Here is a 57,170-nt window from a genome sequence, read left to right on the forward strand (position 1 = left end):
AAGTAAGAAGAAAGAGAGAATAAAAAAATAAGACCATCACATATAGGATGGTCAAGGGAAGGGGACAATTTATGTCAATTTAATTAGGGATGGAAGCTATTCAAAGACACTGGGGAATGTCTTATAAATTAGGGAGGAACAGCTTCGATACATATACTATAAAAGGTGGATGTGATCCTCGTGTGAACATGGAGTGAAAGAGAGAGGGAGTTTCAAATAAAAGATAGAAAGAATAAAAAAATAAGACCATCACATATAGGATGGCCTAGGGAAGGGGACAATTTATGTCAATTTAATTAGGGATGGAAAGCTGTTCAAGACACTGGGGAATGTCTTATAAATTAGGGAGGAACAGCTCCGATACATATACTATAAAAGGTAGGTGTGACCCTCGTGTGAACTTGGAGTGAAAGATATGGGAATTTGAAAAGGGATAAAATAGTTGTTGTAAGAGTTATAGTATAAGTGGAGATATAATAGAAAATATTCTTTTGTAAAACGATAGGAGTCTGAATATAAATAAAAGTTGAAATCTATGAAAAAAAGGATTATGCTCAACTATATTATGAGAATATAAGGTTTATCCCGCTACTTGTAGGCTCTTAAAGAGTCTTTATTTATGAGGGGATAAAAGCTTCACTTGATAAAGGGAGTTAGTGATATGGAAGTAGCAAAAAAACAAGGGTTGTATAATCGTTTTATACGATTGAATCCACCACAAATTTTAGCATTAGGCTTTTTTTGTTTAATTGTGGTCGGAGGATTGTTATTAAAGTTACCGTTTGCAACGAAAGTACATATTAGTTGGGTAGATGCTTTCTTTACAGCTACGTCGGCGGCGACTGTAACTGGTTTAGGTGTTGTAGATACTGCGAGTACGTTTACGATGTTTGGTGAAATTGTTATTATGTTTTTAATTCAAACGGGTGGTCTCGGTCTTATGACGATAGCCATTTTAATTGTTTGGGTATTAGGGAAAAAAATTGGTTTACGCCACCGATTATTAATTGGAGAAGCATTTAATCAAACAAATATTGGTGGTCTTGTGAAATTAGTAAAACGTGTTTTTATTTTTTCTATTTGTATTGAGCTAATTGGAGTTATCTTTTTATCGATTCGCTTTATTCCAGAGTTTGGTTTTGGAAAAGGTTTATACTATAGTATTTTTCACGTTATTGCGTCATATAATAATGCCGGCTTTGCGCTTTGGCCAGATAATTTAACAAGATACGTAGGAGATCCTATTATTAATATTGGGATTTGTTCTTTAATTGTAATAGGAGGGTTAGGGTTTACGGTATTAATTGATATATGGTATAGCCGTAGTTTCCGAAAATTATCACTGCACTCCAAAATCATGATTGTTGGAACGATAGCACTTAATGTTATTGCGATGCTTGTGATTTTTGTATTGGAATATAATAATGTGAAGACTTTGGGGCACTTATCTTTAAATGAAAAGTTATGGGCTTCGTTCTTCCAAGGAATTACACCTCGTACAGCCGGTTTTAACACGGTAGATTATGGGGGGATGGAAGAGTCATCGATACTATTTACGATGGTATTAATGTTTATTGGTGCGGGAAGTGTATCGACAGGCGGTGGAATTAAGTTAACGACATTCGTTATTTTAATTACATCAGTTCTTTCTTTCTTTAGAAAGAAAGAGGATTTTGTTTTGTTTCAGCGTACGATTAAAATGTCGACAGTAACGAGAGCGTTAGCAATTGTCGTTGCTAGTCAAATACTTATTTTTACAGCGGTATTTGTATTAATGCTTACAGAAGACTTCAGTTTTATTCAGTTATTATTTGAGACAATTTCAGCGTTTGGTACAGTAGGGTTAACAATGGGGATTACTGCGAAGCTATCGGCGTTTGGAAAATGTATTATTATGTTTGTTATGTTTTGTGGATTAATCGGACCGTTAACACTTGTGTTCTCTTTGGCACGACCAGCAAAACAAAAAATTAAATATCCATCAGAAGATGTATTTACAGGATAAGGTATCCCGCATAAAGCGAGATACCTTTTTCTTTTTAAAAAAGAGAGAACAATAAACCAATAAGCGCCACTCGGAATAAAATCGCAATGAGTGCAGCGATACCACCCACAATGGCAGCGGTACCGCCAGTTACAGTAGCCCCGCGATTATAAGCGTAAATACCAAGTAGAACAGACACAAGACCAAATAGTGTTGGGAATGTGAATAATGATAATATTGCTAAGGCAAGAGCAATGAAACCAGCAGTCGATCCAGCTGCAGACGATCTTACATCATCGTTATCTTTATCATCATAATCGATACGCTGTGGTGCAACTTCAGCTGCGTATTCTTCTTTATAATCACTATCTATTCGATCTCTTTTTTTATATTCATCAAATTTCTCAGTCAAAGTAAGGACTCCTTTCATAACAAGGTTCAATAGTAGTATGTATCTCTTTACTGTTTTTATCCCGCTATTTGCGAGCAGTAAGACTCCTACCTCAAAATTTGGCTGGAGCCCTGCGGCTCGTAAACGCCCGATTGGTGTGGGCTAATAATCAGTGGGGGATGAACAAAACCTCCACTGATTAAAGTTTCACTTTATCCGAACTTGTACAGGGAGTAATATCCAATTGGAAAGTGGAAAATGTTTTTTCAAAATAGGAAAACTTAGTATGACTTCCTCTATTTTGGAAAGTATAAAAAAGAATAATGAGGAAAGGGTGTAGTACATAATGGAACATCCAATTGAAAATTTAATGAAAACAGCAATGACAAATTTAAAAGAGATGGTAGATGTAAATACGATTGTTGGAAGTCCGGTTTCAACAGCTGACGGAAATGTAGTATTAACAGTATCTCAAGTGGCTTTTGGTTTTGGAGCTGGTGGAAGTGACTTTAAAGGGGATTTTATTTCTGAAAAACATAACGGCGGACAAGGGCAGCATAAAGAGAACAAGCAAAGTCATCCATTCGGAGGCGGAAGCGGGGCTGGGGTTTCTATTAGCCCAGTTGCTTTTTTAGTAGTTGGTTCTAACGGTGTGCAAGTGTTGCATCTCAATAGTAGTACACATTTAATTGAAAAAGCGTTAAATACTGTGCCAAGCACTGTGGATAAATTTGTGAATGGTCGCCAAAAGTGAACTTGCATTTTTTAGGAATTATGATATATTAGAAAAAGTGCGCTTTATGACGATCGGAATAATTGAACTGTAAATATATATGATGTGTGGAATAAGGGAGAGGAATTTATGATTAATATCAAAAACTTAGTAGTTGGCTTGTGTATGTTAGTAAGCGGTTTTGTTGTATATGTAATAAAAGAAAAAGCTCCATTCTAAAACAGACAAACCGTTAATGTCTGTTTTTAATTTGTAAAAAATGTTGACAAGTTATTGTATTGGTGTTAAAATTTTAATTCGTGTCTCGGTTAAAGCTAGTGTAAAGTAAATAAATCTTATGAATATAATACGAAAAGTTTGCGAAAGATCGGGTAGTCTTACCAACAACTTTTGTGAACAAACCCTATAAATTGTATATGTAAGCTTTATATGTATACTAGTGAATCAAGGAGCGGTCAGTGGAACCGTAATGATGAGAGAGAGGTAGGGCTTTCATCCAGTATATGTTACTTTCCCGTTAGGTGAATATAAAAAAGAGGGCTCCTTTTGAAAAGGAGCCCTCTTTCTATAAATAAATTGAAACTATAATCAGTGGGACCATTCCATTCCCTTTACATGTTAGCTCACAAATAATGTGATAAAAATGATTAAGTGCGGTTTTCAACTTGCTGACAAATTTCATCTGTTGTTAAACCATGTGCTTTAATTACAGATCCTTTTATCGATGTATCTGCAATGCCCATCATATTAGAATCTTGCCCGGTTACAACGCAACAATCACACCCATGTGCATCATTTTCAGAGTTAAGTGAAACGACTTCATGTCCTTGTTGCTGAAGAGCTTGTTGAACATCTGTTAAAGAGTTCTCAACACCAATTCTAGCCATAATTTTCACCTCCTACCATCTAGTTGCTAGTATGCTCAAGTCCATAGCATATATTTATGAAAAGATGGTAGGAAGAGAATATTTGTTTAGTCGTTATATACACCAGTAAGCATTTGACTAACGAATTGATCATTTAATGTATCTTGTGCTGAACTGTTATTAGACTGAATATCGATTGAAGCTGTGTAGTTGTTATGTTTCCTACTATTTGGTTCTACTTCAACGTAATTATCGAATTTACAAAATCCTTTCGTATCCATTAGATCAAATAGTTGTAGCATTTCTACTACCTCTTGTCTCGTTCCTTTAATTTGTACACACGCCATTTTTATTTCCTCCTTCAATTTGACAAATTGTTTTTTAAAAATAGGATTATGATTACTAAATGAAAAATATGAATGTTATTTTTAGACAGCGTTATTTTTGTTATTTTCCCCCTTTTTCACCAAAAGTCGTTGTATATTCCCGGATTTATAAAATCGGACGTCCGTTTATTGAATACAATAGATTCGTATCAATTGGCGAAAACCCTTCTTTTAAACAAATATTTTTTTTAGTAGAATTTGACGAAAAAATTTTTTTGACTTTTTGTAAACGTTAACAATGTTATTAAATCAATATAAACAAAGATGCACGTACGATTAAAAATTAAAAATTTTCTAAAAATTCACTTGATTTATTTGAAAAGGAGAGTAGACTAGGAAACAATAAAAAACTCATAGAACATAGGGGGCGCTTTCAAGTGAACGAGCAGTGGATTTTCTTAAATGGAGAATTTGTTCCAAAAGACGAAGCAAAGGTTTCAGTATATGATCATGGCTATTTATATGGCGATGGAGTGTTCGAAGGAATTAGGGTATATAGCGGTAATGTTTTCCGTTTGAGAGAGCATCTTGTCCGGTTATATGAATCAGCGAAATCCATCATGTTAGAGATTCCATATACGTTAGAAGAAGCAACGAAAATCGTTGTTGAAACGATTCGACAAAACAAACTATCTAATGGATATATCCGCCTCGTTGTATCAAGAGGACCTGGGAACTTGGGATTAGATCCCGATTCTTGTACGAAACCAAATGTAGTAGTAATTGCAGAGCAATTATCTTTATTTCCGCAAGAATATTATGAAAAAGGGATTCCGATTATAACAGTTGCAACGCGTCGCAATCGCCCGGATGTTTTATCGCCTCAAGTAAAATCTTTAAATTACTTAAATAATATTTTAGTTCGCATTGAGGCGAAATTAGCTGGAGTACAAGAAGCACTTATGTTAAATGACCAAGGATATGTAGCTGAAGGCTCTGGAGATAATGTATTTATTGTGAAGGGAAATAAATTAATTACACCACCAAGTTCTGCTGGAGCGTTAGAAGGTATTACACGAAACGCGATTTTAGAAATCGGCGAAAAACTTGGATATGACGTAAGAGAAGAATTATTTACAAGGCATGATGTATATGTAGCTGATGAAGTATTTTTAACAGGAACAGCTGCTGAAGTAATTGCTGTTACGACAGTAGATGGAAGAACGATTGGTTTAGGTAGAACAGGGCCACATACGAATCGTTTATTAGAAGAATTCCGTAAATTAGTTGTAGAAGATGGAGAGAAAATTTACGAAGAAAATAAAGTTGGATAATAGCTCTTATGACATGATAAAGCGTTGATAGGGAGGAGTAGTTGACTGTGAAGCCTCACAGAGAGTCGGTGGTTGCTGGAAACCGATGGTTCACGTCGACGAACATCACCCTTGAGTGCTAAGCTGAAACGTTTGTTTAGGCTTAGACGGTAGCTCCGTTATTAGCTAGACTCATATCCCGAGTCACTGAGGCAAGAGTAATCTTGCGAAGAAGGGTGGTACCGCGAAATCTTTCGTCCCTTCAGCACATAGCTGGAGTGTGGACGTAGGATTTTTTTATTTTATAAATGTTTTAAAAAAGGGGGCTTATAAGAAAAATGTCTTCAAAAACGGAAGAGAAACTGGCAACTGGTGCACAGCTATTGTTAGAAGCGCTAGAAAAGGAAGGAGTAGAGGTGATTTTTGGTTATCCAGGTGGTGCGGTTTTACCTCTATATGATGCGCTTTATGATTGTGAAATTCCGCATATTTTAACGAGGCATGAGCAAGGTGCAATTCATGCTGCTGAAGGATATGCAAGAATTACAGGAAATCCAGGAGTGGTAATTGCAACAAGTGGACCGGGTGCTACAAATGTTATTACTGGTCTAGCTGACGCGATGATTGATTCATTGCCACTTGTTGTATTTACAGGGCAAGTAGCAACAACGTTAATCGGGAGTGATGCTTTCCAAGAAGCTGATATTATGGGGCTTACGATGCCGGTGACAAAACATAATTATCAAGTACGAAAAGCATCGGATTTACCCCGAATTATTAAAGAAGCATTTCATATCGCTAGAACAGGAAGACCAGGCCCAGTCGTAATTGACCTTCCGAAAGATATGGTAGTAGAGCAAGGTGAGCGATGTAGTGATGTACAAATGGATTTACCAGGATACCAGCCTAATTACGAACCGAACCTACTACAAATAAACAAATTATTACAAGCGATTGCGACTTCAAAAAAACCGTTAATTTTAGCTGGAGCAGGTGTATTGCATGCAAAGGCATCGAAAGAATTAACAAGCTTTGCTCGTAAATATGAAATTCCTGTTGTTCATACATTACTTGGTCTTGGTGGTTTTCCGCCAGATGATAAATTATTTCTTGGGATGGGAGGAATGCACGGTTCTTACACGGCTAATATGGCGTTATATGAATGTGATCTACTTATAAATATAGGAGCAAGATTTGACGATCGTCTTACTGGAAATTTAGCTTATTTTGCTAAAGAAGCGATTGTCGCACATATAGATATTGATCCAGCGGAAATCGCAAAAAATGTGCCGACTGAAATTCCAATTGTTGCGAGTGCGAAGCAAGCATTAGAAGCTCTACTCAACTTTAAGGAAGGGGAAGTAAATCACAATGATTGGCTCTCATTATTGAATAGTAGAAAAGAAAAATACCCTCTTTCTTACAAAGAGCATTCGGAATGTATTAAGCCTCAATATGCAATTGATATGCTATACGAAATTACGAAAGGGGAAGCGATTGTAACGACAGATGTTGGGCAACATCAAATGTGGGCAGCTCAATATTATCCGCTGAAAAATCCAGATAAATGGGTAACTTCTGGAGGCTTAGGAACAATGGGCTTCGGGTTTCCAGCAGCAATAGGTGCACAAATCGCAAAGCCTGAAGAACTAGTTATTGCAATTGTCGGTGATGCTGGATTTCAAATGACCCTGCAAGAACTTAGTGTGTTAAAAGAGCATTCTTTACCAGTTAAAGTTTTTATTTTAAATAATGAAGCTTTAGGGATGGTAAGACAATGGCAAGAGGAATTTTATAATGGGCGATATTCGCACTCCTTACTTTCATCCCAACCAGATTTTGTTGCGCTTGCCAATGCTTATGGCATAAAAGGTGTTCGTATTGAAGACCCACTTCTTGCAAAGCAACAATTACAGTATGCAATTGAGTTAAGAGAGCCTGTTGTAATTGATTGCCGCGTACTTCAATCCGAAAAGGTAATGCCGATGGTTGCCCCAGGAAAAGGCGTTCATCAAATGGAGGGAGTGGAGAAAAGGTGAAGAGAATTGTAACAGCGACAGTTCGAAATCAAAGCGGTGTGTTAAATCGAATTACAGGTGTTATGACACGTAGACATTTTAATATTGAAAGTATTTCAGTAGGTCATACGGAATCATCGGATATTTCGAGAATGACGATTGTTGTACACGTTGAAAATGAACAGCAAGTTGAGCAGTTAATTAAACAACTTCATAAGCAAATCGATGTACTGAAAGTATCAGATATTACAGAAGAAGCGATGATCGCTAGAGAACTTGCACTTATTAAAGTAGCAACGTCTGTAGCAAGAGCAGAATTATATAGTTTAATTGAACCGTTCCGAGCCGCTGTAATAGACGTTGGGAAGGATTCCATAGTGGTGCAAGTAACAGGTACCCAGGAGAAAGTAGAAGCGTTAATTGAATTACTTCGTCCATATGGTTTGAAAGAAATTGCTAGAACAGGTGTAACAGCATTTACACGTAGTATGAAAAAACAAGATAAACAAGTTATGTTAATTCAATAATTATTTAAAAAATAGGGGGAAATGAAAATGGCGAAAGTTTATTATGAAAAAGACGTAACGGTAAATGTATTAAAGGAAAAGAAAGTAGCAATCATCGGATATGGATCGCAAGGCCATGCGCATGCGCAAAACTTACGTGATAACGGATTTGATGTGGTAGTAGGACTGAGGAAAGGGAAGTCATGGGATAAGGCGAAAGAAGACGGTTTTTCTGTATATACAGTAGCGGAAGCAGCAGAAAAAGCAGATGTAGTAATGATTCTACTACCTGATGAATTACAGCCGGAAGTATATGAAGCTGAAATTGCACCAAACTTACAAGGCGGCAATTCTCTCGTTTTCGCGCATGGATTTAATGTTCACTTTGATCAAGTAAAACCGCCAGCTAATGTAGATGTATTTCTAGTAGCACCGAAAGGTCCAGGACATCTAGTACGTCGTACGTTTGCGGAAGGGGGAGCTGTTCCTGCATTATTTGCAGTATATCAAGATGCAACAGGAGTTGCGACTGAAAAGGCACTTTCATATGCAGATGGAATTGGGGCGACGAGAGCAGGTGTATTAGAAACAACGTTTAAAGAAGAAACAGAAACAGATTTATTTGGAGAGCAAGCTGTACTTTGCGGCGGAGTGACTGCACTAGTAAAAGCTGGGTTTGAAACGTTAGTTGATGCTGGTTATCAACCGGAAGTTGCATATTTTGAATGTTTACATGAACTAAAACTAATCGTTGACCTTATGTATGAAGGCGGACTTGAAAATATGAGATATTCAGTTTCAGATACAGCGCAGTGGGGCGACTTCGTATCAGGACCACGCGTTGTAACGGAAGATACGAAGAAAGTGATGGGTGCAGTGCTAGCAGAAATTCAAGATGGTACATTTGCAAGAGGCTGGATCGCAGAGCATAAAGCAGGAAAACCAAATTTCCATGCGACAAATGAAAAAGAAAATGAACATGAAATCGAAGTAGTTGGACGTAAATTACGTGAAATGATGCCGTTTGTACAGCCGCGAGTAAAGGCAGGGGTCAAATAATATGAAGCAAATTTTGTTCATGGATACGACGCTTCGTGATGGCGAACAATCACCAGGAGTTAATTTAAATGAACAAGAGAAATTACAGATTGCGAGGCAACTAGAGAGACTTGGTATTAATGTAATGGAAGCTGGATTCGCAGCAGCTTCTGAAGGTGATTTTCAATCGGTAAAACGTATCGCAAATACCATTCAAAATGCTACGGTTATGAGTTTAGCTAGAGCGAAAGAAAGTGATATTCGAAGAGCCTATGAAGCTGTGAAAGGCGCTGTCTCTCCTCGTTTACACGTATTTTTAGCTACGAGTGACATTCATATGAAATATAAGCTTTGTATGTCAAAAGAAGATGTATTAGATAGCATACATCGCTCGGTTACGCTCGGGAAATCACTATTTCCAACAGTTCAATTTTCAGCAGAAGATGCAACAAGAACATCGAGAGCATTTTTAGCTGAAGCAGTAGAAGTCGCGATTCGCGCAGGAGCGAATGTAATCAATATTCCTGATACAGTTGGATATACGAATCCAGAAGAATATTATTCTCTTTTTAAATACTTACAAGAATCCGTTCCGTCGTATGAAAAAGCAATTTTCTCTTGTCATTGTCACGATGATCTTGGGATGGCAGTAGCGAACTCGTTAGCAGCGGTTGAAGGCGGAGCGTTACAAGTAGAAGGAACGATTAATGGAATTGGAGAAAGAGCGGGGAATGCGGCGCTAGAAGAAGTCGCGGTTGCTCTCCATATTAGAAAAGATTTCTATGAAGCAGAATCCTCTATGACATTAAAAGAAATTAAAGCGACGAGTACGTTAGTAAGTCGGTTAACGGGTATGGTTGTACCGAAAAATAAGGCGATTGTTGGAGCAAATGCTTTTGCTCACGAATCAGGTATTCATCAAGACGGTGTATTAAAAGAAGTAACGACGTATGAAATTATTGAACCATCCCTGATTGGAGAGTCACAAAATTTATTTGTATTAGGAAAGCATTCCGGGCGCCATGCGTTTACTGAAAAAATGAAAGAACTTGGTTATGAGTTTACAAAAGAAGAACGAGATGTGGTGTTTGAAGCATTTAAAAACTTGGCTGACCGTAAAAAAGAAATTACAGAAGAAGATTTACGTGCGCTTATGCTTGGTGAAGCAGCATTTGCGGCCCAGCAATATAGCATTACTCAATTGCAAGTACATTTCGTATCAAATAGTACACAGTGTGCAACGGTTGTACTAAAAGATGAGGAAGGAAATATGTACGAAGATGCAGCAACTGGTTCTGGAAGTATTGAAGCGATCTATAATGCAATTCAAAGAATTTTAGGATTAGAATGTGACTTAGCGGATTATCGCATACAATCTATAACGCAAGGTCAAGATGCACTTGCACATGTTCATGTTGAATTAAAAGAAGGAACTCATCAAGTATCAGGTTTTGGTGTTGCGCAAGACGTATTAGAAGCATCGGCGAGAGCGTATGTTCATGCGGCCGGAAAATTAAAATCTTTTATTACTCTTGTGAAGTAACTGTTTGATAAGTGAGGGGATCGTCCCTTACTTATCAAAGTATATTTCTGAAAATTCAGACAAAAAGGAGTGTTTTAATTGGAAAAACGTATCGTTTGTTTAGCGGGTGATGGTGTTGGTCCGGAAATTATGGAAAGCGCGAAGGAAGTATTGCATATGGTAGAGAGGCTATATGGACATCACTTTCATTTACAAGATGAGTACTTTGGCGGAGCGGCTATCGATTTAAATGGGCAACCATTACCACAGCGAACACTTGCCGCTTGTTTAGCGAGTGATGCGGTTTTACTTGGAGCGGTTGGTGGACCGCGGTGGGATGATGCGAAAGAAAGGCCAGAGAAAGGATTATTAGCTTTAAGAAAAGGACTTGGTGTATTTGCGAACGTTCGTCCTGTAACAGTAGAAAGCGCAACTGCACATTTATCGCCATTAAAAAACGCAGATGAAATTGACTTCGTTGTCGTTCGTGAACTAACAGGCGGTATTTATTTCTCTTATCCGAAAGAAAGAACGGAAGAATCGGCAACTGATACACTTACGTACCATCGTCATGAAATTGAACGTATCGTGTCGTATGCTTTTCAATTAGCGAGTAAGAGAGAGAAAAAAGTAACTTCTATTGATAAAGCGAATGTTTTAGAATCTAGTAAATTGTGGAGAGCTGTTACGGAAGAAGTAGCTCTTCGTTATCTTAATGTTGAATTAGAGCACATTTTAGTAGATGCAGCTGCTATGGAGTTAATTCGAAACCCAAGGAGATTTGACGTTATCGTAACAGAAAATTTATTTGGTGATATTTTGAGCGACGAGGCTTCTGTATTAGCAGGGTCATTAGGAATGCTTCCATCAGCGAGCCATGCGGAAAACGGGCCGTCTTTATATGAGCCTATTCATGGATCAGCGCCAGATATTGCAGGTAAAAATAAAGCGAATCCAATTGCGATGATGCGTTCAGTAGCGATGATGCTTGGGCAATCATTTGGATTAACGAGAGAAGGGTATGCGATTGAAGAGGCAATTTCTGCAGTTCTTCAATCTGGGAAATGTACAGCTGATATTGGGGGGAATGAGACGACAACTTCATTTACGAGGGCAGTTATTCAAGAAATGGAAGAGCAGGCACTAGTAGGGAGAGGAAGATAATGGGAAAAAGGTTACTAGATAAGCTTTGGGAAAGACATGTAGTTGTAACTAATGAAAATGGATTGGATTTATTATATATCGATCTTCATCTCGTTCATGAAGTAACGTCACCGCAAGCCTTTGAAGGCTTGCGGCTTGCAAATCGAACTGTTCGGAGACCGGAATTAACGTTTGCAACGATGGATCATAATATTCCAACGAAAGATGTTTGGAATATTACCGATCGCATTGCGAAGCAGCAATTGGATACACTTCGTGACAATTGTAAACAATTTAAGGTGCGATTAGCCGATATTGGTGATGAAGAGCAAGGAATCGTTCACGTTATAGGACCAGAACTTGGGCTCACACAACCGGGGAAAACGATTGTATGCGGTGATAGCCATACAGCAACCCACGGTGCTTTCGGTGCTTTAGCGTTTGGTATTGGTACGAGTGAAGTAGAACATGTATTAGCAACTCAAACGTTGTGGCAACGAAAACCGAAAGCGATGGGGATTGAATTAAAAGGAAAGTTACCGAAAGGCGTTTATGCAAAGGATATTATTTTGCATCTTCTCTCAAAGTACGGTGTAGCGGTTGGAACGGGGCATGTAATGGAATTCTACGGAGAGACGATTCGTGATATGGGTATGGAAGAGAGAATGACACTTTGCAATATGGCAATTGAAGGGGGAGCGAAAGCTGGCATCATTGCACCAGATGAGAAAACATTTTCTTATGTAAAAGGGCGTGAATATGCACCGAAAGACTATGAAACGTTTACGGGAAAATGGTCGGAGCTTTATACAGATTCAGATGCAATTTATGATTTACATATTTCGGTAGATGTTACGGATTTAGCACCGTATGTCACCTGGGGAACAAATCCTAGTATGGGTGTTCCTATTGATGAAAAATTACCAGAGAAGCATAACGAAAATGATGAAAGAGCATTTTCATATATGGGATTGAGCCCTGGGCAAAGTACGTTTGAAATTCCTGTTAAGCATGTCTTCATTGGTTCTTGTACAAATTCACGTTTATCTGACTTAGAAATTGCTGCATCTGTTGTAAAAGGGAAAAAGGTAAAAGAAGGTGTGCGAGCACTCGTTGTACCAGGATCAAAAAGTGTGAGAGAGCGGGCGATGCAAAAAGGCTTACATCGCATATTTGAAGAAGCGGGATTTGAATGGAGAGAGCCTGGATGTTCAATGTGTCTTGGGATGAATCCAGATCAAGTACCTGAAGGAGAACATTGTGCTTCTACTTCAAATCGTAATTTTGAAGGAAGGCAAGGGAAAGGAGCACGAACACATTTAGTAAGTCCAGCTATGGCTGCAGCAGCTGCGTTATATGGTCATTTTGTTGATATTAGAAAGGAGAGTTACGATGGAACCATTTCATATTCATAAAGGTACTGCCGCAGTACTTATGAATGATAACATTGATACAGATCAAATTATTCCGAAGCAATATTTGAAGAGAATTGAAAGGACGGGATTTGGAAAATATTTATTTGATGAGTGGCGTTACGATAATGAGCGCCATGAAAATCCTAATTTCCCCCTTAATGCACAAGAACGAAAAGGAGCAAGTATATTAATTACAGGTGATAATTTTGGATGTGGTTCTTCAAGAGAACATGCTCCGTGGGCGCTTGCGGATTATGGTTTCCGCGTTATTATCGCCGGAGGGTTTGCAGATATTTTTTATATGAATTGTATGAAGAATGGTATGTTACCGATTGTAATGGATAAAGAGATGCGTGAACAACTTGCCAAAACGAATGCGAGAGATCAAATGGAAGTTGATTTAGAGAATGAAGTAATTATTACGAATACGCACAGGTTTCATTTTACAATCGAGAAAATGTGGAAAGAAAAATTATTAAATGGTCTAGATGAAATCAGCATTACGATGCAATACGAACGAGAAATTGGAGAGTATGAAAGAGAGATAGCCTTATATTAAGAAATAACGGAATATTAAAAATGTATTTACATTCAGAATTAACTGTTATATACTATGTGAAAATCAGAGGAGAAAGGGAGTAAGTATTATGAATATCGTGCAATCTATAAAAATGCTTACACAACTACATCATCATACATGAAACCCTTGAACCTAACGTGAAAACGTGTAGGCACAAGGGTTATTCCCGTTGTACCTACACTCTACTAAAGAGCCTTGTAGGTATTTTGTCTACAAGGCTCTTTTTATTTTCGGTTTGGGTGGATCGAAGGGGCATAAATTAAAGAGGGAAAGGTGTGTGAAATGAGATGACAAAGTGGAAACGGGCAAATCCGAATGGAACGAGAGATTACTTATTCGAAGAATGTACGTTAATTGAAGAAGTGGAACAAAAATTAAGACGGACCTTTTTAGAGAGAGGTTATGAAGAAATAAGGACACCTACAATTGAATTTTATGATGTTTTTGCATTTCAAAACAGGCCGATAGATGAAGAAAAGATGTATAAATTTTTCGATGAAAAAGGACGGATTATCGTTTTACGCCCAGATATGACAATTCCTTTAGCAAGAGTAATTGGAACACAGAGAGGGGATATTCCTCTTAAAGTAACTTATAGCGGGAATGTATTTCGGGCGAATGAGTCCCTTACTGGGAAATATAATGAAATAGTGCAAAGTGGTATTGAAATTATCGGGATTGAAAATGTAAGGGCTGAAATTGAATGTGTGATAAGCGTAATTCAAGCACTTCAAAAATTAAAGGTGCAATCTTTCACAATTGAGATTGGGCAAGTGCAGTTATATAAATGTATCGTAAAAAAGCTCCCCATTAATGATGAAGAAGAGAAGTTACTTAGAACGTATATTGAAAGTAAAAATTATGCCGCACTCTCACACTTTATAGAAGAAAAGAAATTAAATCGGTGTGATGAAACAGTAAGGTTACTTGAGAAACTACCAAGGTTATTCGGGAGTTTAGATGTTGTTGAGGAAGCAGAAAAACTCGCCTCAAGTAATGAAATGAAAATGGCCATTGCGAGAGTGAAAGAAATATATGAAACAATTGAACAGTTAGGATATGGCTCTTACATATCAATTGATTTAGGTATGGTTCAACATTTGGATTATTATACGGGTGTTATTTTCAAAGGGTATATATATGAAATTGGAGAAGAGATTGTTAGTGGCGGAAGGTATGATGAGTTAATTGGAAATTTTGGAGAGATGATGCCAGCGGTTGGGCTCGCGGTGCAAGTAAATCAAATAGTTAAGGCACTTCAAGAGCAGCAAGAACCATATAAACGAAAGAGAATAGATATTATGATTCATTATGAGTTAAATAGATTAGCAGAAGCGGAAAGGTTACGAAATTTACTTCAAAAGGACGGGAAGAATGCCCAGTTATCTTTATTCTCTAATTTAAACGATACTTTTCAATTTGCAAACAAGAATAAAATAATGACAGTCGTTGAGGCGAAGAGTGAGTCACTAGTGGAATATGTATGGAGAGAGAAATGGATCATCCAGAAAGAAGGGGAGGCTTCATGCGTAACATTCAAATTGCGTTAACGAAAGGAAGATTAGAAAAGCATGTTATTCCACTGTTTGAAAAAATTGGAATTGATTGTTCAGAGCTCAAAGATAAAGGAAGAAAACTTGTGTTTAAAAGTAAAAACACAAACATTTCATTTATTTTAGTGAAAGCGGTAGATGTTGCTACTTATGTAGAACATGGCGTAGCTGATATTGGAGTCGTTGGAAAAGATATATTAATGGAATTTGAGAAAGATATATATGAGATGGTCGATTTAGGAGTGGGCGTGTGTAAATTTTGTGTCGCTTCTATTCCTACGTATAATCCGAAGAGTTATCGAAAAAAACGAATTGCTACGAAATATCCGCACATTACTTCTACATATTTTCATGATAAAGGGGAGGATGTAGAAATTATTAAAATAGAAGGATCTGTAGAGATTGCTCCACTTCTAGGTTTGGCAGATGCAATTGTTGATATTGTTGAAACAGGAAAAACATTACAAGAAAACGGGTTAATTGTATTTGAGGAAATGTGCTCTATATCAGCTCGAATGATTGTGAATAAGGCTGCATTGAAAACTAAAAAAGACGAAATATTCTGTATTATAAATATGATGGAACAAGAAATTTTGTCAGGGAAATAGGGGGATTTTAAATGGAGATAGTTTTTGAAGATTTCCAAGAGGCTTTATCGAAAATAAAATCGCTACGAGAAAGCGCTAATATAATAGAAGAAACTGTTCAAAGAAGTGTAAGTGAAATTGTTCAAAACGTAAGGGAGAGTAGAGATGAGGCTTTATCGTTCTATACAAAAAAGTTTGATGGTGTAGAGACAAAAGATTTTCGTGTAAGTGAGGAAGAAATAAAACAAGCAAGTAAGTTTGTAGAACAAGCTTTTTTAGAAGCGTTAAAAGAGGCGAAGAAAAATATTATCTCGTATCACGAAAAGCAAAAAAGACAATCTATGTTTGATTGCGTGAGTGAAGGGGTAATTAGAGGGCAGCTTATTCGTCCGTTAGAAAATGTAGGTGTATATGTGCCGGGCGGGACTGCTTCGTATCCTTCATCAGTATTAATGAATGTATTGCCAGCAAAACTCGCAGGAGTGAAAAAAATTGTAATGGTAACACCGCCGAAGCAAGGAGGAATTGATCCGCATATTTTAGCTGCTGCAAGTCTTGCAGGTGTAGATGAAATATATATGGCCGGTGGTGCTCAAGTAATTGCTGCTCTAGCATATGGAACGGAATCGATTCCTAAAGTAGATAAAATAGTTGGACCAGGGAATTTATATGTCGCGCTAGCGAAGCGAGAAGTATATGGGATAGTCAATATCGATATGATTGCTGGACCATCAGAAATTGTAGTTATCGCAGATGAAACAGGAAATGCCGAATATATTGCTGCTGATTTATTATCACAGGCAGAACATGACGAGAGGGCAACAGCTATTTGTATTACAACAAATATAAAGCTTGCTAAAGAAGTAGAAAGAGAAATAGAAAGGCAGCTAGAGACGTTGCCTAGAAGTGAAATCGCTCGTGAATCCATAAAAAGAAATGGAGCAATTTTTATTGTCCCTTCTTTAGAAGAGGCGTTTCATTTATCAAATGAAATCGCTCCAGAACATTTAGAGTTACACATAAAAGAGCCAATGAATGCTCTAGCTTATGTAAAGCATGCTGGATCAATTTTTCTTGGTCCATATGCACCTGAACCGCTCGGAGATTATTTGGCGGGGCCGAATCACGTATTACCGACAAGTGGAACGGCAAGATTTTTTTCTCCGTTATCCGTCGATGATTTCGTAAAAAAATCAAGCTTCGTTTCGTACACGGAAGAAGCGTTAAGAAGTGTACAGCATCATATTGTAGAACTTGCAAATAAAGAAGGTTTACATGCACACGCAAGAGCAATCCAAATTAGGTTTAAGGAGGAAGAATAATGCGCGAGTCTAGTCAAGTACGTGAGACGACGGAAACAAAAATTAAATTAAGTTTGCAACTTGATGAAAGTACGAATGTTTCTGTGCAAACAGGAGTTGGATTTTTTGATCATATGCTAACTTTATTTGCTAGACACGGAAGATTTGGTTTGCAAATTGAAGCTGAAGGTGATGTATTCGTTGATGCTCATCATACGGTTGAAGATGTTGGAATTGTACTCGGAACTTGCTTGAAAGAATCATTGCAAAATAAAGAGGGGATTAACCGTTACGGCTCAGCGTATGTACCGATGGATGAATCTTTAGGATTTGTCGCGATTGATATAAGCGGGCGCTCATATATTGTATTTCAAGGTGAATTAACAAATCCGAAGCTAGGGGATTTTGACACAGAATTAACGGAAGAATTTTTTAGAGCAGTTGCTCATGCTGCAAATATTACGTTACATGCTCGCATTTTATACGGAAGCAATACACATCACAAAATTGAAGCTTTATTTAAAGCGTTCGGTCGAGCGCTTAGAGAGGCAGTCGATAAAAATGCCAATATTAATGGCGTAAATTCAACGAAAGGGATGTTGTAATTGATTGCAATTATAGATTATGGAATGGGAAATATTCGTAGTGTGGAACAAGCATTAAAATATATTGGAACAGAGTACATCATAACGGATGATAAAAAAGAAATATTGAGAAGTGATGGAGTTATTTTACCAGGAGTAGGCACATTTCCGAAAGCGATGGGCGTTTTAGAAGAAAAAGATTTAGTATGTGTGCTAAAAGAAGTTGAGAGCTTAGGAAAACCGCTTCTGGGTATTTGCTTAGGAATGCAGCTTTTATTTGAAAAAAGTGAGGAACTACAAAATTGTAACGGATTAAATTTATTGCCAGGTGTTATTCGAAAGTTAAAAGTTCCTTATAAAATTCCACATATGGGGTGGAATGAATTAAAAAAAGAAGGAGAAATATCGCTTTGGAATGGAGTAGAGGACGGTTCTTTCGTATATTATGTCCACTCTTATTATGCAGATTGTCCGAATGAAATTGTGTATGGGGCAAGTGAATATGGAGTGAAAGTACCTGGTTTTGTAGCAAAAGGAAATATATTTGGCGCACAGTTTCATCCTGAAAAAAGTGGGGAAATTGGGATGCGAATGTTAAAAAATTTCAAAGGGGTGGTAGAAGCATGGAAATCTTCCCAGCTATCGATATAAAAGAAGGACGATGCGTCAGGCTTTATCAAGGAGAGTTTAGTAAAGAAACGGTGATGAATGAAGATCCAGTCGCACAAGCAATCATATTTGAAAAACTTGGAGCGAAAATACTACACGTTGTTGATTTAGATGGAGCAATTGTTGGGGAGTCAGTAAATTTACCTGTCATTGAAAAAATATGCAAGGCGGTACGTATTCCAGTGCAAATTGGAGGAGGAGTTCGGTCACTCGCGGCAGTGGAGAAGTTGTTGTCAGTAGGTGTAGAAAAAGTGATATTAGGAACGGCTGCCCTTTACGATAAATCATTTTTAGAAGAAGCGGTTCGTCTATATAAGGAGCAAATCATAGTTGGAATTGATGCGAAAAATGGTTTCGTAGCAACGAGGGGCTGGTTAGATGTGTCTGAAATTTCGTACATCGATTTAGCGAAGCAAATGGAAAGTGTAGGTGTTCAAACGATTGTGTTTACGGACATTTCAAAAGATGGGACACTTGCAGGACCAAATTTTGAGCAATTAGAGTTACTGCAAAAAAGCGTGGGTATTCGTGTGATTGCATCTGGAGGTGTCGCATCTATTCAAGATGTGAAAAGATTAAATGATATGAACATATATGGCGTCATTATTGGGAAGGCACTTTACGAGAAAACGATTGATTTAGAAAAAGTGTTACAGGTAACAAAACTATGTTAGCAAAACGAATTATTCCATGTCTAGATGTGAAAGAAGGGCGGGTAGTAAAGGGTGTGAATTTTATAGGGTTACAAGACGTCGGTAATCCTGTTGAAATAGCCGCATTATATAATGATGCGGGAGCAGATGAAATCGTATTTTTAGACATTACTGCGACGCATGAAGGGCGAAAAACGATTATAGATGTTGTAGAACAAACAGCCTCAAAGGTGTTTATTCCTCTTACAGTTGGCGGGGGGATTTCAAGTGTTAAAGATATGTACAATTTACTAAGAGCTGGAGCAGATAAAGTTTCAATAAACTCAGCGGCAGTGAGAAATCCGAAGTTAATCCAGGAAGGTGCGGAACATTTTGGCTCACAATGTATTGTCGTAGCAATCGATGCTAGAAAAGTAGCAGAAGATAAATGGAATGTATACGTAAATGGCGGAAGACTTAATACGGGAATGGATGCAATCGAATGGGCGAGACGCGTTGCCCAGCTCGGAGCAGGAGAAATTTTGTTGACGAGTATGGATGCAGATGGAACGAAAAACGGATATGATCTTCGTTTAACTGGAGCAATTTCAAACAGCGTTTCTGTTCCAGTAATCGCATCAGGTGGATGTGGTCATGTGGATCACATTATAGAAGTATTTCAAAAGACAACAGTTGATGCAGCATTAGCGGCATCAATCTTTCATTATGGTGAAGCGACTGTACAAGATGTAAAGAGAAAATTAAGAGAAGCAAACGTTGAGGTGCGGTTATGAAACCTAATTTTGCAAAAGGATTGATACCAGCTGTTGTTATCGAGGAAGATACGAAAGAAGTTTTAATGTTAGCTTATATGAATGAAGAAGCGTATGACAAGACGCTGGAAACGAAAAGAACATGGTTTTATTCCCGTTCGAGACAATCGTTATGGAATAAAGGAGGTACATCGGGAAATATCCAATATGTGCAATCACTTTATTTAGACTGTGATCAAGATGCAATCGTTGTTGTCGTAAAGCAAGTAGGGCCTGCTTGCCATACGGGAGAAAAAACGTGTTTTCACTACAAAATTATATAGGGGGATACATATGGAAGATATCCTTAAGTTATTATTTGAAACAATTGAAGAAAGAAAGAAAAATCCACTCTCTGAATCATATACGAATTATTTATTTTCAAAAGGTGAAGATAAAATTTTAAAGAAAATTGGTGAGGAGTGCACCGAAGTAATTATTGCGTCTAAAAATAATGATAAAGAAGAAATAGTAAAAGAAATGGTTGATGTGTTCTATCACTGTTTTGTTCTATTAGCCGAAAAAAATATTCCATTAGAAGATGTCATGCAAGAAGTGAAAGAAAGAAATGGAAAGCTTTCGCGAGTAGGGGACAGAAGAGAAATAGATAAATTATAAGGGGGAATATGGATGAAAGTGGACTATCACATTCATTTAGAAGAAGGGCCATATTCAATAGGGTGGCTAGCTAAAATAAATGATGCGCTACAATATTTTGAACCGCTTAAAGAAGAAAAACATTCTATGGAATGGATTATGAAAACACAAGAACGCCTGCAAAGACGTGTGAAGGAAGGTCCATTTACAGCGAAATGGATTGATTTATATTTAGAAGAAGCTGTGCGAAAAGGTATAAAAGAAGTTGGCATTGTCGATCATTTATATCGTTTTCATGAAGCGAAAGGATATTATGAAAAGTATGTAGATATTAGTGATTCTAAGCTTGGTCGCCTGCAAAAAGAATGGTTAGATCAAGTAAGAGTAACGTCTATTTATGATTTTACAAAGGCGATTGAAGAGGAAAAAGAGCGATGGAGTAAACGAGGGATAACGCTCAAACTTGGAATTGAAGCGGATTATTTTATCGGGGGTGAACAAGAGTTAAAAGGTTTACTAGCATTAGGAGACTTTGATTATGTAATCGGTTCGGTCCATTTTATAGATGGATGGGGATTTGATAATCCAGATACGAAAGAGTATTTTGGTACGCATGAGTTACATACTTTATATCACACGTTTTTCGCTACAGTTGAAAGTGCTGTTCGTTCCGAGCTTTTTGATATTATAGCTCACCTTGATAACATAAAAGTATTTAATTATCGATTGGATGAGAATGAACAGCTTTCTTATTATAAGGAAATTGCTCGTGCGTTAGTGGAAACAAATACAGCAACAGAAATAAATGCGGGATTGTACTATCGATATCCTGTGCGCGAAATGTGCCCAAGTCCGCTTTATTTACAAGTATTAGCTAAGCATGGAGTTCCGATTACTCTATCCTCAGATGCCCATTATCCGAATGATTTAGGAAAGTATGTGGAAGAGAATATAAAGACATTACGCAATCATGATATTTCTCACATAGCTACATTTACGAAACGAGTAAGAACGATGAGATTGCTTGAAGAAGAAGGAATAATTTCAAAATGAAACACGATTTTTTGATGAAAATCACCCTTTTTGTTCAAAATAAGAAAGAATGAAAAGGAGGATAAAAAATGGCGAAACAACAAAATAAACAAAATGTACAAGCGGCAGGTCAAGCCTATACTTCTGAAACAAATAATACTGCTAACTCAGTTATTGAGGAACAAATTAGCGATACAGTTGCAGAAGGAACAATCGATGCGAAGCTTGGGAAAGAATCGCAAGAAAAAGCGTAAAACGAGGGGAGAGTTGCATCTCCTCTTTTTTTATGGAAAAGTGTCGATTTTCAAAACTATAATCAAATTCCTTGGTTTTTATATGTAGATTTCTTACAATGAAATATAAGAGATATCATATTTTGTATAGAAGAGGTGTTAGTAGTGGCGAAAATATTAGTAGCAGGGAAAATTCCAGAAATCGGATTAGAATTATTGAAAAATCATGATGTAGAAATGTACAATAAAGAAGAATTAATTAGTGTAGAAGAGTTAGCAGAACGTGTAAAAGATAAAGATGCACTTTTAAGCTTACTTTCTACGAAGGTATCGAAAGAGGCTATTGACGCAGCACCAAACTTGAAAATTATCGCAAATTATGGTGCTGGTTACGATAATATTGATTACACATATGCTGGAGAAAAGGGTATTGCTGTTACAAATACGCCGAAAGTATCTACAGAGGCAACAGCAGAATTAACGTTTGCACTGCTTTTAGCAGCGGCACGTAGAATTCCTGAAGGGGATACCTTATGTCGTACAACTGGATTTAACGGCTGGGCACCATTATTTTTCTTGGGTCGTGAAGTGCACGGTAAGACAATTGGAATCATTGGCCTCGGAGAAATTGGGAAGGCAGTTGCAAAGCGTGCGAGAGCATTTGGAATGAATGTTTTATATACAGGACCAAATCGAAAGCCTGAAGCTGAAAGTGAACTGGAAGCGACATACGTAACGTTGGAAGAATTATTACAAACAGCGGACTTTATTACAATTAACTGTGCTTATAATCCGAAATTACATCATATGATTGATGAAGAACAGTTTAAAATGATGAAGAAAACAGCATATATTATAAATGCTTCACGTGGACCAATTATGAATGAATCAGCACTTGCTCATGCACTAAAAACGAATGAAATTGAAGGTGCAGCTCTTGACGTATTTGAATTTGAACCGAAAATTACAGAAGAGCTAAAAGGATTAAAGAATGTAGTACTTGCTCCTCACGTAGGAAATGCAACATTCGAAACACGTGATGCAATGGCTGAAATGGCAGTAAGAAATATTTTAGCTGTATTAAATGGTGAAGAACCTGTAACACCTGTAAATCAAAAAGTATTAGTTACAAAATAAAAAAGAAACCTTCCGAAATACGGAAGGTTTTTTTATTTTTCTTTACTCGCTTTTTTAGAAGGTCTTTGTCTAATAAATTGAGATAACATATACAAAATGTATAGTGGAATGGCAATGAATAAGAAAACAGAAATGTTGCCAAAACTTGTTTGGTACATTGTGATAATAATTCCAACTAAAAATAGTGTAATAATTATGCTATATCGTGGAATTGGTACATCTTTTAAACTTGGGATACGAACACGGCTCACCATTAAAAATGCGAACGTTACGAATACGGTAATGAGAACGATTTTTGGAATGGTATGTGAAAATAATGTTAAGAAAGCAACAAGCCCTCCTGCTGCAGTAATCGGAACTCCAGTGAAATATTTCATAGAAGTAGATGATGGCGTTACATTAAATCGTGCTAAGCGATATGCTCCGAACAGTGGGAATAATCCCGCTATGTATAGTCCAATGATGCCATAGTTGGAGAAAGATGTGTAATACATTAACACAGCAGGTGCTGCGCCAAATGTTACAACATCCGCGAGTGAATCAAGCTCTTTTCCCATTTGTGAATCAACGCGTAATAAACGAGCGACACGACCATCAAGACTATCTAACATCATCCCGATCAGTACTAAAATAGCAGCTGATTTATAATATCCTAAAGATGCATAGCCGATTGACAAAAATCCGCTATATAAATTCCCGAGCGTAAATAAGTTTGGAATAGCTGCTCTATACAAAATCTGATCCCTTGCTTTCTGTTATAAATTCTTAATTAGTGTATGAAAGTTTACTTATTTTATCATACCATAAATTTCTTTCTCATACGAAAAAAATTCCCAATTTGTGAAAGATTGTATAGAAGATAAATTTGAAAAAAAAGTAAAAAAAGGAAGCAACTTTTGTAAAGTTGCTTCCTACACTATTCAAATTTCGTTGTCATCGTTCCGGTTTTATATCGATTGTTAGGATCAAATCGTAATAAATCTCCATAAATGAGTTTGTCGGATAATTTTAATTCTGTTTTTGCTTTTTCAATATAAGGCTGACATAGTGTTAAATCAGCTTCTTCACCTGTGCTTCTTTTATAGCACATATTTTTTGTATAAACATAATCTTCCGAAACAAAACTGCCGTCTCGCATTACCATAAGAGGGTCTTTTTCTTTCGTAAATAAGTCTGTTCCAAATTCTACGGATTGATTTGTTTTAATACCAAGTAAATGAAGTAACGTTGGTTTAATATCAATTTGACCAGATACTTTAGAGATGACTTTTCCTTCTTGGCCAGGCACATGAATAATGAGAGGGACGCGTTGTAATTGCATAGAATCAAACGGTGTAATAGCGTCTTTCCCAAGGAACTGAGCCATAGCTGCATTATGGTTTTCAGAAATGCCGTAATGATCACCATAAATGACAATAACGGAATTATCATATAGTCCTTCGTCTTTCAATTGTTTAATAAATAATTTAAGAGCTTCATCCGTGTAACGAACGGTTGGGAAGTAGCGATTTAAAACACCACTTTCGGAATTAAATTCATCAACATATTGATCTTCTGGATTTAGAAGAAATGGAAAATGGTTTGTTAACGTAATAAATTTTGTATAGAACGGTTGTGGTAAAGATTTTAACTTTGGAATAGATTGCTCAAAGAACTCTTTATCTTTTAATCCCCAACCGACAGACATTTGTTCCGTTCCTACGTAATCATTTAAATTAAAGTAACGATCATATCCAAGCGCAGGATACATTACGTCACGATTCCAAAACGTTTTATCGTTTGAATGGAAGACAGCAGAAGAATATCCGTATTTCTTTAATTGTTCTGGTGTGGCAGTGTATTCATTTGTTGCATGAGTAAAGAATACAGAACCACGGTCTAACGGATAAAGGGAATTTTCAACGATAAATTCAGCATCAGAAGTTTTACCTTGTCCCGTTTGATGATAGAAGTTATCGAAATAAAAACTATCTTTAATAAACTCATTTAAAAATGGAGTAATCTCTTTTCCATTTATTTTTTTATTAATAACAAAACTTTGTGTAGATTCCATTGAAATTAAAATTACATTTTTACCCTTTGCAGCTCCAAATAAGTTTTTATCAACTTGTTTATCTTTTGAGTCTGTATAGTTTTTAATTTCAGAGAACCCGTCTCCACTTGCAAATACACGCTCAGCTGAAGACTTAGATTGAAGTGTAATATCAAATAGATGATATGTGTATAACCCTAAATTTTTCACGACAGTTTGACGATCAAATGAGCGTGAGAACATTTGTGGTTTATATATAACTGAAACAACAATTTGTAGTGCTAATAATACTGTTACACCGCTAAAGAAAGTTCGCTTCTCAGAGCGAGAAAGGGGTGTTTTATCACCAAATGATGGGAATTTACGCGAAATAAACATTAAAATAATTGCGTCTGCAAATAAAAGTAATGTTTTATACGTAAAGAGTTCTTTTATACTCGTCCCTAAGTCAGCCATATTATTTGTTTGGAATAAAACAGGGAAAGTAACAAAATCGTTATAGAACCCGTAAAACATTGCATTTCCAAATAAAATAAATGACAGTATAAAACTAATTACAATAATAATTCGGTTTCGGTACTTAGATGCAAGTAAAGCGAAACCAAAAAATAAAAGCAACGAAGCTAGTGGGTTAATAAAAAGCATAAACTCTTCAAAGAAGTTATCAATTCTAATATCAAATGCTAGCTTGTACACAATATATGTTTTTATCCATAATAAAACGACTGCAACTAGTGCAAATCGCAGTTTTGGCAACAGATTTTGTAGCATAATATACTCCTCTCCTAAAAGCATGACGGTTCTTGTGAGCCGGTTTGATTAGCGCCTCATTTTATATATACGAACAGTCCTTTGTTATTATGTTTATTATACTATGAGTATCATTATACGAAAATAAAAGAGAGTTGTGGGCTTTTTTATAATAATTGAGTAGAAAAAGGGCAGTGGGAGACAATAAAACGGAGTTTCTATGTATGATAATTATCGTGCGCAAAAAGAATCGAGTAATAAAACGGAGGTTATAATGCGAAAATTATTATATTTTATAGTATGCAGTAGTGTTATACTTTTTGCTTCACCGAGTGTGTCGGTAGCACAATATGATGCACCCCTTATGGAAGATGCCCTTTATTCTGTTTTATTTCCAAAAATAAATAAGGCAATTGAAAAACAATATGGGAGCTTGAAGCCTTATCAATGTCCTAAAATTATTAGTTTAAAAAAAGTGTATAGTGGTACATATTTATTTCAAGCGAGTATTGAAGTAACGAAGTATGAACAGGTTGGTGGGAAAATTGTTCCACCATTTGAGAAGGTAACGATTACATTTAATAACGAAGAGGGCGAATGGGAAGTGACAAAGGTTTCAGTAAAGCGCTTACCAAATGATACAAAATTAAACTGTAAAAAAACAATATAAAAAATTGTTTGACAAATAAAATGGTCCTTTGGTATTGTTAATAGCAACAATTAGATGTTTGAAAATTAAATAGACTTACCTCATCTACTCTCAAAGGTAGAGGCCGCGATAGGAAAGAGTAAGCTATGGGAGATTTAGTGGAATCTGTGATCATAGGTTGAAAGGGACTATTGCCGAAATATAAGAATAACCATCTTATTCATATATTGGGACTGCATTGAATAAATGTAGTACTGTCATAAAATTTATTTTATGAAGAGCTATTTGGAGATGTTGATGCGGTTTCTTATTTTGAGAAGATAACAACTCGTTTATTTTTTCAATATATATTTTTCCTAATAAGAAACGCGTGTGAACATTGTTCCGCGCGTTTTTTGTCTATCTAAAAGCGTGCTGCAATGAATAGAAGATTGGGGTTATGAGTTTTAGAGGAAATAAGGGAGGAATTTAAATGTATTTACACGGCACAAGCCGAATCAATGGGCAAGGACACTTAGAAATTGGTGGGTGCGATACGACGCAGCTAGCAAAACAATACGGAACACCACTTTATGTATACGATGAAGAGTCTATTCGAGGAAAGTGCCGCGCGTTTCATCGTGCTTTTAAAGAAAGTGGTTTCTCTTATCAAGTAGCATATGCAAGCAAGGCGTTCTTGTGCATGGAGATGTGCCGAGTAGCTCGTGAAGAGAATATGTCTTTAGATGTTGTTTCTGGAGGAGAATTATATACTGCGCTCCAAGCTGGTTTTCCGGCATCGCGTATTCATTTTCACGGAAATAATAAAACAGAAGAAGAAATGATTATGGCTCTTCAGGCGAATATCGGTTGTTTTGTAGTAGATAATTTCTTAGAATTAGAAATCTTGCACGATTTAGCAATGCAACATGGGAAATTTGTGAACATATTAATCCGTGTAACGCCTGGAGTAGAGGCACATACACACGAATATATAACAACAGGTCAAGAGGATTCGAAATTTGGATTTGGTGTTTCAAATGGTCAAGCGATGCAAGCAATTGAGCTTGCCTTGCAAAAATCAAATTATAATGTGCTAGGAATTCACTCGCACATCGGATCACAAATATTTGAAACGGCTGGATTTGTTCGAGCAATTGAAGTACTCCGCCAATTTTTAGAAGAAGTGAGAGAGCGAACACATTATGTGATGAAAGTATTAAATGTGGGCGGAGGTTTCGGTATACGTTATACGGATTCAGATACACCGTTAACACTTGAAACGTATGTGCACGCTGTAACAAGTACGATAAGAGAACAATTTACATTATGTGAATATCCGCTTCCAGAAATATGGATTGAACCAGGTCGTAGTATTGTAGGTGATGCGGGAACAACACTTTATACAGTCGGAGCGGTGAAAGAGATTCCTGGCATTCGGAAATATGTTTCAGTCGATGGTGGAATGACAGATAATTTAAGACCAGCTCTATACGGAGCCCGTTATGAGGCGATGTTGGCGAATCGAGGGAATGATGAGAATGAGGAACTCGTTTCGATTGCTGGGAAATGCTGTGAAAGTGGAGATATGCTGATTTGGGATATTAACTTACCGCAAGTTGCTTCTTCTGATTTACTAGCAATTTCTTGTACGGGGGCATATGGGTACTCGATGGCGAATAATTATAATCGTATTCGTAGACCAGCTGTCGTCTTTGCAAAAGGCGGGACGTCACAAATTGTCGTAGAACGTGAAACATATGAAAATATCATTGGGAACGATCGCATACGTATTAAAGAGCTGGTGTGAATGAGAAAGAAGGAGTTGTCTAGTAAAGGCAACTCCTTTTAAAAAAAGAAAAATAATTAAATATATCGGAAAACTAGGATTGAAAAAAATCAGAATTGTGATAAAATACAAATACAAAGCTTATCAAGAGAAGCTGAGGGAACTGGCCCTACGAAGCTCGGCAACCTGCTTATAGAAAGCAAGGTGCTAAATCCAGCAAAATGGAATCCATTTTGAAAGATAAGGTAAAATATATTACCGAACAGTCTTTTCGAAATGGGAAAGATTTTTTTTATGAATAAAAAGGGGGGCTGTTTGCGTGAGCGTACGGGAGCATTTTGATGAAGTATCTGAGAAAATTCAAGCGATGCTTGCTGATATGAAATATGGTTCCATTACAATTGTTGTGCAAGATGGAAAAGTGATTCAATTAGAAAAAAGTGAAAAGGTTCGTTTAAAGTAAAAAGCGCTGACTAGAAAAACTAGAGGCGGTTTTAATCTATTTTTAATAGGTTAAAGCCGTCTTTTTGCTTTTACAGGGGGAAAAAACATGTTGACGTACGAAACGTGGAAAGAAAATAGTGTTTCATTTTCTGAAGAAGATGAAACGAAAGGCGCGCTATCAGTATTAAGTTGGGCTTATAACGAATATAAAGATGAAATTGTATATGCATGTAGCTTTGGGGTGGAGGGAATGGTTTTATTGCATCTTATAAACCAAGTAAATCCATCTGCTAAAGTTGTATTTTTGGATACAAATGTTCATTTTCAAGAAACGTACGAATTAATTAAGAAGGTACGCGAGAGATTTCCTTCATTAAATATTATAGAAAAACAGCCAGAACTTACACTCGATGAACAAGCGAAGCTTCATGGAGAGAAGTTATGGGAAAGTAATCCGAATCTTTGCTGTAGTATTAGAAAAATTTTACCGTTAGAAAAATCATTAGCAGCGGAAAAAGCGTGGATATCAGGCTTAAGAAGGGAACAATCAGAAACGCGTAAGCATACACAGTTTATAAATCAAGATCGTCGTTTTCAATCTATTAAAGTTTGTCCGCTCATTCATTGGACTTGGAAAGAAGTTTGGCGATATGTATATAAACATAGTTTGCCGTATAACCCATTGCATGATGTTGGCTATCCGAGTATTGGGTGTGAGAAATGTACATTACCTGTAGGTGATGGTGGCAACTCAAGAGATGGAAGATGGGCTGGGAAAATGAAGACGGAATGTGGCCTTCACTTTCAATGAGATAGATTTTGAAATAAAGCTAAGAAGGGATATAAGAAGATGAGTACAACAAATGAATTAGTAAACCGCATTGATGAAACATATGAAATATCGAACATTGTAAAGGAAATCGAGATAGACAAAATTGCACTTAGTGATTTAGAACTTTTGGCGACAGGAGGATATAGCCCTCTTACAGGATTTTTAGGGAAGAGAGATTATGATTCAGTAGTAGAAACGCTTCGTTTAGCAAATGGTAGCGTATGGAGTATACCGATTACACTACCGGTAACAGAAGAAGTAGCCGAGAAACTGCAGGCTGGAGAGGAAGTAAAACTTGTCAACGCCGGAAATGTATATGGTGTTATTCAAATAGAAGATATTTTTGTACCAGATAAAGAAAAAGAAGCGTTACTTGTATATAAAACGACGGATGAAGCACATCCAGGGGTGAAAAAATTATATGAACGACCAAACGTTTACATTGGAGGAGCTATTATTCTTACAAAACGCTTTGGAAATAATCCGTTTCCGTCTTATCATTTAGATCCAATTGAAACGAGAGAAGAATTTAAAAAACGCGGTTGGAAAACAGTAGTTGGATTTCAAACGAGAAACCCAGTACATCGTGCCCATGAGTATATTCAAAAATCTGCCCTTGAAATTGTAGATGGTCTCTTTTTAAATCCGCTCGTTGGGGAAACGAAGTCAGATGATATTCCTGCTGATGTAAGGATGGAAAGCTATGAAGTATTACTTCAAAACTATTATCCGAAAGATCGTGTCTTTTTAGGTGTATTTCCTGCAGCAATGCGTTACGCAGGACCAAGGGAAGCGATATTTCATGCACTAGTAAGAAAGAACTTTGGTTGTACCCACTTTATTGTAGGGCGTGATCATGCTGGGGTAGGGGACTATTACGGAACATATGAAGCGCAGGAAATCTTTACGAATTTTACAGTAGAAGAGTTAGGGATTACGCCGTTATTTTTTGAACATAGTTTTTACTGCACGAAATGTGAAGCAATGGCTTCAACGAAAACATGTCCGCATGGAAAAGAAGACCGTGTCATCTTATCGGGTACGAAAGTACGAGAAATGTTAAGGAATGGTGAGATTCCGCCAAGTACATTTAGTCGTAAAGAAGTAGTGGAAGTGCTAATTAAAGGTTTGAAAAAAGAAGTAGTAACAGAATAGGGAGAGAACGAGATGGATACGAATATTACTTGGCATACAGCTTCTATTTCAAAAGATGAGAGAAGAGTGAAGAATGGGCATCACAGTTTTGTAGTTTGGTTTACTGGTTTATCAGCTTCGGGTAAATCTACAGTAGCGAATGCGGTTGCTCGCAAACTGTTTGAAAAGAATATCGGAAATTATGTGCTAGATGGGGATAATATTCGCCAAGGTTTAAATAAGGATTTAGGTTTTTCTGAAAGTGATCGCATGGAAAATATAAGACGTATTGGTGAAGTGGTGAAGTTATTTGTAGATCAAGGAACTGTTGTCCTTACAGCGTTTATTTCACCATTTCGAGTAGACCGAAAACAAGTTAGGGAACTATTAGCTGCAGATGAGTTTATAGAAGTGTTTGTAAAATGTCCAATTGAAGAGTGTGAGAAACGTGATCCGAAAGGACTTTATAAAAAGGCGAGAAAAGGTGATATTAAAGAGTTTACAGGTATCGATTCACCGTATGAGGAACCAAAACAAGCAGAATTAATTGTAGAAACGCACAAGTATTCTATTGAAGAATGTGCAGAGCAAATTGTGAAGTACTTACAAGAGCGTAGTTTCATATAGGGGGATAAAAGATGAGTTATGAAAAAGTGTGGGCTAATAATGAAAAATTAAATCAAACAGAGAAAAAGAAATTAGAGAAAGACGGATTAGAAATCTTTAATGATATTCCTTACTATGCGGAGAATGGATTTGAATCTATTCCGAAAGAAGAGTGGGACGCTTTTAAATGGGCGGGATTGTATTTGCAAAGACCGAAAGAAGCGGGCTATTTTATGATGCGTGTCAACATTCCTTCTGGAATTATTACAAATGCGCAGGCAGAGGTGCTGGCTTCCATTGCTGAAGATTATGGGCGTGATGTGTTAGATATTACGACAAGACAGGCGATTCAGTTTCATTGGTTAGAAATTGGGCAAATTCCGGATATTTTTAAGAGGTTAGCTAGAGTTGGTTTATCTTCAGCAGGGGCATGCGGTGATATTACGCGTAATATTACAGGAAATCCACTTGCTGGAATTGATGCGAATGAACTATTTGATACAACATCGATTGTTAAAGAAATATACGATTACTTCCAACATAATGAAGAGTTTTCTAATCTACCACGTAAATTCAAAATGTCTATTAGTTCTAACATTTATAATTCAGCAAATGCAGAGATTAACTGTGTGGCGTTTACACCTGCTACGAAAGAAATAAATGGTGAGGAAAAGGTTGGGTTTCATATAAAAATAGGCGGAGGATTATCAGCTCGTCCATACTTAGCGGAAGAATTAGATGTATTCGTTTTACTAGAAGAAGTGAAGGCAGTGTCGATTGCAATTGCTACTATATTCCGTGATTTTGGATATCGTGAAAAACGCCACTTAGCACGTTTGAAATTTCTTGTCGCTGACTGGGGCGCTGAGAAATTTAAAGAGAAACTAGTAGAATACACAGGCTCATTGCAAAGTAAAGGGGAAAGTGCTCTCAAAGGATGGAATGCAGGATACTTTTATGGCGTTCAAGATCAAAAACAAGCAGGATTAAAGTATGTCGGCTTTAATGTACCAGTAGGGCGTTTACACGCAGAGGAAATGTTTGAGATTGCAAGAATTGCAAAGAAATATGGAAACGGGCAAATTCGAACTTGTAACTCACAAAACTTCATTATTCCGAATGTTCCGCCAGAAAATGTTGCAGGATTATTAAGTGAACCGTTGTTTGAAGCAATTTCAGCAAATCCGAAATCGTTTATCGGTCATGCGGTTTCATGTACTGGCATTGAGTATTGTAATCTTGCGCTAGTAGAAACGAAAGAAAGATTACGCAAAATCGCAGAGTACTTAGATACACAAATTGCACTCGATGTTCCAGTTCGAATTCATATGGTAGGATGCCCGAACTCATGTGGTCAACGTCAAATTGCTGATATTGGTTTGCAAGGGATAAAACTGAAAACGAAGGAAAAGGGAATCGTTGAGGCGTTTGAAATATATGTGGGCGGAACACTATTAGACGGAGGAGCATATAACGAAAAGTTAAAAGGGAAAATAGATGGAGAAGATTTGCCGGATGTTCTCGTGTCCTTTTTAAGTTATTTCCAAAAGAATAAATTACTAGCCGAAACGTTTTATGATTTCGTAGGACGTGTTGGAGTGGAAGAATTACAAATTGTACTAAATCGTGTATTAGAAGAAGTAATAGCATCTTAGGAGGGGCAATATGGACTTATATCGATTTGAAGCTGTATTAGTAAATAGTATTGTTCCAATTGTTGTCGTTGCTCAGAGTGAAGAACAGGCATTTAAGCTTGCGGAAATTGAGCTTGAAAAACATTTTTTACCGTTACCAGAAGTGAAAGAGATTTCTTTGTTTGAAAAAAAGAAGATTCGAAAAGGGGCGGCATTTGTTATTCATGAGTAGAGAACATGTAATACGAAATAATAGTAACTTCCATTCGTGATGAAGAGTGGAAGTTTCATTTTATAGTAGAAATGAGGAGAGATTATGGGGAAGGTTTATATCGTCGGGGCGGGTCCTGGTGATCCGGATTTAATTACTGTTAAAGGGTTGAGATGCATCGAGAAGGCTGATGTTATATTGTACGACCGTCTCGTAAATAAAGAATTGCTTTCTCATGCAAAGCCTGAAGCGGATTTAATTTATTGCGGGAAACTCCCAAATTATCACACGATGAAGCAAGAGACAATTAACACATTTCTTATTAAATATGCGAAAAAAGGAAAAGTTGTAACGAGACTTAAGGGCGGAGATCCATTTGTATTTGGAAGAGGTGGAGAAGAAGCTGAAGCGTTAGCGAAGCAAAGTATCCCATTTGAAATTATTCCTGGTATTTCAGCTGGTATAGCTGCTCCTGCTTATGCTGGAATTCCAGTAACGCATCGCGATGCAAGTGCAAGTTTTGCTGTTGTGACAGGGCACCGGAAAGAAGGGGCTGAAGAGGAAGTGAAGTGGGAAAGTTTAGCGAAAGGTGTAGATACATTAGCGGTCTATATGGGGGTTAGTAATTTACCTTACATATGTGAACAACTAATAAAACATGGAAAAGATCAAAGTACACCTGCCGCTATCATTGAGTGGGGAACGACATCTATGCAACGTACTGTTACAGCGACGTTAGGAACAATTGTAGATGTTGCCAAAAAAGAACGAATTCAAAATCCAAGTATGATTGTTATTGGAGAAGTTGTCCGTTTTAGAGAAAAGATACATTGGTTTGAGAAACAAACGGAAAATGCATATCAAGTAAGCGGAGTATTGTAAAATGAAGGCTGTTATATATATATGTCATGGAAGCCGTTTGAAAGCAGCAAAAGAAGAAGCGGTTGCATTTATTACGTCATGTATGAACCGTGTAGAGGCAAATATTCAAGAAATTTGTTTTTTAGAGCTAGCGAATCCTTCTATTGAAGAAGGATTTCGTACATGTGTGAAGCGTGGTGCTACAGAGATTGTCGCTATTCCTGTTTTTTTATTAGCGGCAGGACATGTAAAGAAAGATATTCCGTTTGAATTACGAAAGTTAAACGAGGAATATCCGGATATCAAAATAGTGTATGGTAATCCATTTGGTGTATCAGAAGTGCTTGTAAAAGCGGTATATAACGGAAGTGGTATTAAAGACTATAAAGAAGAAGTAACACTTTTGCTCGTTGCAAGAGGGAGTAGTGATCCGGAAACTTTACAAGACATAAAGTGGATTTCTTCTTTATTTCAAAAAGAAGAGAACATTAAAGAAGTGGAAGTTTGTTATTTAGCAGCCGCGGAGCCGAAGTTTGATGAGAGGTTGAAAGAAATTGTAGAACAAAAAGAACGGAACATTGTTGTGTTACCTTACTTATTATTTACAGGCTTACTCATGAAACATGTTGAGAAAGAAGTGCGTCAATATGAGTCGGAAGAGATAAAAATAAGTCCCTATTTAGGAAAGAATGTAGCGTTTCGAGAGATGTTAATTCAGAAAACAGAGGAAATATTGAAGGGAGATCAATATGTATCCACTTACAGTGCGAGTTGATAAGAAACGTGTTGTTGTCATTGGTGGAGGGAAAGTAGCGGGGTTTAAAATTATTCCTTTACTAAAACAAGGTGCGGATATTGTTGTAGTAAGTACAGAATTAGATGCAAATTTAGTGAAACTTGTAGAAGAAAAGCAAATTCGTTGGTATCAAAGAGAGTATGAGAAAAGTGATATTAAAGATGCTTTTTTAGTAGTTGCAGCGACTAGTGATTCGGTACTAAATGAACAAATTGCTGAAGATGCCGCAGTGAATCAATTGGTAAATGTTATTACGAATCCGGAAAGTGGAAATGTTCATTTTCCGGCGGCAATTCATCGTGGATTGCTTAATGTAGCTGTTTCTACTGGAGGGGCAAGTCCGAAACTTGCAAAAAAAATTCGTGATGATATCGCAAATAAATATGATGAGAAGTATGAATCGTATCTTGATTTTTTATATGAAGTTAGACTAAAAGTGAAAGAATTACAAGTAGAGAAAAGGCAAAAAAATATATTGTTACAAGAAGTATTAAAGTCGATATATGTTCAAAGTGAACAAAAAAGAGAGCTTTTTTTACAAGAATTAGAGAGGGGAATTTATATAGGATAGTGAGTGAATTGTGCTTTACAAATATAAAAATATAATTTATAATCACAAGTAACTTCAAAAGATGAAATCGATGAGCAAGAAGAGTACGTATATTTGATGCGTTCAGAGAGCTGGGGTAAGGTGTGAGCCCGGTACGATAAAATATACAGAATGGGCTTGCGAGAGGTATGCTGAACATTGCAGTAGGCAACCCGGGTTCCGCCGTTAAAAGGATAGGGTATCGGAATTTTCCTGTACCTGAACAAGTGGGATTTATTGATCCAATTGAGGTGGTACCACGGTATTCTATTACATATATCGTCCTCTACATGCATATTTGCGTGTAGGGGACTTTTTTATTTTCTAAAGGAGGTGTGCGAGTATGAAATGAAAGTGTATAATTGATAAAAGTTATAATATTCAGAAAAGGAGAATTTATGATGAAAGAAACACAGCAATGGACGTCGAAAATTGGCTTTGTACTCGCAGCAGCCGGAGCCGCAGTAGGTCTTGGTGCAATATGGAAGTTTCCATATGTTGCAGGTAATGGTGGGGGAGGCGCATTCTTCCTTGTATTCTTACTATTAACTTTATTTATTGGGATGCCTCTTCTTTTAGCTGAATTTGTTATTGGCCGTAGTACTCAAAAAGAGGCCGTTACAGCTTATAAAGTATTAGTACCGAATAGCAAGTTATATCCTTGGATTGGTCGTATGGGGGTTGTTACTTGTTTTAGCGTACTATCTTTTTATAGTGTTGTAGGTGGATGGATTTTACTTTATTTATACTATAGTGTCACAGGTAGTTTCTGGAACGGAGTAGTCGATTATGGACAATTGTTTGCTGAAACAATTTCAAATCCAGTAAGTGCGATTGGGGCGCAATTCATCTTTATGCTTTGTACGATTTTTGTTGTTAGTAAAGGTGTGGAAAAAGGCATAGAAAAAGCAAGTAAGTACATGATGCCGTTATTATTCATTTTATTTATTGCTATCATTATTCGTGCGTTAACACTTGATGGTGCTATGGCTGGGGTAGAGTTCTTCTTAAAACCAGATTTTTCAAAGCTTACAGCAGATACGATTTTATATGCGATGGGACAATCTTTCTTCTCACTAACGGTAGGTGCCTCGGTAATGGTAACGTATAGTTCGTATTTAAAGAAAGAAGAGCATTTAGCTAAATCAGCAACATCTATTGTAAGTTTAACTGTATTTATTACAGTACTTGCAGGGTTAGCGATTTTCCCAGCGATTTTCGCATTAGGAGTTAAACCGACAGAAGGACCAGGGCTACTGTTTATCGTTCTTCCTGCTGTCTTTGCAAAAATTCCATTTGGACAATTTTTCTTCATTATGTTTTTAGTTTTATTCTTCTTTGCGACTTTAACATCTGCGATTTCAATGCTTGAAATTGTAGTAGCATCTGTTGCGAAAGATAATGAGAAGAAGCGTCCGTCAGCTTCGTTATTAATTGGTATTCTTATTTTTGCAGTTGGAATCCCATCAGCGTTATCGTTTGGAATTATGAGTGATGTGAAAATATTTGGTAAGACATTCTTTGATTTCGTCGATTTTTCGGTAAGTAATGTATTACTGCCACTCGGAGTACTAGCCATTTCGTTATTTGTACCAAATAAAATGAGTAAAGAGCTATTAATGAAAGAATTAGAAGTTACGGAAACGAAAGGGAAAACATTGTTTAATATTTGGTTCTTCTTGCTTCGTTATGTTATTCCGGTAACTGTAATTATCGTATTTTTAAATGCGATAGGTGTATTTAAAATGTTTGCATAATAAAAAGACGGAGAAATCTCCGTCTTTTTATTATGTTGTAGAAGTATTTAATAAGCGATTATATGCTTTATAAGCTGTGACAACTGCGATAAATGATCCAATTAAAAATAAAGCTGAGCCGCCGAATGTAAATAGCCGGCCAATGTATGTTTCTCTAGCTTCTTCTATTTCTTCTTGTAATTGTGTATTCATATTTATCACCCCGCAAAATATAGGCATTTAGTTGTAGTTTATGTAAAACGCCTAAAAAGTGTGAAGTAGTAAAAAAAACTCGGTATGCACCGAGTTTTTTATAATCCGATATAAGGAGACGGATCAACTGCGTTTGTCTTACCAACATTCCATTCCCCGATATGAAGTTCGAAGTGTAAATGTTGTCCGTAAGATTGACCGGTATTTCCCATAAAGCCAAGTTGATCGCCTTGTTTTACAGTTTGTCCATTTGATACAGAGCGGCTATTCATATGTGCATACACTGTCGTATATGTTTTTCCATTAACACGGTGAGATAAGTAAACAACGTTTCCGTAACTAGAGGATAATTCTGAACGGATAACAACGCCATCTGCAGCGGCAATAATTGGAACTGTTCCCGGAGCTGCGATATCGATTCCTTTATGGTTATCTAAAGAACGTGTGCCGAATCCAGAAGTTTTTGATCCAGCCGCTGGTTTAATAAATCCACCTTTGTTCGTATCTTGCGGTGTTGGTGCGGATTGTGTGCTTTCTTTAGCAGAAGCGGCGGCTTGTTTTTTTGCTTCCTCAGCCTTGCGTGCCTCTTCCGCTTTCCGAGCTTCTTCCGCACGTTTTTCTTCTTCAATTGCTTTTTGAACAGCTTGACGCTGGTTTTCTAAAATACCTTGTGACTCTTCTAATCCTTCAATCTCGGAATCTACTTTTGATACTTTCGTATGTAGATCTTTAATAAGAGTTTGTTGCTGTTGTTGGTTATTTTGTAACTCTTGTTGTTTTTGCTCTAATTTTTGTTCAGATTCTTTCAGTTGTTGCTCTTTTTTCTCAACAGCCTCTTTTTCTGTCGTTACAGCATATTGATCATCTGTTTGCTTTTTCACAATATCGGTATCGTTATTTAAAATTAAACTTACAGAATACATATTATCAACAAGATCAGCGATATTTGCAGAACTTGTTAATACTTCTGTAATGATACTCGTACGAGGCTTCTCTTGCATAGATTGTAGTCGTTGTTTAATAACCTCTTGACGTGTATCTATGTTTGTTTGTAATTGCTCTATATGTTTCTTTTTTTCAGCAATTGCTTGCTGCGTTTTGCTAATTTCTTTTTTTGTATCGTTTAATTCAGCTTCGTTTTTATTAATAGAAGTAGTTAATTCGTCGATTTTTTTTTGTAATTCCTGGATTTCTTTTTCTATTTGTTCTTTCTCAGCTGATTTATTTTGTAAGTCATTTTGTTTGCCTTCTAATTCGGATTGAATATTAGATAATTTATTTTCATTCGTTTCAGCGTATACGGGTGAAAGTAACGGGGAAACGAAAATCGTTCCAGCTGCTAAAACACTAAATGCTGCAAATTTATTTTTCATTGTTGTCTTGCTCCTTTCCCTATGAATGTATATATCATAAGAAGAAGAAGGGTGTCTATCGTTGTAATCATAATGTAAAGAAAACTTTATAAATTTGCTAAGTTTTGTCGGAATTTAGTATCTTTTCGTAGTGTTTGTCATAAATTGAAATTTTTGCATGCATACAAAAATGCACCATTTTCTATTTTGTTCTAAAAAAAACATGGAAAATGATGGAGTTTTCGATGGTGAAACATTACTTTAAAAACCTTTAAATCACTAGTGAGGGATCGTTCTCATGTTAGGTTTTCTTACATGGGTTTTATTTTTGTCAAGAAAATTATTTGCATTCGGGCAAACTTATTTTGTTGTCAGATTTTAAATTTTGATTTATGATTTTTAACAGGGACAAAATGTAGTGAATTGTCGAATAATATGTAATACTCTTAATTTCATGTTTTATAGAGATAGAATGAGAGATAGAGTGACACATCGAAGAGGGGGTTACAACAAATATGAAAAGAATAGGACTTGCATGGCAAATTTTAATAGGACTTGCGCTTGGTATTGCAGTTGGGGCGATTTTCTTTGGCAATCCGGCAGTGGTTGATTATTTAAAACCAATTGGTGATATTTTCATTCGATTAATTAAGATGATCGTTGTACCAATTGTTGTAGCAAGTATCGTTGTTGGTGTTGCTGGTGTTGGCGATGTTAAGAAGTTAGGCCGATTAGGCGGAAAAACAATTCTTTACTTTGAAATTATTACAACACTTGCAATTGTTGTTGGTCTATTAATAGCGAACATTTTCCAACCTGGAAAAGGCGTTGATATGGATAAATTAACAAAGACTGATATTTCTAAATATGCAGAAACAACAGCTCAAGTACAAAGTCATTCGTTTGCGGATACGTTTGTAAATATTGTTCCGACGAACATTATGAAATCATTGGCTGAAGGTGATATGCTTGCTATTATCTTCTTCTCAGTATTATTTGGTTTAGGTGTAGCAGCAATTGGTGAGCGTGGTAAACCAGTTCTACAATTTTTCCAAGGTGTAGCAGATGCAATGTTTTATGTAACGAACCAAGTTATGAAGTTTGCACCATTTGGTGTATTCGCATTAATTGGTGTTACAGTTTCTACATTCGGATTAGCTTCATTAATTCCATTAGGGAAATTACTCATTGTAGTATACGGAGCAATGATCTTCTTCGTTGTAGTTGTATTAGGACTTACAGCGAAAATATTTGGAATAAACATTTTCCAATTCTTTAAGATTTTAAAAGACGAGCTGATCTTAGCGTATTCTACAGCAAGTTCAGAAACGGTTTTACCGAAAATTATGGAGAAAATGGAGAAATTCGGTTGTCCGAAAGCAATTACATCTTTCGTTATTCCAACAGGTTATTCATTTAACTTAGATGGATCAACTTTATATCAAGCAATTGCGGCAATTTTCTTAGCGCAAATGTACGGTATTGAATTATCCATTACACAACAAATTACGTTATTACTTGTATTAATGGTTACATCAAAAGGTATCGCGGGTGTACCGGGCGTATCATTCGTTGTATTATTAGCAACACTTGGTACAGTAGGTATTCCAGCTGAAGGTTTAGCGTTTATTGCAGGTATTGACCGTATTCTTGATATGGCTCGTACAGCAGTTAACGTTGTAGGTAACTCTTTAGCGGCTGTAGTTATGTCTAAGTGGGAAGGTCAATATGACGCTGAAAAAGGACAAGCCTATTTAAAAGAGATATCTGAAAAGGGTCAAGCGGCTTAATTATAATATGAACAAGCTCTCACATAATATGTGGGGGCTTTTCTATATATAGAAGAGGAGCGGACGTAATGAAACGTAAATATGGTGACGGTTCTTCGTGGAAGCGACTAATAGAGAAGGATTATATGGTTAAGCAAGTAGAGGATGGAATGTTAGGAATACTGGACATAAAAAAAGTGAGAGAACCTAGTCATAAAGAATACAATGGTAAAAATCTTTGCATTGCAGGTGATGGGTATACATGGATGCAATATTTTATAAACGGAAAAAACTTTGCGATTACAGCTATGTTAGACAATCAAAAACAATTAGTGCAATATTATATCGATGTGACAAAAGAATATAAAATAGACGAGCGTGGTTTACCTTATTTTGATGATTTATATTTAGATGTGGTATTGTTACCGAACGGTGAGATCTATGTACTGGATGAAGACGAGTTAGAGGATGCTTATAAAACTGGTGATGTTACAAAAGAAGAATATGAGTTAGCATGGAATACAACAAAATGGATTATCGCGACGATAAAAAATAGAAAATTTTATTGGATCTCAATATTGGATAAAGAAATTAAAAAGTTAAAATGATTGGTTTATTCATATTTTTGTATAATTACCAAAAAAATCTATACAAAAAATAATTGACTTTTGTTTTGTAAGCGAGTAAAGTTAGGAAAGAAATTATTATTAAAAAATAAATATGAAACCTTCTTATAAAGAGAGGCGGAGGGACTGGCCCTACGATGCCTCGGCAGCGGACTCGATTTCAGAGTGCTGTGCCAAATCCAGCAAGCGTGTGCTTGAAAGATGAGAAGAGCGTTTCTTATAGATGTATAAGACCTCTTCTCATCGGAAGAGGTCTTTTGTTATTCATTAGAAAAGGTTGAAAACTAGGGAGAGATGATACTTTGAAAGAAACGAGAGGAAATGGTTTAGCTTTATTACCACTTGGAGTATTTTTGGCGCTATTTATTGGTTCTGGAATTATTACAGGTGATTTCTATAAATTGCCGATACTCGTAGCAATTTCAATTGCTGTAGGAATTGCTTTAGTGATGAATCGTAAGGAAAGCTTTAATGTGAAAGTAGAACGATTTGCTAAAGGTGCAGGAAATCCTGATATTATGATCATGGTTCTGATTTTTGTACTTGCAGGGGCGTTTTCTGAAACAGCAAAAGGAATGGGCGGAGTTGATTCCACTGTTAACTTAGCGTTATCTATTTTACCCCAAGGATTTATCGTTGCTGGAATTTTTGTTATAGGGGCATTTATTTCATTAGCGATGGGAACTTCAATGGGAACAATTGCTGCATTAGCACCGATTGCTGTAGGTATTAGTGGGCAAACAGATATCTCAATTGCACTTACGATGGCTACTGTTGTGGGCGGAGCGATGTTTGGCGATAATTTATCATTTATTTCTGATACGACAATTGCTGCTGTTCGTTCGCAAGGAACAGAAATGAAAGATAAGTTTAAAACGAATTTTTTAATTGTATTGCCAGCTGCAGTCATTACAATTGTAATATTAGTAATGATTACTTTAGGTAATGATACAGAAATTAAAGCTCATACATTTGATTGGGTGAAGATTTTACCATATGCAGGTGTACTTGTTACAGCGCTACTTGGCTGGAATGTACTCATTGTATTAACTGGTGGAACGGTATTATCTGGTGTTATCGGTCTTATAGATGGAAGTTATACGTTAGAGAGTTTCTTTAAAAGTGTAACGACTGGAATGGGCGGTATGATGGAGTTAGTGTTACTTGCCATTTTAATCGGTGGTATGGTTGAACTTATCCAGTATAATGGTGGCATTCAATATTTAATGAATCTTTTAACACGTAATATTCGTTCGAAAAAAGGAGCGGAGTTTGGTATTGCTGGCTTAGTGAGTATGACGAATGTGTGTACAGCAAACAATACAATCTCTATCATTTTTACAGGTCCGCTTGCGAAAAATATTGCGGATCAGTATGAAATTGATCCCCGTAAATCAGCGAGTGTACTGGATCTTTTCTCTTGCTGTGTACAGGGGTTAATCCCATATGGTGCTCAAATGTTAACAGCGGCAGGATTTGCTGCGTTATCTCCGGTCGAATTGTTACCATATGCATTTTATCCAATTTTAGTTGGAGTATGTGGAATCATTTCTATATTAATTGGTTTCCCGAGATTTTCTAAAGTGGCGGAAAAAAAAGAGTATCATAAAACTGCATAACATAAAGAGACATTTATTATTAGCAGTTGAAAACGCTCGGAGAACATTCTCTGAGCGTTTTTTATTATTTATAAATCCTTTTTCAAATAGTAGTGTTTATAATCTCTTCCTACGTTATCGAGGATACCATACTCTTTATAACCATATTTTTTATAGAAATCTAATGCTTGAAAGCTTAAAGTGTCAACTTTTATAAAATCACAATTTCTTTCTAAAGCGATTTTTTCTACTTCTAATAACAGTTTAGTTCCATACCCTAATGCACGTATATCTTCATCGATGATAAAAGAGTGAATCTCTAACCAATTCCAACAGACTTCACCTAATATTCCCCCGCATATTTTACCATTTTCATCTTTAAGAAATAAATGAATCTCTAAGTATCTGTCTCTTAAATCAGATGGAAAGTGCTTTAAATTATATTCATAAAGCTGGTTGTTTATATAGCTTTTAGCGGCGGTATTGATTTCTTTCGTAATGTGTAAATTCATGATATATCCCCTTTAATTTAAATGTAGCCTTCTGATTTATTTTAACATAATTTTCTTAATAATATATTTAATGTAATTTAATAAACGTTTGTATGTATTGCTAATTTTTTGGACGCGCAAGTTGAGATTTTCATCCGTTATTGAATAAGAATTTTTCTGTATCTATACGCATCGCATACATGTTCGTTTTGCAAAAGGCTGAATTCAACTCGGTCTTAAGTCTGAGTCGAAAACAGTTCTTAAGCTCGTTATGAAAAAATGAAAAAATAGTTAAGATAAGAGTATCAAATCGAAGGGAGGCAAGCACAAGATGAAACAATTTCTAGCGTTTATCGCAGCCGGTATTTTGGCTTTAATTGCTCTTGGTAGTCTTGCTGGTATTGTAGGATTCGCCATTGGAGCAGGAGTTGTGTACTGGAGCTATAAATCATTTGTGCGAGCTAAATCATTCTTTGGAAAGTTAGCTTGGGGTATTGTTGGTTTAATCGGTTTGTCCATTGCACTTTCTCATTCCCCAGCATTAATCGGTATCGCAGCATTAGTAGTTTTATACTACGGATACCGTGAGTGGAAAAAAGGAAAAAATGTAGTTGTTGATTCTGCTCCAGAAAGTGCTAAACCATATAGCAACTTTGAAGATGAGTGGAACAAGTTAATGAAAAACTAATATAAAATAAATCAAATTATAAAGTAGAAGAGAGGAAGATTATAATGAAACAATCTTTATTCGGACGTGTACGCGATGCAATTTTAGCTGATTTTCATAATGTGTTAGATGAGAAAGAAAGAAAAAATCCAATTGCTATGTTAAACCAATATTTACGAGATAGTGAGCGTGAAATAACAAAAATTGAGAAGTTGATTCAGCGTCATAAAACATTGAAATCTAACTTTGCTCGTGAGCTTGAGCAAGCACGTTATTTCGTTAATAAAAGATCAAAGCAAGCTATCATCGCACAAGAAGCAGGCGAATTGCAATTGCATGAACGTGCATTAGAAGAAGTAGCGTATTATGAAGGGCAAGTAACTCGCTTAGAAGAAATGTATGCTGGTGTTGTAGAGCAAATTGATGAGTTAGAGCGTCGTCTTTCAGAAATGAAAAATAAATTAAAAGAAATGAACGCAAAGCGTATGGAATTAATGGCACGTGAAAATATGGCGCATGCAAACCGCCGTATGAATACTGCTATGCATAAAATGGATGAAAATAATCCGTTCTTACGATTCGAAGAAATTGAAGATCACATTCGTGACATAGAGCTTCGTATAAATGAAGAGCATGAGCGTGATACATTTGATATGAAAATTGCAAAACTAGAGAGTGAAATGAAAGAGAAAAATGAAGTATCGTTAACGAAAGAAGTAACAAAATAATTGTAGTATATAATAAAACAGGCTTATGATATAGTGATAGGAGAAAAGGTGTTGGAAAGCAATGCCTTTTCTTCTATGTATATGTGACAAGGAGGGGGGAGCTGAAATGAAGAAGCAATTTTCAAAAACACAATTTATGGGGATGCTCCTCATCATATTTGGATTCGGTCTTTTTCTTGATATGATACTTGGACATTTTGAACCAGGTGGTCTAATATTTGCATTTATTATGATTATGTTTGGAAGACATTATCGAAAGAAGAACCGTTATGTAAGAGGGAATGTATTTTTATTTGTCGGTGGTATTGTCTTCTTATTCTTCTTATTTTCATCAGCGGCATTCGTACTTGTTGTGTTTGCTTGTTTAGCTTTAATTGGTTATCAACTTATTCAACAAGGACATCGGCAAACAGCAATGAAAGTTGAAATTAAAGAAAAGGGATATATAAATGAAGAAAAACAAATATATCGTACAGAACCGTATATAAAAAATATGTTTGTAGGTAATGTACGAATGATGGATCATATTTATGAAATAGAGGATATTAACGTCCAATATGGTGCTTGTGACGTCGAGATTGATTTAACAACTGCTATGATTCCAGAGGGAGAAACGGTTATTGTGATTCGGGGCGTCATTGGTAATATTCGCTTATATGTACCATATGATATTGAATTGTCTTTAAATCATTCTGTTATTGTTGGGCGAGTCCTCCTGCCAGGACACGAAGAAACTGGATTTAACCGTAATGTTACGTTTAGAACAGAACAGTATAAAGAAGCCCCTCGTCGTATTAAAATTATTTCTTCGCTTGTCGTAGGCGATACGGAAGTGAGGAAAGTATAATGAAAAAACAAAGGAATATTTCGTGGATGTATATTCGTTATTCTATGTTGTCCTCTGTGAGTATCGCACTTATTTGTACAATTGTATATGTATGGAAAAGCGAGCAACAAGTTTATGATTTACTCTGGAAAGAATCCATTGCTTCTGTTCCAATTGGCTTGTTTATTATGAGTACGAGTCTTCTTATCGGAGGAATTGTAGGATATGCAATCGGTTATTATATAGAACAGCGTATACAAGGATTAAATACTTTTCTATTTGAAGTAGAGCGAGGGAATTTTCCGAGTGATGTTTCATTTACTGCGGACGATGAATTTCATGAAGTGGAACGAAAAGTAATTGGTCTTGCTCGTCGCTTAGAGGAGCAAGCTGGGCTATTTCAAAAAGTAACGAATGAACGAGCCCATTGGAATGAAGAGATGAGACAAGAAGCGATTTCTCAAGAAAGGCATCGATTAGCGAGAGAGCTGCACGATTCTGTAAGTCAGCAGCTTTTTGCAATGTCGATGATGATGTCAGCCATTAATGAGCAAGCAGCTGAAATTCCAGACACGACGAAAAAACAGTTGCAGCTTGTTGAGAATATGGTTGTAAATGCACAATCAGAAATGAGAGCATTGCTCCTTCATTTACGCCCAGTGCAGTTAGAAGGTAAGAAACTAACAGAGGGTATAGAAGAATTATTAACAGAACTGTCTAGAAAGCAACATATGAAAATTGAATGGTTAATTGAACCGATTCAATTAAAAAAAGGTGTAGAGGATCATTTATTCCGTATTGTACAAGAGGCGCTGTCTAATACTTTACGGCATGCGAAGGCAAAGAAAACCGAAGTACGCCTTCGGAAAATTGATCAATATGCGATTTTGAAAATTATTGATGACGGTGTTGGGTTTAAAGTCGGTGTTAATAAGGCTGGTTCATACGGTTTAAGGTCAATGCAAGAGCGAGTTCATGAAATTGGTGGTACATTAAAAGTTCTTAGTTTTCCGAATAAAGGTACGCAAATAGAAGTGAAAGTACCTATTATGATTGAGAGAGGGGGAGAATCATGATAAAAGTATTACTAGTTGATGATCATGAAATGGTTCGAATGGGTGTATCAGCATATTTATCAACGCAGCCAGATATTGAAGTAGTTGGAGAAGCTGAAAATGGAAGAAAAGGTTCAGAGTTAGCTTTGCAATTAAGACCGGATATTATTTTAATGGACCTTGTTATGGATGAGATGGATGGGGTTGAAGCGACACGTGCTATTATTCAAGAATGGCCAGAAGCGAAAATTGTAGTTGTCACGAGCTTTTTAGATGATGAAAAGTTATATCCTGTTATTGAGGCGGGGGCGACAAGTTATTTATTAAAAACATCAAGAGCGAGTGATATTGCAGATGCTGTAAGAGCTACTTATGATGGGGAAACGGTATTAGAGCCGAAAGTTACTGGCAAAATGATGTCTCGTATGCGTCAGAAGAAAGAACAACCTTTGCATGAGGAGTTAACAGAAAGAGAGTCTGAAATTTTGTTATTAATTGCAGAGGGGAAAAGTAATCAAGAGATTGCAGATGAGTTGTTTATTGCCCTTAAAACAGTAAAGACACATGTGAGTAATATATTAAATAAGCTAAATGTAAGTGACCGGACACAGGCGGTTATTTATGCGTTTAGACACCAATTGACGAAATAAGAAGGAAGCTTTGACTATATATGGTCAAAGCTTTTTATTGACGGTTATTTATGTAAGCGTTATCATTAAGATGTTAACAGTACATACAAAGGGGAGAGAGTGTATGTTAGTTCAAACGATATTTGGAATGGATGAAACGAAAAAATTAGGTAACTATGTGAATGCGTTGCAAGCACTTTGTGAACAATATGATATTGAAACAGATCGTATTGCAATTATTGAGGCAACAGAAGAATATTATTTATTTCTAGTGAAGCAAGAAGATTGCTATGATGTTGTAAAAGTAGAAACAGTGGATACGAATATTGATTACTATACGAAAGCTTATAAAGTAAGTAGCTTTAATCATACTTCTTATCAAATGTAAAAAACTCCCGAAATGGGAGTTTTTTTATGATACTTTCGATTCAGGTGAATGCTCCGTTAATGGTACTGTTTTTGCACCACTTAATTTTGCGATAGCAAAACCGATAATAGCCCCAACTAACGCTGGTACTAACCAGCCAATTCCTTCATTATATAATGGAATAAACTCAAAATAAGATGTGATAAATGAAACAGGAATATTCCCTTGTTTTAATCCGTCAAAAACGCTAACAACTGCTGTTCCGATTAAAGCACATACATAAACAGATCGATAGCCACCGAAATATTTATGAAGTAATGATAATAACACGAGTACAATTGCAACTGGATATACAACAAGTAAAATAGGAACAGAGATGGCGATAATTTTTGTTAAACCTAAGTTGGCAACTAATAATCCTAACAAGCAAATGACACTTGCTAACATTTTGTATGAAAATTTTGTCAATAATGTTGAGAAGTATTGACTGCACGCAGATACAAGTCCAACGCATGTTGTTAAGCAAGCAAGTGTAACGATAAGAGATAACAGAATTAGACCATATGGACCGAATAATTGTTGTACGATAACGGTAAGTAGCTGTCCTCCATTTTTTGCGTATCCGAGAGAGACACTAGTTGTACCGAGCCAGCCAAGTGCACCATATACAAGTACGAGACCAGTAGCGGCAATAAGTCCTGCTTTTGCTGTAGCGATGGCAATTGATTTACGATCACTCACACCTTTTGAGCGAATTGCATTTACAACGATAATCCCAAATGCAAGTGCTGAAATGGTATCCATCGTTAAGTATCCTTCCATAAAACCTTTGAAAATTGGAGAAGTTTGATACTCTTGCATGGCTGGTCCAGATTGCCCGAGGGGTGTAAATACACTCTTAACGAATAATAAAAAAATAGAGAGTAATAAAATAGGTGTTAATACACTTCCGATACGATCGACGAGCTTAGAAGGGTTTAAACTAAGCCAAAATACGATAGAAAAGAAGATGACTGTGTATAAAAATAGCACTAGGCTGCTAGAGCGAATAGTTTCTGGTAAGAAAGAACTAACCCCCATTTCATAAGCGACATTAGCAACACGTGGGATGCCCATAGATGGACCGATTGCAATGTATACAACTACCGTAAAGAATATTCCGAATAATGGGTGGATATGACTTGCAAGTTGTTGCATTCCATTTCCTGATAGAGAAATAGCGATAACAGTAAGTAGTGGTAAGCCGACTCCTGTTAGTAAAAAACCAATCATTGCTGGCCAAAAGTTTTCACCAGCATTTTGTCCAAGCATTGGAGGGAAAATTAAATTTCCTGCCCCAAAAAATAAAGAAAATAGCATAAGGCCTGTGAAAAAAACATGTTTTTTTGATACAGTGTTCATTGTTTTTCCTCCTTTTTTGTAAATTCATTGTAAGAACACAAAAAACTCGTCCCTAAAGAAAGGGACGAGTTATATTTACCCGCGATACCACCCTAATTTATACATGTAGAAATAAATCTATATGTATACGGCTTTGCAACGTACAACATGATACGTGTTCCTTGTAACGGGGGACATCCGGTAAGAACTTACTCTAGCATTCGGTTCTACTTCTCGGAGATGATTTTCGGTTAAGCACTGAACGTTGGCTTTCAGCAAATCGCCAACTCTCTGGGGAACAGTCCTATAACGTACTCGTTCTCGTCAATGAATTTTAATTCAAGTATTCTGACAGTATTTTCACACGTTTTTTTTAGAAAGTCAACATATTTTTTGGGAAATACACTTTCCTGTAGAAATATAGCTGAGAATATAAGGGTTAATACTATTTGTAAAAATGCTGTAAAACATTATAGAGAATTGTAAAGATTATGGAGAAAATCGATATTTATAGGAGTAAGGAAGGAATTGTTTGAATTTGCAGAGAATAATACAACAATCCACTTGCTGGAAAGAACAAACCAAAAGAGGTGACTGAAATGCTTGCGATGGGAGTATTATTTGGCATTATTGCTATAATTGGTTTTATGTGGTTATATTATTCGCGTTCGTTTAAACAAGCAGAAGTTTTACTCTTTCAAAAAGGTAGTTTGTTGACAAATCAGTCTAGATATTTAGTATGTCCGAAGTGTGGAAGTGCACAGGCCAGGAGTGGAGGATATCAAGAGTGTTGCAAAATTAGATTATGAAAGAAGGAAGCCTCACATTACTTTGTGAGGCTTCCTTCCTTACAATTTTTTCGCGCTCCAAATTGTCCAACGATCTCTTTCGATGATAGGAGAGACGTTTTGTAATGCCGTTTGGATATGATGTAGAAGTTGAGAAAGTTCATTATCTGTTAGTTCATATAGAATGGATCGGCCTGTTCGAGGAGATAAATCTTGTAGCAAAGCCTCTACAGAATCATGTACTTTTCGTACTTCCCATTGTGTTTGTATGGGGAACGCTTGAAGAGAATATTGTTGTAATTCTTGCTGAATAGTAGTGGTTTTTGGTCTTCTTTTCGCTTCTGTTTCAATGAGTTTTGGAAAGACAGAGAAAAAATATCCACGAAGGTGTTCAGGACTTCCTGGAATTGTACAATCTTCAATAGTTCGGTCTTGTAAAATAAGTATACCGTCTTTTTTTAATATGCGAGAAGCCTCTCGTATAAATGTGGGAATATCATGCAAATGATGAATGACTGCACGAGAAATGACAAGGTCGAATGTTTCATTAGGGAATGAGATATTATGTGCATCACCGTGAATGAATGAAATGTTTGGGAAGCCGTTACAATTTTCTTTTGCAGCTTGTAATATTTCTTTTGAAAAATCAAGCCCAACAACACTTTTGGCTCCCATAAGAGCAAGTTCTTTCGTGTAAATGCCGCCACCACAACCTATATCAATTACTTGTTTATTTTGCACATCTACAATATTGTTTATTGTTTCCCGCCATGAAATATGTGCGTTACGACTTGCATACGTATACTTATTATTTGCATCATGAAAATTAATGGACATTGTAAAATCCTCCCTTCATTGTATAGTATAGCTCATTCTATATAATGTAGCGTTTTTGTTTTATGTATGAGGATTATAAGAATTTCTTATTGGAAAAGGAGAATCGATTTGAAAGGGAAATATTTAATGGTTTTATGTGTTATTTTACTCGCGTCGTGTGGTCAAGCAGAGCAAAAGAAAGAATCGAAACAAGTAGAGGAGACAGTGAATGAAGTGAAAGAACCATTACAAATAACTGTTATACAAAAAGGTACAGAAGAAAAAAAATTAAAGAAAATGGATGCGGAGTTAGTGGTGGATATTATAAGCAAAGCAGAAAAACAAGAAGTAACAGGTAGCTTTGGTAAACCAGAATATGAAATACAAATTAGTAGAGAGGGGAAAATAGAAACGTATTATGCATGGTTAAGAGGAGAAGATCGACGGGGATGGGTGCAATATAAAAAAGCTATGTATATGCTGAACGAAAAAGATACGGAAAAACTTTTGGCTATATTTCCAAAGATTCCAGAACAAAAAGAAGATGAGATGCAGGTAGGGCCTTTAACGGAAATAACGAAAAAAGATTTGCAGATTACTGCGTTTCATATTAAAGCGGGTGATCAAAAAATGAATTATACAGTACGTTATACGATTTCACAATCACTATATAATAATTTAGCGAAGGAACAAGAATATTATTTGCAATTAATTTTCCCGGAAAAGGTTCAAAAATTAATTGGCGCAAAAGAGAGTGAAATAATTTCAGCTGAAAAAGTAAAGGAAGGGTATAAACAGTATGAGTTGAATGTTACTGTTCCGATAAAAGATGCTTCAGAATCACAATTAAAATCACTAGAAACCTATTATGATAATCACGATTTACAAATATTAAATAGTAAGAAAGAAAAAGTAGGAGCATTTCAAAACATTATTCAAATTGTTAAAGAGTATGGTGAAAAAATGAATTTACAAAGATAAAGTGAAATTTTAATCAGTGGGGGCATCCCCCGCTGATTATTAGCACGACTCCTACCTAAATTGTTTGCTCCAGCCGAATTTTGAGGTGGGATTCTTACTGCCCGTAAATAGCGGGCAGTAAGAATCATAAAGTCTATATGGCCTTTCCTAGGAAATGATAATAGAGGGGAAAGATCCCCTCTATTATTTTGCTTTTGCAGATGGCTCATTCATTGATTTTCGTGTAATTAGAAAGGAAATCATAAGAGCGGAAAGAATAATAAGGGCTATAAATAAGTGATTTGGCAACCAATCTAATAATAATACGTAGCTGACGGTATAAAAAATAAGAGTTGAAGCTAAAAACGATAGAGCGCCTATCATAAGAGATTGTAATTTCATTTGTATTTACCTCCTTTTATTTTTATTTTTGGCTAAAAATGGATGGAATAAACATTATTTCTAACAATAGAAAAAAATATGTCATAATAGAGAAAAAGAATAAGTTTTGATGAGTGTATATGGCTCAATAAAGCGAGATAAAGGAGAGGAATATGAAAAATAATAAAAAAGGATTATGGGGAGTTATAGTTGCAATAGGGTTATTTTTACTATCTAAGTTAAAATGGGTATTTGCAATTTTTAAGTTAGCAAAATTTTCAACAGTATTTAGTATGTTTTTATCGCTTGGTGCATACGCAGTCATATATGGTTGGAAGTTTGGGGTAGCACTCGTATATTTATTGTTTGTACATGAGATGGGGCATTTATGGGCAGCGAGAAAGAAAGGGATACCAACATCGCCAGCAATCTTCATACCATTTATGGGAGCTCTTATTGGGATGAAAGAGATGCCGAAAAATGCAAAAGATGAAGCTTACATTGCATATATGGGACCTCTTTTCGGATTGCTTTCATTTTTACCCGCGATCCCACTGTATATAATCACGAAAGAGCCGTTTTGGGCGCTTATTATTTTACTTGGAAGTATGATTAATTTCTTTAACTTAATTCCAGTTTCTCCATTAGATGGTGGACGAATAATTTCAGTTGTAAGCACGAAAATTTGGGGGGCAGGGCTAGTTTTACTACTCGGCTATTCTATTTACTTCAAGAGTATTTTAGGAGGATTTATTTTTATTATCGGCTGTATGGAACTATATAGAGTAATAAAGAGAGATGAGCCGATTAAGGAATTAGGATATAAAATCGATGGAATAAAAGAATATGTTACTAGGCTTGAAGAGGAATTAAAAGAAACTGATGCGGTGCATCGAACGATTTATATGATTCACCATGAAATGAATGTATTAAGACAAAGAGAACGTGAAAAAGAATTAAAAACAGGAGAACTTCAAAAGATTGAAGTGCTAGAGTACCTTTTACCAAAATTTGAGCCACTTGATTATGTCCCATATGAAGATGAAAAAGAAATGCATACAATTCATATAAGAGAAGCATTTGAAATGTCAGAAAGAAAATTAAATGAATGGGAAACAGAAAAGGAACAACAAGAAAATTATTATAAAGTCGATACGAAAACGAAATGGACAGTATTTGCTTGTTATATCGGATTAATGGCTATACTCGGTTATACAGCTTATGAAGGTTATGTTGTTTTACAAGAGCATTTACCAAGGAGAAGTTTGTAGAAAAATAGTGTCGAAATGAAAAGGAGGATTTAAACAGGAATTACATTTCTGCGAGAGAATGTTACAAGTGTAACAGTACATTGTAATATTCATAGTAGAAAAGGAGTTCTGTATATGAAGAAATTGTTAAGTGTATTGGTAGCTATTACTGTAATGGCAATAGCGAGCTATAGTCTTATGAAAGTACTATTGTATTATGCGAATAAGTCTGCTGGAGTAAATACAGTAGCACAAATAGAAGATGTGCAAGAGAAGAAGAAGACACTCGAATTTGTTCGTACGACACATGAAAGTTATAATAATTTCTTGAACTATGGTAAGGCAGAGAAATATACAGATGGGGATTGGAAACATTTTAAACAATGGTTTCAAGAGCAAGAACCTTCTTTAAAAAATACACATAAAGAAATAAAAAATGAAAAAATAAAACGCGATGTGAATAGAAGTTATGAAATTGTAAAAAAAGGTGTGGGGCTTCAGAATATTGAGTATGTAGTCTATGCTCATCGCGTATATCATGACTTGGATATACTTGTAAATAAATATAAAGGTGAGACGAATGTATGGGGGTATACCGAGTTTGGAGATGGGCAGAATATACAAGTAATTGAACAAGCGATACAAACGAAGTAGTAGGCTAGCTAGAATTCTAGTTAGCCTTTTTTTGAGCCCAATTAATGAGGGCTAATAATTAGTAGCGTATGGGAGCACGCCACTAGTTAAAATTTATTTAATATGTTTTTGTTCATATATTTTTCACAAAAACACCATGTTAATAGTGATTAAAATCACAATATGTATTATACAATTCAGTTAAACTAAAAACAGTTAAGGAAATAGAGGAGTGGGATACAATGTTAAGTGCAAAAACAATTGAAATCGTAAAGTCAACAGTACCGTTATTACAAGAAAAAGGCGTTGAAATTACAACGAGATTTTATCAAATTTTATTTTCGGAACATCCGGAGTTATTGAATATTTTTAACCATACGAATCAGAAAAAGGGAAGACAACAACAAGCGTTAGCAAATGCTGTATATGCAGCTGCAATGTACATTGATAATTTAGAAGCTATTATTCCAGTTGTAAAACAAATCGGTCATAAGCATAGAAGTTTAGGTATTAAAGCAGAGCATTATCCAATAGTAGGTACATGCTTACTACGAGCGATTAAAGAGGTCGCAGGCGCACCTGATGAAGTTTTAAATGCATGGGGAGAAGCGTATGGCGTCATTGCTGATGCATTCATTAGCATTGAAGCGGGTATGTATGAAGAAGCTGCACATAAAGAAGGTGGATGGAAAGATTTCCGCAACTTTGTGATTGTTAAAAAAGTGAAGGAAAGCGATGTTATTACATCATTTTATTTAAAACCTGAAGATGGCGGGAAAGTTTCTTCATTCATCCCAGGACAATATGTAACGATTCAAATAAATATTGAAGGTGAAACATATACGCATAATCGTCAATATAGCTTATCTGATGCTCCTGGAAAAGAATATTATCGTATTAGTGTAAAGAAAGAAAAAGGTGTAGATACACCAGATGGTAAAGTATCTAATTACTTACATGATCATGTAGGGGAAGGAGATGTCTTACCAGTAAGTGCACCAGCGGGAGATTTCGTATTAAATATGGAGTCAACATTACCTGTTGTACTAATTAGTGGTGGAGTAGGTATTACACCGATGATGAGTATGTTAAATACGTTAATTGAACAAGAATCAAAGCGTAATGTATGCTTTGTTCATGCGGCGATAAATAGTAATACACATGCGATGAAAGAGCATGTTGAGACAGTAGAAAAAGAGTATGAACAAGTTAAAGCATATACTTGCTATTCTTCACCGACAGAGCAAGATGTGGAAATGAAGAATTTTGATCAAGAAGGATTCATTGAACGTGAATGGTTACAAACTATTATTCCAACGACTGAAGCAGAATTTTATTTCTGCGGTCCAGTACCATTTATGAAACATATAAATACTGCATTAATTGATTTGGGTGTTAAACAAGAGAACATTCATTATGAATTTTTCGGTCCCGCAGCAAGCTTACAATAGGTTAACGTTGCCAAGCAAAAAACGAGGTATTATTTTACCTCGTTTTTTGCTTGTTCTCTAAGTAAGCGATTTACTGTTTCGCGGCGTACACCTATGAGCTGCCCAATTTCAGTTTGTGTTAATATTTCATAAATAGGGATGTCACCTAAATAAAAGGTGAACCACTCTTGTAAACGATGAAGGCGTTCTTTAGGAGAGACAGTTGTCAATTGATCGATACGCTGTTGCATCATTCTTAACTTCGATTGTAATTGTATAGCGATATTTTCATATGATGCAGGATTTGCCTGAAGTTTGTCGTACCATTCATGGCTAATTATAGGCTCAACTTCTGTTTTCATTAAAGCGATAGCTGTACCGTGATATTCCTTCGGTGAAATTAAAGAATGGTGAGGTATCGTTTCACCAGGAACGATAATATTAAATAAAAATGGTGTTCCGTCTTCTTCTAACCGAATAACTTTTAATAAACCTGTTTTTATAAAATATAATGGACCGTCCTCACCTTGACGGAATAATACATCTCCCTTATGTAGAATCAATGTTAGCCCCCCATTAAAACATTTCTATTTCTTATATTTTAGCGTAAATGTATAAAGACAATATGCTTTTTAAACAGCAATTTCATTGACGAAATGTATGCTATTACAGTAGTATACTATTTAGTGTGTAATAGTACTAGCAATGAATACGCTGTAGGGGGTTTAGTATATTGTTAGATGCGATGAAGATGACGGATATGAGAATTCCGGCGAATGCTATCATTCATGTAGAAGAGATGAAAGGTGGAGTCGTTTTATCCGTTGAAATAGACGGCCAAATTATTTATACGATGGCTTATGATGAAGAAACAGATAGTTATGCTGAATTATATGATCGAAACGATAAGAGGGCGTGCCAAGTACATGAAGACTTTATGGGGTGGTCACTTCTTCACTAAAAAGATGTCAATATGACATCTTTTTTTATTGAATCGATAGATTATACAAAGAAATGAAATATAAGGATAAAATTTGTAATAAATGATTTTGCATTGTTAGCGCTTTGTAACTGTAAGATAACTGTTTTTTCGCTATCATAAAGATAACAGTCATAGCTATAGGAGTGATCAACTTGAAGAAATTACATATTTCAAATTTTATGCTATTAAGTGTTTGTTTAGTTTTATTTGTTCTCCTAGGAGCCTTTTTATATTCATGTGTATAAGAAAAAACGCATTCTAGAAAGAACGCGTTATAAAAATGAAGTAATGATTAATCTAGTTCCAAGAATAATTAATGTGATACGTAATAAATTAATTACTGCATTACCGCTTAATTTTGTGTTAATATAAGCCCCGATTTTTCCGCCAATCCATGCACCAGGAATAAGAATTAATGCATAAGCCCAGCTGACATTCCCTAGAGAGATGTGAGTTAAAGAACTTACAATTGCTGAGAGAAATACGATAAACATTGAAGTTGCTACAGCAATGTGTGCTGGGAACGCAAAAAGGAGCATCATCGCTGGCACAAGTAAGGCACCACCACCGATTCCAAATAATCCGGATATAAATCCAACTATAAAGGCAATAAAGATAGCGAGAAATGGTGGAAATTGATAGTCTACAGTATTTCCTTCGTTATCTGTAAAAGATCGCTTAATTACAGTCATATTTGATAGGGGAAGAGGTTTCAATTTGTCTCGTAGTATAAGAAGAATGGAGACGAATATAAGAAAAATCCCAAAGTATAAAGAAAATGTATCTTGGTTTAAAAATTTGTTTGCCCATGATCCGATAATACCACCAGGGCCACTCCCGATAAATAAAATAAGTCCACTTTTATAATCTACCCGTTTATGTTTCATATAAGTAAGGGTAGAAGCCAGCCCTGTAAAAACGACTGTTACCATAGAAGTTCCTACTGCGAGTTGTGGTGATAAACTGTGTAATCCAATTAATAACGGAACGATAATAATTCCGCCTCCAAGTCCGACTAGGCTCCCGACTGTCCCGGCGATTAATCCGATGAAAAGTAACATGATGTATTCCAAAATTGCCAACTCCTCTATATAACTTATCCATCAATCATTATACACGCTTTTTAATAAGAAATAGGCTTGTTCACAAAAAAGTCGTCTTCCTAGAAAAATAAGGAAGACGACTTTTGATTAAAAGATTAAGTGTAATAAGTAG

65 protein-coding genes, 3 riboswitches and 3 other annotated features (1 of these 71 running past the window's edge) are annotated in these 57,170 nt (G+C 36.2%); of the genes, 51 read left to right on the forward strand and 14 right to left on the reverse strand.

Features of this window, described 5'->3' with window-relative positions; genetic code table 11:
• Positions 1-661: 661 nt before the first annotated feature.
• A complete protein-coding gene (locus ABH957_RS21380) occupies positions 662-2,005 on the forward strand; it encodes a TrkH family potassium uptake protein (RefSeq protein WP_002168825.1) in 1,344 nt (447 codons plus the stop codon).
• 34 nt (positions 2,006-2,039) lie between these two features.
• Here ABH957_RS21380 and ABH957_RS21385 read toward each other — a convergent pair whose 3' ends face one another.
• Positions 2,040-2,414 carry a hypothetical protein gene (locus ABH957_RS21385; RefSeq protein ID WP_002011728.1) on the reverse strand — a complete coding sequence of 125 codons (375 nt, stop codon included), beginning with the start codon at positions 2,412-2,414 and terminating at the stop codon, positions 2,040-2,042.
• 307 nt (positions 2,415-2,721) lie between these two features.
• Between ABH957_RS21385 and ytfJ the strand changes: the two genes are divergently transcribed.
• Positions 2,722-3,129 (forward strand): GerW family sporulation protein, encoded by a 408-nt coding sequence (gene ytfJ / locus ABH957_RS21390; protein ID WP_002030645.1) that lies wholly within the window; start codon positions 2,722-2,724, stop codon positions 3,127-3,129.
• Between the two features lie 108 nt (positions 3,130-3,237).
• Positions 3,238-3,327, forward strand: coding sequence for a hypothetical protein (locus ABH957_RS21395; protein WP_000608225.1), 90 nt, complete (start codon positions 3,238-3,240; stop codon positions 3,325-3,327).
• 428 nt (positions 3,328-3,755) lie between these two features.
• Here the strand turns inward: ABH957_RS21395 and ABH957_RS21400 are convergent, their stop codons facing one another.
• Positions 3,756-3,995: a YkuS family protein gene (locus tag ABH957_RS21400; RefSeq protein WP_002011725.1), complete on the reverse strand. Its 240-nt coding sequence runs from the start codon at positions 3,993-3,995 to the stop codon at positions 3,756-3,758.
• Between the two features lie 86 nt (positions 3,996-4,081).
• Positions 4,082-4,321: a DUF3911 family protein gene (locus tag ABH957_RS21405; RefSeq protein ID WP_002011724.1), complete on the reverse strand. Its 240-nt coding sequence runs from the start codon at positions 4,319-4,321 to the stop codon at positions 4,082-4,084.
• 59 nt (positions 4,322-4,380) lie between these two features.
• Here ABH957_RS21405 and ABH957_RS21410 point away from each other — a divergent pair, with 59 nt between their 5' ends.
• The 21 genes from ABH957_RS21410 (at position 4,381) to ABH957_RS21510 (ending at position 22,972) form a co-directional block, all read left to right on the forward strand.
• Entirely contained in the window at positions 4,381-4,596 is a 216-nt protein-coding gene (locus ABH957_RS21410; protein WP_078177944.1) for a hypothetical protein, read from the forward strand.
• A gap of 141 nt (positions 4,597-4,737) precedes the next feature.
• Positions 4,738-5,634 (forward strand): branched-chain-amino-acid transaminase, encoded by an 897-nt coding sequence (gene ilvE / locus ABH957_RS21415; RefSeq protein ID WP_002011723.1) that lies wholly within the window; start codon positions 4,738-4,740, stop codon positions 5,632-5,634.
• A gap of 15 nt (positions 5,635-5,649) precedes the next feature.
• Positions 5,650-5,878: a binding site (T-box leader), on the forward strand.
• 73 nt (positions 5,879-5,951) lie between these two features.
• Entirely contained in the window at positions 5,952-7,652 is a 1,701-nt protein-coding gene (gene ilvB, locus ABH957_RS21420) for an acetolactate synthase large subunit (protein WP_404512168.1), read from the forward strand.
• Positions 7,649-8,158, forward strand: coding sequence for an acetolactate synthase small subunit (gene ilvN, locus ABH957_RS21425; protein ID WP_000822948.1), 510 nt, complete (start codon positions 7,649-7,651; stop codon positions 8,156-8,158). Before ilvB ends, ilvN begins: the two co-directional genes overlap by 4 nt.
• A 21-nt stretch (positions 8,159-8,179) precedes the next feature.
• Entirely contained in the window at positions 8,180-9,196 is a 1,017-nt protein-coding gene (gene ilvC / locus ABH957_RS21430) for a ketol-acid reductoisomerase (RefSeq protein ID WP_404512170.1), read from the forward strand.
• A 1-nt stretch (position 9,197) separates the two neighbouring features.
• The gene (gene leuA / locus ABH957_RS21435) at positions 9,198-10,718 is read left to right on the forward strand and encodes a 2-isopropylmalate synthase (RefSeq protein WP_002064438.1); all 1,521 of its coding nucleotides are present in this window, start codon (positions 9,198-9,200) and stop codon (positions 10,716-10,718) included.
• A gap of 78 nt (positions 10,719-10,796) precedes the next feature.
• Entirely contained in the window at positions 10,797-11,861 is a 1,065-nt protein-coding gene (gene leuB, locus ABH957_RS21440; RefSeq protein ID WP_404512172.1) for a 3-isopropylmalate dehydrogenase, read from the forward strand.
• Entirely contained in the window at positions 11,861-13,255 is a 1,395-nt protein-coding gene (gene leuC, locus ABH957_RS21445; RefSeq protein ID WP_002011716.1) for a 3-isopropylmalate dehydratase large subunit, read from the forward strand. The genes leuB and leuC overlap by 1 nt, the downstream gene beginning before the upstream one ends.
• A complete protein-coding gene (gene leuD, locus ABH957_RS21450; protein ID WP_113937007.1) occupies positions 13,233-13,814 on the forward strand; it encodes a 3-isopropylmalate dehydratase small subunit in 582 nt (193 codons plus the stop codon). Before leuC ends, leuD begins: the two co-directional genes overlap by 23 nt.
• Before the next feature lie 308 nt (positions 13,815-14,122).
• Positions 14,123-15,385: an ATP phosphoribosyltransferase regulatory subunit gene (locus ABH957_RS21455; protein ID WP_002140970.1), complete on the forward strand. Its 1,263-nt coding sequence runs from the start codon at positions 14,123-14,125 to the stop codon at positions 15,383-15,385.
• Positions 15,361-15,996 carry an ATP phosphoribosyltransferase gene (gene hisG, locus ABH957_RS21460; RefSeq protein WP_033708301.1) on the forward strand — a complete coding sequence of 212 codons (636 nt, stop codon included), beginning with the start codon at positions 15,361-15,363 and terminating at the stop codon, positions 15,994-15,996. The genes ABH957_RS21455 and hisG overlap by 25 nt, the downstream gene beginning before the upstream one ends.
• A gap of 11 nt (positions 15,997-16,007) precedes the next feature.
• The gene (hisD, locus tag ABH957_RS21465) at positions 16,008-17,297 is read left to right on the forward strand and encodes a histidinol dehydrogenase (RefSeq protein ID WP_404512174.1); all 1,290 of its coding nucleotides are present in this window, start codon (positions 16,008-16,010) and stop codon (positions 17,295-17,297) included.
• Positions 17,297-17,881 (forward strand): imidazoleglycerol-phosphate dehydratase HisB, encoded by a 585-nt coding sequence (gene hisB, locus ABH957_RS21470; protein WP_002030662.1) that lies wholly within the window; start codon positions 17,297-17,299, stop codon positions 17,879-17,881. Before hisD ends, hisB begins: the two co-directional genes overlap by 1 nt.
• The gene (gene hisH, locus ABH957_RS21475; protein ID WP_404457340.1) at positions 17,882-18,511 is read left to right on the forward strand and encodes an imidazole glycerol phosphate synthase subunit HisH; all 630 of its coding nucleotides are present in this window, start codon (positions 17,882-17,884) and stop codon (positions 18,509-18,511) included.
• Entirely contained in the window at positions 18,484-19,203 is a 720-nt protein-coding gene (hisA, locus tag ABH957_RS21480) for a 1-(5-phosphoribosyl)-5-[(5-phosphoribosylamino)methylideneamino]imidazole-4-carboxamide isomerase (protein ID WP_404457338.1), read from the forward strand. Before hisH ends, hisA begins: the two co-directional genes overlap by 28 nt.
• Positions 19,197-19,955, forward strand: coding sequence for an imidazole glycerol phosphate synthase subunit HisF (hisF, locus tag ABH957_RS21485; protein WP_002126292.1), 759 nt, complete (start codon positions 19,197-19,199; stop codon positions 19,953-19,955). The genes hisA and hisF overlap by 7 nt, the downstream gene beginning before the upstream one ends.
• Positions 19,952-20,257 (forward strand): phosphoribosyl-AMP cyclohydrolase, encoded by a 306-nt coding sequence (hisI, locus tag ABH957_RS21490; RefSeq protein WP_016092996.1) that lies wholly within the window; start codon positions 19,952-19,954, stop codon positions 20,255-20,257. The genes hisF and hisI overlap by 4 nt, the downstream gene beginning before the upstream one ends.
• 10 nt (positions 20,258-20,267) lie before the next feature.
• Positions 20,268-20,591 (forward strand): phosphoribosyl-ATP diphosphatase, encoded by a 324-nt coding sequence (gene hisE, locus ABH957_RS21495; protein ID WP_404447566.1) that lies wholly within the window; start codon positions 20,268-20,270, stop codon positions 20,589-20,591.
• 12 nt (positions 20,592-20,603) lie between these two features.
• The gene (locus ABH957_RS21500; RefSeq protein ID WP_404512176.1) at positions 20,604-21,623 is read left to right on the forward strand and encodes a histidinol phosphate phosphatase domain-containing protein; all 1,020 of its coding nucleotides are present in this window, start codon (positions 20,604-20,606) and stop codon (positions 21,621-21,623) included.
• Between the two features lie 68 nt (positions 21,624-21,691).
• Complete coding sequence (locus ABH957_RS21505; RefSeq protein WP_002193236.1) at positions 21,692-21,856, forward strand: YozQ family protein; 165 nt, start codon at positions 21,692-21,694, stop codon at positions 21,854-21,856.
• A 135-nt stretch (positions 21,857-21,991) separates the two neighbouring features.
• Positions 21,992-22,972 (forward strand): 2-hydroxyacid dehydrogenase family protein, encoded by a 981-nt coding sequence (locus tag ABH957_RS21510; protein ID WP_404512178.1) that lies wholly within the window; start codon positions 21,992-21,994, stop codon positions 22,970-22,972.
• A 32-nt stretch (positions 22,973-23,004) separates the two neighbouring features.
• Here ABH957_RS21510 and pssA read toward each other — a convergent pair whose 3' ends face one another.
• Positions 23,005-23,706, reverse strand: a complete 702-nt coding sequence (gene pssA / locus ABH957_RS21515; RefSeq protein ID WP_404447561.1) for a CDP-diacylglycerol--serine O-phosphatidyltransferase — start codon at positions 23,704-23,706, stop codon at positions 23,005-23,007.
• Between the two features lie 182 nt (positions 23,707-23,888).
• Entirely contained in the window at positions 23,889-25,775 is a 1,887-nt protein-coding gene (locus ABH957_RS21520; protein ID WP_404512180.1) for an LTA synthase family protein, read from the reverse strand.
• A 253-nt stretch (positions 25,776-26,028) separates the two neighbouring features.
• On the opposite strand from ABH957_RS21520, the gene ABH957_RS21525 reads away from it, so the two are divergent.
• From ABH957_RS21525 to ABH957_RS21580, 12 genes are all read left to right on the forward strand, one after another.
• Positions 26,029-26,424 (forward strand): DUF3888 domain-containing protein, encoded by a 396-nt coding sequence (locus ABH957_RS21525; RefSeq protein WP_016092994.1) that lies wholly within the window; start codon positions 26,029-26,031, stop codon positions 26,422-26,424.
• An 89-nt stretch (positions 26,425-26,513) separates the two neighbouring features.
• A riboswitch (Lysine riboswitch) is annotated at positions 26,514-26,695 on the forward strand.
• A gap of 180 nt (positions 26,696-26,875) precedes the next feature.
• Positions 26,876-28,192 carry a diaminopimelate decarboxylase gene (gene lysA / locus ABH957_RS21530; RefSeq protein ID WP_002126306.1) on the forward strand — a complete coding sequence of 439 codons (1,317 nt, stop codon included), beginning with the start codon at positions 26,876-26,878 and terminating at the stop codon, positions 28,190-28,192.
• 117 nt (positions 28,193-28,309) lie between these two features.
• Positions 28,310-28,418, forward strand: a riboswitch (SAM riboswitch).
• A 72-nt stretch (positions 28,419-28,490) separates the two neighbouring features.
• On the forward strand, positions 28,491-28,634 hold the full coding sequence (locus tag ABH957_RS21535; RefSeq protein ID WP_000116159.1) for a YezD family protein: 144 nt from the start codon (positions 28,491-28,493) through the stop codon (positions 28,632-28,634).
• 87 nt (positions 28,635-28,721) lie between these two features.
• On the forward strand, positions 28,722-29,426 hold the full coding sequence (locus ABH957_RS21540; protein WP_002011694.1) for a phosphoadenylyl-sulfate reductase: 705 nt from the start codon (positions 28,722-28,724) through the stop codon (positions 29,424-29,426).
• A gap of 39 nt (positions 29,427-29,465) precedes the next feature.
• Entirely contained in the window at positions 29,466-30,602 is a 1,137-nt protein-coding gene (sat, locus tag ABH957_RS21545) for a sulfate adenylyltransferase (protein WP_404447554.1), read from the forward strand.
• A 12-nt stretch (positions 30,603-30,614) separates the two neighbouring features.
• Positions 30,615-31,208 carry an adenylyl-sulfate kinase gene (cysC, locus tag ABH957_RS21550; protein WP_404512182.1) on the forward strand — a complete coding sequence of 198 codons (594 nt, stop codon included), beginning with the start codon at positions 30,615-30,617 and terminating at the stop codon, positions 31,206-31,208.
• 11 nt (positions 31,209-31,219) lie between these two features.
• Entirely contained in the window at positions 31,220-32,842 is a 1,623-nt protein-coding gene (locus ABH957_RS21555; RefSeq protein WP_404512184.1) for a nitrite/sulfite reductase, read from the forward strand.
• 10 nt (positions 32,843-32,852) lie between these two features.
• Entirely contained in the window at positions 32,853-33,053 is a 201-nt protein-coding gene (locus tag ABH957_RS21560) for a DUF3906 family protein (RefSeq protein ID WP_000366913.1), read from the forward strand.
• An 84-nt stretch (positions 33,054-33,137) separates the two neighbouring features.
• Positions 33,138-33,914, forward strand: coding sequence for a uroporphyrinogen-III C-methyltransferase (gene cobA / locus ABH957_RS21565; RefSeq protein WP_002030683.1), 777 nt, complete (start codon positions 33,138-33,140; stop codon positions 33,912-33,914).
• Between the two features lies 1 nt (position 33,915).
• On the forward strand, positions 33,916-34,668 hold the full coding sequence (locus ABH957_RS21570; protein ID WP_002030685.1) for a sirohydrochlorin chelatase: 753 nt from the start codon (positions 33,916-33,918) through the stop codon (positions 34,666-34,668).
• Positions 34,643-35,260 carry an NAD(P)-binding protein gene (locus ABH957_RS21575; RefSeq protein ID WP_002166092.1) on the forward strand — a complete coding sequence of 206 codons (618 nt, stop codon included), beginning with the start codon at positions 34,643-34,645 and terminating at the stop codon, positions 35,258-35,260. The genes ABH957_RS21570 and ABH957_RS21575 overlap by 26 nt, the downstream gene beginning before the upstream one ends.
• A 61-nt stretch (positions 35,261-35,321) precedes the next feature.
• Positions 35,322-35,568, forward strand: a binding site (T-box leader).
• Positions 35,569-35,679: 111 nt separating this feature from the next.
• Positions 35,680-37,035 (forward strand): sodium-dependent transporter, encoded by a 1,356-nt coding sequence (locus ABH957_RS21580; RefSeq protein WP_002140989.1) that lies wholly within the window; start codon positions 35,680-35,682, stop codon positions 37,033-37,035.
• Positions 37,036-37,065: 30 nt separating this feature from the next.
• On the opposite strand, the gene ABH957_RS21585 is transcribed toward ABH957_RS21580, so the two are convergent.
• Positions 37,066-37,227, reverse strand: coding sequence for a hypothetical protein (locus ABH957_RS21585; protein WP_002158647.1), 162 nt, complete (start codon positions 37,225-37,227; stop codon positions 37,066-37,068).
• Positions 37,228-37,325: 98 nt separating this feature from the next.
• A complete protein-coding gene (locus ABH957_RS21590; RefSeq protein ID WP_404512186.1) occupies positions 37,326-38,600 on the reverse strand; it encodes a murein hydrolase activator EnvC family protein in 1,275 nt (424 codons plus the stop codon).
• A gap of 494 nt (positions 38,601-39,094) precedes the next feature.
• Between ABH957_RS21590 and gltP the strand changes: the two genes are divergently transcribed.
• The 3 genes from gltP to ABH957_RS21605 all read left to right on the forward strand — a co-directional run bounded on the left by gltP (position 39,095) and on the right by ABH957_RS21605 (position 42,593).
• A complete protein-coding gene (gene gltP / locus ABH957_RS21595; protein WP_002186318.1) occupies positions 39,095-40,369 on the forward strand; it encodes a glutamate/aspartate:proton symporter GltP in 1,275 nt (424 codons plus the stop codon).
• 68 nt (positions 40,370-40,437) lie between these two features.
• Positions 40,438-40,956: a ribonuclease FAU-1 family protein gene (locus ABH957_RS21600; RefSeq protein WP_197218955.1), complete on the forward strand. Its 519-nt coding sequence runs from the start codon at positions 40,438-40,440 to the stop codon at positions 40,954-40,956.
• A 120-nt stretch (positions 40,957-41,076) separates the two neighbouring features.
• Positions 41,077-41,182, forward strand: a riboswitch (SAM riboswitch).
• Between the two features lie 94 nt (positions 41,183-41,276).
• Positions 41,277-42,593: a Na+/H+ antiporter NhaC family protein gene (locus ABH957_RS21605; protein ID WP_002011678.1), complete on the forward strand. Its 1,317-nt coding sequence runs from the start codon at positions 41,277-41,279 to the stop codon at positions 42,591-42,593.
• 68 nt (positions 42,594-42,661) lie between these two features.
• Here the strand turns inward: ABH957_RS21605 and ABH957_RS21610 are convergent, their stop codons facing one another.
• On the reverse strand, positions 42,662-43,084 hold the full coding sequence (locus ABH957_RS21610) for a GNAT family N-acetyltransferase (RefSeq protein WP_404491145.1): 423 nt from the start codon (positions 43,082-43,084) through the stop codon (positions 42,662-42,664).
• A gap of 310 nt (positions 43,085-43,394) precedes the next feature.
• On the opposite strand from ABH957_RS21610, the gene ABH957_RS21615 reads away from it, so the two are divergent.
• The 6 genes from ABH957_RS21615 (at position 43,395) to ABH957_RS21640 (ending at position 47,356) form a co-directional block, all read left to right on the forward strand.
• Positions 43,395-43,751, forward strand: a complete 357-nt coding sequence (locus ABH957_RS21615) for a lmo0954 family membrane protein (RefSeq protein ID WP_002011676.1) — start codon at positions 43,395-43,397, stop codon at positions 43,749-43,751.
• 44 nt (positions 43,752-43,795) lie between these two features.
• Positions 43,796-44,458, forward strand: coding sequence for a PspA/IM30 family protein (locus ABH957_RS21620; protein WP_002011675.1), 663 nt, complete (start codon positions 43,796-43,798; stop codon positions 44,456-44,458).
• A 106-nt stretch (positions 44,459-44,564) separates the two neighbouring features.
• Positions 44,565-45,305 (forward strand): cell wall-active antibiotics response protein LiaF, encoded by a 741-nt coding sequence (gene liaF / locus ABH957_RS21625; protein ID WP_404512188.1) that lies wholly within the window; start codon positions 44,565-44,567, stop codon positions 45,303-45,305.
• Positions 45,305-46,360 carry a sensor histidine kinase gene (locus tag ABH957_RS21630; RefSeq protein WP_002011673.1) on the forward strand — a complete coding sequence of 352 codons (1,056 nt, stop codon included), beginning with the start codon at positions 45,305-45,307 and terminating at the stop codon, positions 46,358-46,360. Before liaF ends, ABH957_RS21630 begins: the two co-directional genes overlap by 1 nt.
• The gene (locus tag ABH957_RS21635; RefSeq protein ID WP_000598709.1) at positions 46,357-46,989 is read left to right on the forward strand and encodes a response regulator; all 633 of its coding nucleotides are present in this window, start codon (positions 46,357-46,359) and stop codon (positions 46,987-46,989) included. Before ABH957_RS21630 ends, ABH957_RS21635 begins: the two co-directional genes overlap by 4 nt.
• Before the next feature lie 10 nt (positions 46,990-46,999).
• Positions 47,000-47,356, forward strand: coding sequence for a DUF3992 domain-containing protein (locus ABH957_RS21640; RefSeq protein WP_404447530.1), 357 nt, complete (start codon positions 47,000-47,002; stop codon positions 47,354-47,356).
• Positions 47,357-47,380: 24 nt separating this feature from the next.
• Here ABH957_RS21640 and brnQ3 read toward each other — a convergent pair whose 3' ends face one another.
• Entirely contained in the window at positions 47,381-48,736 is a 1,356-nt protein-coding gene (gene brnQ3 / locus ABH957_RS21645; protein ID WP_404447527.1) for a branched-chain amino acid transport system II carrier protein BrnQ3, read from the reverse strand.
• Between the two features lie 57 nt (positions 48,737-48,793).
• Positions 48,794-49,052, reverse strand: a binding site (T-box leader).
• A 262-nt stretch (positions 49,053-49,314) separates the two neighbouring features.
• On the opposite strand from brnQ3, the gene ABH957_RS21650 reads away from it, so the two are divergent.
• The gene (locus ABH957_RS21650) at positions 49,315-49,524 is read left to right on the forward strand and encodes a hypothetical protein (RefSeq protein WP_000880630.1); all 210 of its coding nucleotides are present in this window, start codon (positions 49,315-49,317) and stop codon (positions 49,522-49,524) included.
• Positions 49,525-49,563: 39 nt separating this feature from the next.
• On the opposite strand, the gene ABH957_RS21655 is transcribed toward ABH957_RS21650, so the two are convergent.
• A complete protein-coding gene (locus ABH957_RS21655) occupies positions 49,564-50,340 on the reverse strand; it encodes a class I SAM-dependent methyltransferase (RefSeq protein ID WP_404447522.1) in 777 nt (258 codons plus the stop codon).
• Between the two features lie 108 nt (positions 50,341-50,448).
• Between ABH957_RS21655 and ABH957_RS21660 the strand changes: the two genes are divergently transcribed.
• Positions 50,449-51,300, forward strand: coding sequence for a YhfM domain-containing protein (locus ABH957_RS21660; RefSeq protein WP_404512190.1), 852 nt, complete (start codon positions 50,449-50,451; stop codon positions 51,298-51,300).
• Between the two features lie 183 nt (positions 51,301-51,483).
• Here ABH957_RS21660 and ABH957_RS21665 read toward each other — a convergent pair whose 3' ends face one another.
• Positions 51,484-51,681, reverse strand: coding sequence for a hypothetical protein (locus ABH957_RS21665; protein ID WP_000776287.1), 198 nt, complete (start codon positions 51,679-51,681; stop codon positions 51,484-51,486).
• Between the two features lie 152 nt (positions 51,682-51,833).
• On the opposite strand from ABH957_RS21665, the gene ABH957_RS21670 reads away from it, so the two are divergent.
• From ABH957_RS21670 to hmpA, 3 genes are all read left to right on the forward strand, one after another.
• On the forward strand, positions 51,834-52,931 hold the full coding sequence (locus ABH957_RS21670; protein ID WP_404447519.1) for a site-2 protease family protein: 1,098 nt from the start codon (positions 51,834-51,836) through the stop codon (positions 52,929-52,931).
• A 114-nt stretch (positions 52,932-53,045) separates the two neighbouring features.
• Positions 53,046-53,564 carry a hypothetical protein gene (locus tag ABH957_RS21675; RefSeq protein ID WP_404447516.1) on the forward strand — a complete coding sequence of 173 codons (519 nt, stop codon included), beginning with the start codon at positions 53,046-53,048 and terminating at the stop codon, positions 53,562-53,564.
• A gap of 221 nt (positions 53,565-53,785) precedes the next feature.
• A complete protein-coding gene (gene hmpA / locus ABH957_RS21680; protein ID WP_404447513.1) occupies positions 53,786-54,994 on the forward strand; it encodes an NO-inducible flavohemoprotein in 1,209 nt (402 codons plus the stop codon).
• Positions 54,995-55,023: 29 nt separating this feature from the next.
• On the opposite strand, the gene ABH957_RS21685 is transcribed toward hmpA, so the two are convergent.
• Positions 55,024-55,536 (reverse strand): Crp/Fnr family transcriptional regulator, encoded by a 513-nt coding sequence (locus ABH957_RS21685; RefSeq protein ID WP_404447509.1) that lies wholly within the window; start codon positions 55,534-55,536, stop codon positions 55,024-55,026.
• A 170-nt stretch (positions 55,537-55,706) separates the two neighbouring features.
• On the opposite strand from ABH957_RS21685, the gene ABH957_RS21690 reads away from it, so the two are divergent.
• Positions 55,707-55,934: a hypothetical protein gene (locus ABH957_RS21690; protein ID WP_000883004.1), complete on the forward strand. Its 228-nt coding sequence runs from the start codon at positions 55,707-55,709 to the stop codon at positions 55,932-55,934.
• 293 nt (positions 55,935-56,227) lie between these two features.
• Here the strand turns inward: ABH957_RS21690 and ABH957_RS21695 are convergent, their stop codons facing one another.
• Entirely contained in the window at positions 56,228-57,028 is an 801-nt protein-coding gene (locus ABH957_RS21695) for a sulfite exporter TauE/SafE family protein (protein ID WP_404512192.1), read from the reverse strand.
• Between the two features lie 117 nt (positions 57,029-57,145).
• Positions 57,146-57,170 carry the final stretch of an inorganic phosphate transporter gene (locus ABH957_RS21700; RefSeq protein WP_002030715.1) on the reverse strand. The gene runs 974 nt beyond the window's last position, so only the last 25 of its 999 coding nucleotides appear in the window; the start codon falls outside the window, past its right edge; the stop codon is at positions 57,146-57,148.

The sequence above is a fragment of the Bacillus sp. RC242 genome, assembly GCF_044908245.1.
In the GTDB taxonomy this organism is placed as follows: domain Bacteria; phylum Bacillota; class Bacilli; order Bacillales; family Bacillaceae_G; genus Bacillus_A; species Bacillus_A mycoides.

What these genes read in the sequence shown, in the direction of transcription:
- ABH957_RS21635 (WP_000598709.1), top strand. Translation starts at nt 46,357, where the DNA reads ATGATAAAAGTATTACTAGTTGATGATCATGAAATGGTTCGAATGGGT.
- ABH957_RS21575 (WP_002166092.1), top strand. Translation starts at nt 34,643, where the DNA reads ATGTATCCACTTACAGTGCGAGTTGATAAGAAACGTGTTGTTGTCATT.
- ABH957_RS21675 (WP_404447516.1), top strand. Translation starts at nt 53,046, where the DNA reads ATGAAGAAATTGTTAAGTGTATTGGTAGCTATTACTGTAATGGCAATA.
- hisG (WP_033708301.1), top strand. Translation starts at nt 15,361, where the DNA reads ATGCGTAACATTCAAATTGCGTTAACGAAAGGAAGATTAGAAAAGCAT.
- hisE (WP_404447566.1), top strand. Translation starts at nt 20,268, where the DNA reads ATGGAAGATATCCTTAAGTTATTATTTGAAACAATTGAAGAAAGAAAG.
- hmpA (WP_404447513.1), top strand. Translation starts at nt 53,786, where the DNA reads ATGTTAAGTGCAAAAACAATTGAAATCGTAAAGTCAACAGTACCGTTA.
- ABH957_RS21560 (WP_000366913.1), top strand. Translation starts at nt 32,853, where the DNA reads ATGGACTTATATCGATTTGAAGCTGTATTAGTAAATAGTATTGTTCCA.
- ABH957_RS21610 (WP_404491145.1), bottom strand. Translation starts at nt 43,084, where the DNA reads ATGAATTTACACATTACGAAAGAAATCAATACCGCCGCTAAAAGCTAT.
- ABH957_RS21410 (WP_078177944.1), top strand. Translation starts at nt 4,381, where the DNA reads ATGAAAAATATGAATGTTATTTTTAGACAGCGTTATTTTTGTTATTTT.
- ABH957_RS21665 (WP_000776287.1), bottom strand. Translation starts at nt 51,681, where the DNA reads ATGAAATTACAATCTCTTATGATAGGCGCTCTATCGTTTTTAGCTTCA.
- ABH957_RS21505 (WP_002193236.1), top strand. Translation starts at nt 21,692, where the DNA reads ATGGCGAAACAACAAAATAAACAAAATGTACAAGCGGCAGGTCAAGCC.
- ABH957_RS21555 (WP_404512184.1), top strand. Translation starts at nt 31,220, where the DNA reads ATGAGTTATGAAAAAGTGTGGGCTAATAATGAAAAATTAAATCAAACA.
- sat (WP_404447554.1), top strand. Translation starts at nt 29,466, where the DNA reads ATGAGTACAACAAATGAATTAGTAAACCGCATTGATGAAACATATGAA.
- ABH957_RS21395 (WP_000608225.1), top strand. Translation starts at nt 3,238, where the DNA reads ATGATTAATATCAAAAACTTAGTAGTTGGCTTGTGTATGTTAGTAAGC.
- hisF (WP_002126292.1), top strand. Translation starts at nt 19,197, where the DNA reads ATGTTAGCAAAACGAATTATTCCATGTCTAGATGTGAAAGAAGGGCGG.
- ABH957_RS21655 (WP_404447522.1), bottom strand. Translation starts at nt 50,340, where the DNA reads ATGTCCATTAATTTTCATGATGCAAATAATAAGTATACGTATGCAAGT.
- cobA (WP_002030683.1), top strand. Translation starts at nt 33,138, where the DNA reads ATGGGGAAGGTTTATATCGTCGGGGCGGGTCCTGGTGATCCGGATTTA.
- hisB (WP_002030662.1), top strand. Translation starts at nt 17,297, where the DNA reads ATGCGCGAGTCTAGTCAAGTACGTGAGACGACGGAAACAAAAATTAAA.
- leuD (WP_113937007.1), top strand. Translation starts at nt 13,233, where the DNA reads ATGGAACCATTTCATATTCATAAAGGTACTGCCGCAGTACTTATGAAT.
- ABH957_RS21670 (WP_404447519.1), top strand. Translation starts at nt 51,834, where the DNA reads ATGAAAAATAATAAAAAAGGATTATGGGGAGTTATAGTTGCAATAGGG.
- leuC (WP_002011716.1), top strand. Translation starts at nt 11,861, where the DNA reads ATGGGAAAAAGGTTACTAGATAAGCTTTGGGAAAGACATGTAGTTGTA.
- hisD (WP_404512174.1), top strand. Translation starts at nt 16,008, where the DNA reads ATGGAGATAGTTTTTGAAGATTTCCAAGAGGCTTTATCGAAAATAAAA.
- ABH957_RS21540 (WP_002011694.1), top strand. Translation starts at nt 28,722, where the DNA reads ATGTTGACGTACGAAACGTGGAAAGAAAATAGTGTTTCATTTTCTGAA.
- ABH957_RS21570 (WP_002030685.1), top strand. Translation starts at nt 33,916, where the DNA reads ATGAAGGCTGTTATATATATATGTCATGGAAGCCGTTTGAAAGCAGCA.
- ilvC (WP_404512170.1), top strand. Translation starts at nt 8,180, where the DNA reads ATGAAAATGGCGAAAGTTTATTATGAAAAAGACGTAACGGTAAATGTA.
- ABH957_RS21385 (WP_002011728.1), bottom strand. Translation starts at nt 2,414, where the DNA reads ATGAAAGGAGTCCTTACTTTGACTGAGAAATTTGATGAATATAAAAAA.
- brnQ3 (WP_404447527.1), bottom strand. Translation starts at nt 48,736, where the DNA reads ATGAACACTGTATCAAAAAAACATGTTTTTTTCACAGGCCTTATGCTA.
- lysA (WP_002126306.1), top strand. Translation starts at nt 26,876, where the DNA reads ATGTATTTACACGGCACAAGCCGAATCAATGGGCAAGGACACTTAGAA.
- ABH957_RS21520 (WP_404512180.1), bottom strand. Translation starts at nt 25,775, where the DNA reads ATGCTACAAAATCTGTTGCCAAAACTGCGATTTGCACTAGTTGCAGTC.
- ABH957_RS21650 (WP_000880630.1), top strand. Translation starts at nt 49,315, where the DNA reads ATGCTTGCGATGGGAGTATTATTTGGCATTATTGCTATAATTGGTTTT.
- ABH957_RS21455 (WP_002140970.1), top strand. Translation starts at nt 14,123, where the DNA reads ATGACAAAGTGGAAACGGGCAAATCCGAATGGAACGAGAGATTACTTA.
- cysC (WP_404512182.1), top strand. Translation starts at nt 30,615, where the DNA reads ATGGATACGAATATTACTTGGCATACAGCTTCTATTTCAAAAGATGAG.
- ytfJ (WP_002030645.1), top strand. Translation starts at nt 2,722, where the DNA reads ATGGAACATCCAATTGAAAATTTAATGAAAACAGCAATGACAAATTTA.
- ABH957_RS21620 (WP_002011675.1), top strand. Translation starts at nt 43,796, where the DNA reads ATGAAACAATCTTTATTCGGACGTGTACGCGATGCAATTTTAGCTGAT.
- ABH957_RS21590 (WP_404512186.1), bottom strand. Translation starts at nt 38,600, where the DNA reads ATGAAAAATAAATTTGCAGCATTTAGTGTTTTAGCAGCTGGAACGATT.
- ABH957_RS21500 (WP_404512176.1), top strand. Translation starts at nt 20,604, where the DNA reads ATGAAAGTGGACTATCACATTCATTTAGAAGAAGGGCCATATTCAATA.
- ABH957_RS21380 (WP_002168825.1), top strand. Translation starts at nt 662, where the DNA reads ATGGAAGTAGCAAAAAAACAAGGGTTGTATAATCGTTTTATACGATTG.
- ABH957_RS21400 (WP_002011725.1), bottom strand. Translation starts at nt 3,995, where the DNA reads ATGGCTAGAATTGGTGTTGAGAACTCTTTAACAGATGTTCAACAAGCT.
- ilvB (WP_404512168.1), top strand. Translation starts at nt 5,952, where the DNA reads ATGTCTTCAAAAACGGAAGAGAAACTGGCAACTGGTGCACAGCTATTG.
- ABH957_RS21580 (WP_002140989.1), top strand. Translation starts at nt 35,680, where the DNA reads ATGAAAGAAACACAGCAATGGACGTCGAAAATTGGCTTTGTACTCGCA.
- leuA (WP_002064438.1), top strand. Translation starts at nt 9,198, where the DNA reads ATGAAGCAAATTTTGTTCATGGATACGACGCTTCGTGATGGCGAACAA.
- ABH957_RS21600 (WP_197218955.1), top strand. Translation starts at nt 40,438, where the DNA reads ATGAAACGTAAATATGGTGACGGTTCTTCGTGGAAGCGACTAATAGAG.
- hisA (WP_404457338.1), top strand. Translation starts at nt 18,484, where the DNA reads ATGGAAATCTTCCCAGCTATCGATATAAAAGAAGGACGATGCGTCAGG.
- ABH957_RS21615 (WP_002011676.1), top strand. Translation starts at nt 43,395, where the DNA reads ATGAAACAATTTCTAGCGTTTATCGCAGCCGGTATTTTGGCTTTAATT.
- ABH957_RS21525 (WP_016092994.1), top strand. Translation starts at nt 26,029, where the DNA reads ATGCGAAAATTATTATATTTTATAGTATGCAGTAGTGTTATACTTTTT.
- gltP (WP_002186318.1), top strand. Translation starts at nt 39,095, where the DNA reads ATGAAAAGAATAGGACTTGCATGGCAAATTTTAATAGGACTTGCGCTT.
- ABH957_RS21630 (WP_002011673.1), top strand. Translation starts at nt 45,305, where the DNA reads ATGAAAAAACAAAGGAATATTTCGTGGATGTATATTCGTTATTCTATG.
- liaF (WP_404512188.1), top strand. Translation starts at nt 44,565, where the DNA reads ATGAAGAAGCAATTTTCAAAAACACAATTTATGGGGATGCTCCTCATC.
- ABH957_RS21405 (WP_002011724.1), bottom strand. Translation starts at nt 4,321, where the DNA reads ATGGCGTGTGTACAAATTAAAGGAACGAGACAAGAGGTAGTAGAAATG.
- hisI (WP_016092996.1), top strand. Translation starts at nt 19,952, where the DNA reads ATGAAACCTAATTTTGCAAAAGGATTGATACCAGCTGTTGTTATCGAG.
- ABH957_RS21585 (WP_002158647.1), bottom strand. Translation starts at nt 37,227, where the DNA reads ATGAATACACAATTACAAGAAGAAATAGAAGAAGCTAGAGAAACATAC.